The organism is Mycobacterium lentiflavum, assembly GCF_022374895.2.
Classification (GTDB): Bacteria; Actinomycetota; Actinomycetes; order Mycobacteriales; family Mycobacteriaceae; genus Mycobacterium; species Mycobacterium lentiflavum.
In genome coordinates, this window is the sequence record NZ_CP092423.2 from 1,363,517 (window position 1) to 1,420,123 (window position 56,607).

Here is a 56,607-nt window from a genome sequence, read left to right on the forward strand (position 1 = left end):
GTCAAGATCCCGACAAGTTGCCGGTGTCAGTGCACGAGGTGCTGCTGGGTGAGATCGAGCCGAGCGCCGCGCTGGTCACCACGATGGAGGGAATGACGCTGCTGCCGGCCAACATTGACTTGGCCGGCGCCGAGGCGATGCTGCTCATGCGGGCCGGCCGCGAGTACGCACTCAAGCGCGCGCTGGCGAAAGTCGCCGACCAGTTCGACGTCGTCGTCATCGACTGCCCGCCGTCGCTGGGGGTGCTGACCCTCAACGGGCTGACGGCCGCCGACGAGGTGATCGTGCCGCTGCAGTGCGAGACGCTGGCGCACCGCGGCGTCGGTCAATTCCTGCGCACCGTCGCCGATGTCCAGCAGATCACCAACCCGAATCTGCGGCTGCTGGGCGCATTGCCGACGTTGTACGACTCGCGCACCACCCACACCCGCGATGTGCTGCTCGATGTCGCGGACCGCTACGACTTGCCGGTGCTCGCACCGCCGATCCCACGCACCGTGCGTTTCGCCGAGGCCAGCGCGTCGGGCTCGTCGGTGCTGGCCGGGCGCAAGAACAAGGGCGCGGTCGCCTACTCCACGCTGGCGCAGGCGTTGCTCAAGCACTGGAAGTCCGGCAAACCGCTGCCGACGTTCTCCGTCGAGGCGTAGGCGCCAGGCGTCGAGTGTGCGTTGATGGCGGCGTCGGTCGCCGTGTCGTCGCCCTGAGCGCACACTGGGCGTCGCCGTTGCCATCGGGCGCTGCCGTCGAGGCCTAAGCGTCAGCCCAGCGCGACCACGGTGTCGCCGCGCTGCTCGAATACCAGGGAGCCCGATACCGCCGGGACCACCGCGCGGGTGCTCGGTGCCCGCTCCACCGGGATGTAGCGCTCGTTGGCGCCGGTCATCGGGTCATAGACGCCGATTCCGCCGGTGACCGGAATCAGCAGCTTGCCGGCCATCATGGTGCCGGGTCCCAACGGCACCGTCTTGTCGCCCGCGGCGATGGTGTAGCGCAGGTTCAGGGTGCTCGCCTCGAACACCAATACGGAGTCACCGGTCCACCAGGTCACCAGGTTGCCCGCCTGCGATACCGCCGAGTCTGTCGGGGCCTTGGCCAGCAGCGCGCTCGCCACCGTGGTGCCCATCTCATCGACCACGTCGACCCTGGGCTGCGGTGTCGGCAGATAGACGGCCGTGTTGCTTTGCCAGACGGTGAGCACGCGTGCGCCCGAGTTCGCCTTGATCCCGGGCTCGGACACGAGATGCTGCTGGGGTTCGTCGTCTTCCTTGCCCGGGCGCAGCAGGGCCAGGCGCAGGTCGCCCTGGTTCCCGCAGCTCTCCAGCACCGAAACCTCCAACGAGCTGGCCGCCCCCGAGTACAGCTTGCATCCGGAGTGCAGTCCCCGCGACGACGGTTTCACCCGGGCGTCGGTCTCGCCGTAGGCCAGCATCCGGACCATGTCGGAGCGCCACAGCTCCAAGCGCGTATCGCCGACCGACAACACCGTCGTGCCGTCCGAGGACACTCGCACCTGCGGGTCGGCGTAGCTGCTGCGAGCGGGCCCCCGGCGGCCGGTGGTTCCGTCGATGGTGCTGACCTGGCCGCAACCGCGGTCGTCACGGTAAACGGCGACCGCGTAGTGGTAGACCCAGGACAGGCCGCACAGGTCGCTGTCGCGGGAGTAGCTCCAGCGCGTCTGGCCGGTGCCGGCGTCGCGGCCGTCTACTTCACGGCCGTCGCCGGTAGCGACCGTCCCGCCCACGATCACCGGTGCCGTGGTGGCGGCGCTGGGCGCGGTCCATAGCTGCTTCAGGCTGGCCGGCACCTGCTTGGCCGGGGTCGGGTTGGGTGCCGGCGTCGCGGCGGGCCGGCTGATCGTGGCCCGGGCATCGCTGGTCCACCAGATCAGCGACGCGGTCGCAGCGACGACGACCGCGATCGCCGCGGCGGCCAGCAGATCGCCTTTGGTCCGGCGTTCGGGTTTGACCATGCCTGGGTGTCGGCCTAGCTGGCTCAGTTGGCGTGCGTGGTGGCTTCCGCCGGCTTGCGGCGACGACGGCGACGACGGCCGTCGCTGCCACTAGTGCCATTGCTACCGGTCCCGGAGGCCGACTCCGACGGCGTCTCCGCGGCGGCTTCGCCGTCGCTGCCGGCCGGGTGGCCGCTCACGGGCTGGCCACCGCGGGTGCGGCGGCGACGGTTCGCCGAACGGGCGCGGGCCGGCTTCTCCGATGTCGTGGAGCGTTCGGTGCGCTCGGTGTCGCGGCGCTTGACCGGCGACTTCTTCGGCGCTCCGATCGTGCCGGTGGCCCCGTCCGGAATGCCCAGCTCGGTGTACAGGTGCGGCGAGTTGGAGTAGGTCTCGGCCGGATCGGGGGAGCCGAGGTTCAGCGCCTTGTTGATGTCCGTCCAGCGCGGCAGTTCGTCCCAGTCCACCAGGGTGACGGCGATTCCGGTCTTACCGGCGCGTCCGGTACGGCCGATCCGGTGCACGTAGGCCTGTTCGTCCTCGGGGATCTGGTAGTTGATGACGTGGGTGATGTCATCGATGTCGATACCGCGTGCCGCCACGTCGGTGGCCACCAGCACGTCGACGTCGCCGGCCCGAAACGCCTTAAGTGCCTTCTCGCGGGCGATCTGCCCGAGATCGCCATGCACGGCGCCGACCTTGAAGCCGCGCTCGGCCAGCTCGTCGGCAACCTTCTGGGCGGTGCGCTTGGTGCGGGTGAAGATCATCGTCGCGCCGCGGCCGTCGGCCTGCAGTATCCGGCTGACCATCTCCACCTTGTCCAGCGCGTGGGCGCGGTAGACAAACTGCTCGGTGGTGTCGTGGGTGGCCGCCGAATGCGGCGCCTCGGCGCGGATGTGGGTGGGCTGGACCATGAAGGTGCGGGCCAGCGTGATGATCGGGTCCGGCATCGTCGCCGAGAACAGCATCGACTGCCGGTCGGCCGGGATCTGGCGCAGGATGCGCTCGATGTCGGGCAAGAAGCCCAAGTCCAGCATCTCGTCGGCCTCGTCGAGCACCAGCACCGACAATCCGCCGAGCTGCAGGTGACCCTGCTGGGAGAGGTCGAGCAGGCGGCCCGGGGTGCCCACCACGACGTCGGCGCCGGTGCGCAGCGCGTCGATCTGCGGTTCGTAGGCCCGTCCGCCGTAGATCGACACCACCGACAACCGGCGGCCTTCGTCGGCGGTCAGATGCTTGGCGGCGGCAGCCAGGTCCTCGGTGACCTGCAGGCACAGCTCCCGGGTGGGCACCACGATCAGGGCGCGCGGCGTGCCGTTGAGCGGCCGCGCGTCGCCGCCGCTGGTGATGCGCTGCAGCAGCGGTACGCCGAAGGCGAGGGTCTTGCCCATACCGGTGCGGGCCTGGCCGATGACGTCGTCACCGGACAGCGCCATCGGCAGGGTGAGTTCTTGGATGGCAAAGGCATGTTCGATGCCCTTTTCGGCGAGCGCCCGGACGATTTCGTCGCGTACGCCGAGTTCGGCAAAAGTCGGTTCAGTCTTGCTTGTCAATGCAGTCATGCGTGGGTGATGTACCTTTCGGTGACTTATTCGATTGGGTCGGTTTTTCTCTCGCGGTCACGCGCGCACGAGTTCCGACTCCGAGTCGCTGAGTCACCGGGCCTGCTGAGATACGGCCAGCTGTGCACGCACATTTCGCCGATAGCGGCGGCGCAAAAGAAATACAGCCACTATCAATCTGCATGATAGCTGGTCGACAGCTCATCCCCATCTTCTTCCAGGTCTGCCGACTACAGTGATGCCCATGACTTCGGCCTCCTCTGCCGACCAAGTAGACGAATCGCCTTCCGTAGGGCTGACCGCGGATCACCCAGGCGTCAACGAGCTGTTCGCAGTGCTCGCCTATGGCGAGGTGGCCGCGTTTTACCGGCTGACTGACGAGGCTCGCATGGCCCCTGACCTGCGAGGACGCATATCTATGGCGAGCATGGCGGCCGCCGAGATGCAGCACTACGAGCTGCTGCACGACGCCCTGGAAAGCCGCGGCGTCGATGTCGTTTCGGCCATGTCGAAGTACGTGTCGGCGCTGGAGAACTACCACCGGCTGACGATGCCCAGCACCTGGCTGGAAGCGCTGGTCAAGACCTACGTCGGCGACGCGCTGGCCGCCGACCTCTACCTCGAGATCGCCGACAAACTGCCCGACGAGGTCGCCGACGTGGTGCGCGCGGCCCTGTCCGAAACCGGGCACTCGCAGTTCGTCGTCGCCGAGGTGCGGGCCGCGGTGACGACGAGCGGCAAGCAGCGCAGCCGGCTGGCGCTGTGGGCCCGCCGGCTGTACGGCGAAGCGTTCACCCAGGCCCAGTACCTGTTGGCCGATCACGACGAGCTGGTCGACCTGGTGGTGTCGGGCCCCGGCGGCCTGGGTCAGCTCAACGCGTTCTTCGAGCGTTTGCAGCAAACACACGAGCGGCGGATGCGCGAGCTCGGTCTGAGCTGAGCCCTACTTGGTGCAGGTCGCCAGGTTCGAGTTGTTGGCCGACGCGACCTCGACCTGACCCGCGGCGTTGACGATCGCGCAGTTCAGCTTGCCCACGATGCTGGTCGCGACGACCGATTGGGTCGTCACCCCCGGATTGAGCACGACAACCTTGGTCCAGGGCAGCGAAACGTTGAACTCGGTCTGAGGGTAGCCACGGGCGTCGGTGTAGACGACGTTCACCAGGTCCAGCAGTGTCTTCGTCCCGGTCACGCTGTAGTAGACGGTGCTGGGATTCACGGTGGCCCTTGGTGCTACGACCGCGGGCGGCGGCACGGCCAGCGGCGGAGTCGTCAGCGCCGCGCTCGGCGGGGCCAGCGTCGTCACGGTCTCCGGCGGTAGCTGCGGCGCTAGCGACGTACTCGGCACCGGGCGCTGCGTCGCGCTCGGCGGGCTGGTGGTGCGCGGTGCGGACGTCGTGGGAGCCGGGGGCGCGATGGTCGCCTTAGTCGACGCACTGTCGCCGCTGTTGATGATCACCGCGGTCGCGATCGCGCCGATCGCGACCACCGCGCCGAGCACCGCGACCGCGGGGCGCCAGGAGCCGATCGGCCAGAGGAGCTCCTTGAGCTCGTCGTACTCGTATTCGTCGGTCGGGTGCTCGTCGTCGACGTACTCGTCATCGTCGTAGCCGTCATCGTCGTAGCCGTCATCGCCGTAGCCGTCAAAGTCGGCTCCGTCGTCGTCGTCATCGGGGTAGTCGTGGGCGAAGCCACGAGCTAGGCCGGTGCGATCATCAAGTGTGTGTCTGATGATGCCGATGTTACTGACGTGAAAAGACGAAAGCGGGCGCCGCGAGCCACCTTGATCAGGCTGGGAGCCAATCGTTATCTGCCGTTCGACGGCGTTTCGCTTTACCGGCGAACTCCCGGCCGTCACCCTCTGCTCGGAGCGCACCGGCCGCGTCCACTAACCTGCTGCTTGAACACGCCTGCGACGGAATAGCAACGGAAGGGGCCATCGTGGAGGTCAAGGTCGGTATCACGGACAGTCCGCGCGAGCTGGTCTTCTCCAGTGCGCAGACGCCTGCGGAGGTCGAGGAGGCCGTGGGTGCCGCGTTGCGCGAAGGCTCGGGTCTGCTGGGCCTCACCGACGAGAAAGGCCGCCGCTATCTGATCCACTCCGCCAAGATCGCCTACGTCGAGATCGGTGCCGCCGACGGCCGTCGGGTCGGCTTCGGAATCGGGTCGGACGCCGGCGCGCACTCCGGCGGGAAACGCGCTAAGAGCGAGTAAGCGGCACGTGTGACAACCCGCCCCAGGCGAACGCCACGGTGCCGTCGACGGCGTCGGACTTCGAGATCGGACGGTCGGAGTCCAGCCAGTACCTGGCGCAGTCGACGCTGATGCCGACCAGGCCGACGGCGATCATCCGGGCGCGGTGCGGGTCGAGGCCGGAATCCGCGCTGATCAGCGCGAATACCGCGTCGATACATGATTCGGTGGCCGCTCGCACCTGCGCGGCGACATCGGGCTCGGTGACGTAGTCGTTCTCGAAGATCAGCCGATATCCCTGGCTGTCGTGCTCGATGAAGTCGAAGAAGGCCTGAACGGCCGCGTGCAGCCGGCGCCGGTTATCGGTGGTGGTGCTCAATGCGTTCTGCACACCGGAGACCAGATTGTCGACGTGGCGATTGAGCACCGCCAGATACAGCTCCAGCTTGCTGGAAAAGTGTTGGTACAGAACGGGTTTACTGACTCCCGCCCGATCGGCGATCTCGTCCATGCCGGCCGCATGGTAGCCGTGGTCGACGAAGACATCGCTGGCCACGATCAGCAGTTGGCCGCGACGCTCGTCGCGCGGCAACCTGTTCCCCCGCCGGTTCGAGGCCGCTATGCCGTCACTCGGCCGACCTCGGTCACCCGTTCTGACGGCACGCCGTGCCGCCGACTTGGCGAGATCGCTCACTTGGTCCTCATTTGGATTGTGGCGACCGACCGTCGGATATCGACAGGCCGGCCGCGCGCCGCTCGTCGCACAGACATTACTACCCATGGTGGACCTGCGACCGGCATCGGCGCCGTCCGCGCAGGGCGAACCGGTGTCCTAGGGCGCGCCAGGGACACCCGGCGTCGCGGCTGTGCCATCCTGGGGCAATGACGTCCGAGCCGCCCGTGCACGGCAGCGGTCGAGTGCCGATGCTGCGTGACGAGTGGCGAGAGCCGCTTCGCGCGCTGCGGGATCCCGTCGCGGTTGGCACCGGACGCGCCCGCGCCGATCGCGAGCGTCCCCGGCAGTGGCGGAAACAATCGTGGCTGGGCCGGTTCGTCTCCACCTACGGCTGGCGCGCGTATGCGCTGCCCGTGCTGGTGGCGTTGACCGCGGTGGTTGTCTACCAGACGGTGACCGGCGTCGGTGCGCCGCAACCGACGGCGACCAAGCCGACAATCCAAGGGCCGCCGGCCATCGGGGCGGTGGGCACGGCCATCCTCGACGCCCCGCCGCGCGGCCTGGCCACCTTCGACGCCAATCTGCCGGCCGGGACGCTGCCGGACGGCGGTCCGTTCACCGAAGCCGGCGACAAGACCTGGCATGTCGTGCCCGGCACCACACCGCAGATCGGTCAGGGCACCGCCAAGGTCTTCCGGTACACCGTCGAGGTCGAAAACGGCCTGGACCCCGCGATGTTCGGCGGTGACGACGCGTTCGCCACGATGGTCGATCAGACGCTGGCCAACCCCAAGGGCTGGACGCACAATCCGCAGTTCGCGTTCGTCAGGATCGACGGAGCCGCTGGGGCCAAACCCGACTTCCGGATTTCGCTGGTGTCGCCGGTGACGGTGCGCGAGGGGTGCGGCTACGAGTTCCGGCTGGAGACCTCCTGCTACAACCCGGCGTACGGCCCGGAGCGCCAAGCCCGGGTGTTCGTCAACGAGGCGCGCTGGGTGCGCGGCGCCGTGCCGTTCGAGGGCGACGTGGGCTCGTACCGGCAGTACGTCATCGACCACGAGGTCGGCCACGCCATCGGCTACGTGCGCCACGAGGCGTGCGACAAGCAGGGCGGATTGGCGCCGGTGATGATGCAGCAGACGTTCTCCACCTCCAACGACGACGCCGCCAAGTTCGACCCGGAGTACGTCAAGGCCGACGGCAAGACCTGCCGCTTCAACCCCTGGCCGTATCCGATCGCCTAACACGCCGTCGGGGAAGCATCGCCGGCGATCGAAGCGTTGACTGGAGAAGTTGAGTCGCGAAGCTGACCGAGGAGATGTTCGGTGTCCACATCGTTGCCGCCGCTAGTCGATCCCGCCGGCGAGCTGAGTCGCGACGAAGTGGCGCGCTATAGCCGCCATCTGATCATTCCGGACCTGGGCGTCGAAGGGCAGAAACGGCTGAAGAACGCGCGGGTGCTGGTGATCGGCGCCGGTGGGCTCGGCGCGCCGGCGCTGCTGTACCTGGCGGCGGCCGGCGTCGGGACGATCGGCATCGTCGACTTCGACGTCGTCGACGAGTCGAATCTGCAGCGTCAGATCATCCACGGCACGGCCGACGTCGGACGTGCCAAGGCGCAATCGGCGCGCGACTCGATCCACGCGATCAATCCGCTGGTGCAGGTGCGGCTGCACGAGTTTCGGCTGGAGGCCAGCAACGCCGTCGACCTGTTCGGGCAGTACGACCTGATCGTCGACGGCACCGACAACTTCGCCACCCGCTATCTGGTCAACGACGCCGCAGTGCTGGCCGGCAAGCCCTACATCTGGGGATCGATCTACCGCTTCGAAGGTCAGGTCTCGGTGTTCTGGGAGGACGCCCCCGCCGATGAGGCCGGCAATGAGCGCGGCCTGAACTACCGCGACCTCTACCCGGAGCCGCCGCCGCCCGGCATGGTCCCGTCGTGCGCCGAAGGAGGCGTGCTCGGCATCATCTGCGCTTCCATCGCGTCGGTGATGGGCACCGAGGCGATCAAGCTGATCACCGGCATCGGCGAACCGCTGCTGGGCCGGCTGATGATCTACGACGCGCTGGAGATGAGCTACCGCACGATCAAGATCCGCAAGGACCCGGCCACGCCGCGGATCACCGAACTGATCGACTACGACGCGTTTTGCGGTGCGGTTTCCGACGATGCCGCCGAGGCGGCCGCCGGCTCGGCGATCACCCCGGCCGAGCTGCGCGCACTGCTGGACTCGGGCAAGAAGCTGGCCCTGATCGACGTCCGCGAGCCGGTCGAGTGGGACATCAACCACATCGACGGCGCCCAGCTGATTCCGAAGTCGTTGATCAGCTCCGGCGAGGGTCTGACCAGGCTGCCGCACGACCGCAAGGCGGTGCTGTATTGCAAGACGGGCGTGCGCTCGGCCGAGGCATTGGCCGCGGTGAAGAAGGCCGGTTTCGCCGATGCCGTCCACCTGCAGGGTGGAATCGTGGCGTGGGCTCAGCAGATGCAGCCCGACATGGTGATGTACTGACGCTCGCCAGCGCGCCGCGCGGACCTGCATCGTCGCCCGGCTGAGCCGATTGCCGGCCTCCTCAGCGCGTCGTAACGACGCGTATCGTCGCCCGGCTAGGCTAACCCCCGTGAGCGTCGAACCACCGCCGGAGCATGTGCTTTCGGCGTTTGGTTTGGCCGGTGTCAAGCCCATCGCGCTGGGCGCCAGCTGGGAAGGCGGCTGGCGATGCGGCGAGGTCGTCCTCTCGGTCGTGGCGGACCACGCGCGCGCGGCCTGGTCTGCGCGAGTGCGGGAAACGCTGTTCGTCGACGGGGTGCGGCTGGCCCGCCCGGTCCGCTCGACCGACGGGCGCTACGTGGTCTCCGGATGGCGGGCGGACACCTTCGTCGCCGGTACGCCGGAGCCCCGCCACGACGAAGTCGTCTCGGCGGCGGTGCGGCTGCACGAGGCCACCGGCAAACTCGAACGCCCCCGATTCCTGACCCAGGGACCGACCACACCGTGGTCGGACGTCGACGTGTTCATCGCCGCCGACCGGTCCGCCTGGGAAGAGCGGCCACTGCAGTCGATTCCACCCGGCGCGCGCACCGCTCCGCCCAGCGCCGACGCCGAGCGGTCGGTCGAGCTGATCGGCCAGCTGGCCACGCTGCGCAAGCCGACCAAGAGCCCCAACCAGCTGGTGCACGGGGACCTGTACGGGACGGTGCTCTTCGTCGGCACCGCCGCGCCGGGGATCACCGATATCACGCCGTACTGGCGGCCCGCGTCGTGGGCCGCCGGTGTGGTCGTGGTCGACGCGCTGTCCTGGGGTGAGGCCGACGACGGGCTGATCGAACGCTGGAACGCCCTGCCGGAGTGGCCGCAGATGTTGTTGCGCGCGTTGATGTTTCGTCTGGCAGTGCATGCGCTGCATCCCCGGTCTACCGCCGAGGCCTTCCCGGGTCTGGCCCGCACGGCGGCCCTGATCCGCCTGGTGCTCTAGTCCGGCGGAAACACGTAGCGCACTTCGCTGAGCGCGACCCTGCCGTCGACGGAGAGCACTCCTTCGGCGCGCAACAGTTCCAGTTGCCGCGTCGTCAGATGCCGGGCCGGTCGCCCGGATGCTGTGATCACCCGGTGCCAGGGCAGGTCGGAGGAGTCGGTGCGCATGATCCAGCCGACGATCCGCGGGCTGGAAAGCCCAGCGACAGCGGCGATGTCGCCGTAGGTCGAGACGCGGCCAGGCGGGATCGCGGCGACCAGCGTGCGCACCCGCTCGACTTGCTCCTCGGTCACCGGGGCCACGGTCAGCCGGCCCGCAGCTGCTTGCGGATCAGCGCGGCGACCTCGGTCGGTTTGGCGCCGGGCACCATGTGGTTGCACTCGAAGGTCAGCAATTCGAAGTCGGAGCCCAACCGTTGCTGCAGACCCGTGACGAGCTGCTCGGTGACGTAGGGCGGCGACGTCCACGCCGCGCGCACCAACGTGGTCGGCATTCCCAACGGCGGAAGCACGGTGGGACGGGCCAATTCACTCCAGTAGGACATCATCGCCGGCACGCTCACCCGCCAGCCGTAGCGTCCGCTGGGCAGCTGGACCAGGTGCTCGTCCAGTTCGGCGTCGAGCACGCCCGGATCGACGTCCGCCCAAGAGCCGGTTGCCTTTTCCATGCGCGCTTCGGCCGGGTCCGGGTAGTCGGGCGAGGAGAACATCGCCTCGGCGATCTGGCGCATCCAGTCGCCGTCCAAGCCCACCGCGGGGTCGAGCAGGAGTAGGCCCGCCACCAAGTCCGGCCGGGTCGCGGCCAGGTTCATTGCCAGCCCGCCGCCGAATGAGTGCCCGACGACCAGCACCGGGGCCTGCGCCGCCTGGTCGAGCAGCGCGGCGAGCGCAGCGACGTTGGCGTCAATGGTCCACGGCGCAGCCCACGACGACCTGCCGTGGCCGATCAGATCGGGAGCGGCAATGGTGATTTCGGGCAGCTGATCGCCCAGCTGCTGCCACCGCTGGCCGTGCCCGGTCAGTCCGTGTAGGGCGAGCATCTGCACCGGGCCGGCCGGACCGAAGCGGTGCACGTGAAGGTCGGTGGTCACGCGTTGATGATGCCAGGCGCGGGAGACACGGCCGGTCGTAGCCGGACCGACTTGTCAGACCCTCGTGATGTCATGCTGGCATGTCGTTGACCTGGGGTGCCGAGGCGAGCGCCGTGCTGGCTCCGGGCGCTCGCGGCGCGATTCGAATTCTGGGCGGCCCGGGCACCGGGAAGAGCAGCCTGCTGGTCGAGGCTGCCGTCGCTGCGGTCGGCGCCGGTGTCGATCCGGAATCGATTCTGCTGCTTACCGGTTCGGGACGGATTGGGATGCGTCAGCGCAGTGCGTTGACGATGTCGTTGCTGCGTGCCACCGGCCCGGGTCGGTCCGCGATCCGTGAGCCGGTCGTGCGCAGCGTGCACAGTTACGCCTACGCCGTCTTGCGGCGGGCGGCCGAGCGCGCCGGGGACGCCCCGCCGCGGCTGGTCACCAGCGCCGAACAGGACGCCATCATCCGCGAGCTGCTGGCCGGCGACCTCGAGGACGAGGGCACCTCCGGATGGCCGGCGCATCTGTGGCCCGCGCTGAGCACCGCGGGATTCGCCACCGAACTGCGAAACCTGTTGGCGCGCTGCGCGGAACGCGGCGTGGACCCACACGAACTACAGCGCATCGGCCGGCTGTGCCGACGGCCGGACTGGACCGCGGCGGGCCGGTTCGCGCAACAGTATGAGCAGGTGATGTTGCTGCGCGCGGCGGTCGGCACCGCGGCGCCGCAAGCGACGACACCGGCGCTGGGTGCCGCCGAACTCGTGGGCGCCGCCCTGGAGGCGTTCGCGGTCGACGCCGAGCTGCTGGCCGCCGAGCGCACCCGCATCCGGGTTCTGTTGGTCGACGACGCCCAGCAACTCGACCCGCAGGCCGCGCGGCTGGTCCGGGTGCTGGCGGCGGGAAGTGAACTGGCGCTGGTCGCCGGAGACCCGAATCAGGCGGTGTTCGGCTTCCGGGGCGGCGAGCCGGCCGGGCTACTCGACGGCGAAACCCCCGCGCTGACGCTGACGCAGTCGCATCGGTGCGCGCCGGCGGTCGCCCGCGCCGTCAGCGGCATCGCGCGCCGGTTGCCCGGCAGCAGTGACGGACGGCACATCGAGGGCACCGGCGCGGAGGCGGGATCGGTCCAGGTCCGGCTCGCGGCGTCGCCGCACGCGGAGGCCGCGCTGATCGCCGACGCGCTGCGGCGTGCGCACCTGGTCGACAATGTGCCGTGGTCGCAGATGGCGGTGATCGTGCGGTCGGTGCCACGAGCCGGAGCCCGGTTACCGCGCGCGCTGGCGGCCGCCGGGGTGCCGGTCGCCGCACCCGCCATGAGCGGCTCGCTGGGCGAAGAGCCTGCGGCGCGGGCGATGCTCACGGTGCTGGCCGCGACCGCCGAGGGGCTGGACGGCGATCAGGCGCTGGCGCTGCTGACCGGGCCCATCGGTCGTGTCGACCCGGTTTCGTTGCGGCAGCTGCGCCGAACCTTGTTGCGCGGCAAATCCGCCGCTGCGGCAGGCGGTTTCGGTGATCTGCTGGTGGCCGCGCTGGGCGCCGGCGCACCGCCGACATCTCGCCCGCTGCAACGGGTGCGGGCGGTCCTGGACGCCGCCGAGCGCTGCCACCGCGACGGCCAAGACCCGCGTTACACGCTGTGGGCGGCATGGCAGCGGTCCGGTCTGCAGCGGCGCTGGCTGGCGGCCAGCGAGCGCGGCGGCACCGCCGGCGCCCAGGCCACCCGGGACTTGGACGCGGTGACCGCATTGTTCGACGTCACCGACCAGTACGTGTCACGCACTCCCGGGGCGTCGTTGCGCGGTCTGCTCGAGCACGTCGCGGCGCTGCACCTGCCAAGCGTCACGACCGAGCCGGCCTCGACGGCCGAGCAGGTCCGGGTGCTCAGCGCCCACGCCGCGCTGGGACACGAATGGGACGTAATGGTCGTCGCCGGCCTGCAGGATGGGTTGTGGCCCAACACCGTTCCGCGCGGCGGCGTGCTGGCCACCCAGCGACTGCTCGACGTCGTAGACGGCGTCGGCGCCGAGGTTTCGGTGCGCGCGCCGCTGCTGGCCGAGGAGCGCCGGTTGCTGGTGGCCGCGCTGGGTCGAGCCCGGCGCCGGCTGCTGGTGACCGCCGTCGACAGCGACACCGGCGGGGTGGACGGGGGAGCCGCGCTACCCTCGCCGTTCTTCTTCGAGGTCGCACAGTGGGCCGATGAGGACACCGATTGTGCTGTAGCGCAGCCTGTTTCGGCACCGCGCGTATTGTCGACCACCGCGCTGGTCGGCCGGTTGCGCGGTGTCGTCTGCGCGCCGGACGGCGGCGTCGACGATGAAGCTCGCCATTGTGCGGCAACGCAATTGGCCCGGCTGGCCGCCGCCGGTGTGCCGGGCGCCGACCCGTCCGGCTGGCACGGTCTGACCGTGGTCAGCACCAGCGATCCGCTGTGCGATGGCGGCGATGCCGTCACGCTGACGCCGTCGACGCTGCAGACCCTCACTGACTGTCCGCTGCGCTGGCTGGTCGAGCGGCACGGCGGGACTAACCCGCGCGAGCTGCGGTCCACGATCGGCTCGGTGCTGCACGCGCTGATCGCCGAATCGGGCAAGACCGAAACGCAACTGCTGGCCGAGCTGGAACGCGCCTGGGAGCACTTGCCCTTCGAGGCGCGGTGGCATTCGGCCAACGAGCTGACCCGGCATCGCGCCATGATCGAGGCGTTCGTCGAGTGGCGAACGCGAACTCGCGGCGAGCTGACGGAGGTCGGCGTCGAGGTCGACGTCGACGGAGTGCTGGGCACGCCGCGGGCCGACGGTGGCGAAACCCGGCTGCGCGGCCGGGTCGATCGCCTGGAACGCGACGCGGCCGGCCGGCTGGTGATCGTCGACATCAAAACCGGTAAAACCCCGGTCAGCAAGGACGATGCTCAGCAGCACGCTCAGCTGGCCATGTATCAGCTAGCGGTGGCCGAAGGCATGATCCCCGACGGCGACGAGCCCGGCGGCGCGCGGCTCGTCTACGTCGGCAAGAGCGGGGCTGCCGGCGCCACCGTCCGGGAGCAGGATCCACTGACACCGGCCGGCCGCGACGAATGGCGCGACCTCGTCATCCGCGCGGCCGACGCGACCGCCGGGCCGCAGTTCGTCGCCCGGCGCAACGAGGGCTGCTCGCATTGCCCGATCCGGCCGTCGTGCCCCGCCCACGTCGACGGAGCATCATCATGAACCCGCGCTACAGCCCGGAGGAATTAGCTTGTGCACTAGGGCTTTTCCCGCCGACCGCCGAGCAGGCCGCGGTCATCGCCGCGCCGCCCGGGCCGCTGGTCGTGATCGCCGGAGCGGGCGCGGGTAAAACCGAGACGATGGCCGCGCGGGTGGTGTGGCTGATCGCCAACGGGTACGCCGACCCCGGTCAGGTGCTGGGATTGACGTTCACCCGCAAGGCCGCCGGGCAGCTGCTGCGCCGGGTCCGTTCCCGGTTGGCCCGGTTGGCCGGTCTGGGCTCTCCCGCGAGCGGGAGTTACGCCCATGGCGAGACCGGCCCGGGTGCACTGGAATCGGCGGGCACCCCGACGGTCAGCACCTATCACGCGTTCGCGGGCTCGCTGCTGCGCGACTACGGGCTGCTGCTGCCGATCGAGCCCGACACCCGGTTGCTCAGCGAGACCGAACTGTGGCAGCTGGCCTTTGACGTGGTCAACGGCTATGGCGGGCAGCTGCATACCGACAGGGCACCGGCCGCGGTCACCTCGATGGTGCTGCGCCTGTGGGGCCAGCTCACCGAGCACCTGGTCGACACCGACCAACTCCGCGACACCCACCTCGAACTGGAGCGGCTGGTGCACGCCCTGCCCGCCGGCCCCTACCAGCGCGACCGCGGACCGAGCCAATGGCTACTGCGGCTGCTGGCCGCTCAGACCGAACGCACCGAGCTGGTGCCGCTGCTCGACGCGTTGCAGGAGCGGATGCGTGCCGCGAAGGTCATGGACTTCGGTGTGCAAATGGCCTCGGCGGCAAGGCTTGCCGCGAACTTCCCGCAAGTCGGGGAGGACGTGCGCAACCGCTACCGGGTGGTGCTGCTCGACGAGTACCAGGACACCGGCCACGCCCAACGCGTCGCGTTGTCGGCCCTGTTCGGCGGCGGCTCCAACGTTCAAGACGACGGGCTGGCACTCACGGCGGTCGGCGATCCGATTCAGTCGATCTACGGCTGGCGCGGCGCTTCGGCAACCAACCTGCCCCGCTTCACCACCGACTTCCCGCAATCCGACGGCACTCCCGCGCCAGTGCTGGAGCTGCGGACCAGCTGGCGCAACCCGCCCAGCACCCTGCACATCGCCAATGCCATTTCGGCGGAAGCACGGCGCCGGTCCGTGGCCGTGCACGCCTTGCGATCCCGCCCCGACGCCCCGCCCGGCACCGTCCGGGCTGCGCTACTTCCCGATGCGCAGGCCGAACGAGAGTGGATCGCCGACCACCTGCACGAGCACTACCAGCGGGCGCGTGCCGACGGCGTCAATCCGCCGACCGCCGCGGTGCTGGTGCGCCGCAACGCAGATGCCGCACCGATCGCCGATACCCTTCGCGCGCGCGGGATCCCGGTTGAGGTCGTCGGGCTGGCCGGCCTGCTGTCCATCCCGGAGGTGGCCGAACTGGTGGCCATGCTGCGCCTGGTCGCCGACCCCACGGCCGGTGCGGCGGCAATGCGGGTACTGACCGGGCCGCGCTGGCGCCTGGGCGGCCGGGATGTCGCCGCACTCTGGCAGCGTGCCGCGTCGCTCGGCGCGGGGCGCCCCACCGACGCGTCCTCGGCCGAGTCGATCGCGATGGCCGCGGACCCCTCCAACATCGAGGCCGACACCGCGTGCCTGGCCGACGCAATCGGTGATCCCGGCCCGGCCACCGCGTATTCGGCCGCGGGATATCAACGCATCACCGCGCTGGCCGCCGAACTCAGCGCCCTGCGTGGCCACTTGGGGCTTTCGCTACCCGACCTGGTCGCCGAGGTGCGGCGCGCGCTGGGTATCGACTGCGAGGTCCGCGCCGCCGCGGGTCATGGCGGCTGGGCCGGCGCCGAACACCTCGACGCCTTCGCCGACGTGGTCGCCGCCTACGCGGAACGAACCAGCGCGACAGACGTTTCGGCCGCGGCGTCGGTGCTGGGATTGCTGGCCTACCTAGACGCCGCCGAGGTCGTCGAAAACGGTTTGGCACCTGCACCGTTGGCGGTCGCGAAAGATCGGGTCCAGGTGCTCACCGTGCACTCCGCGAAGGGCTTGGAGTGGCAAGTGGTCGCGGTGGCCCACCTGTCCGGCGGAACGTTCCCGTCGACCGCGTCGCGCAGCAGCTGGTTGACCGATGCGGCGGAGTTGCCACCGTTGTTGCGCGGCGATCGCGCTGCAGCGGGCTCACTGGGCATCCCGGTGTTGGACCTCGCGGATGTCACCAATCGAAAGCAGCTGTCGGACAAGATTGCCGAGCATCGGCGGCAGCTCGAGCAGCGGCGCGTCGACGAAGAGCGCCGACTGCTGTACGTCGGGATCACCCGGGCCGAGGACACCCTGCTGGTCTCCGGTCATCACTGGGGACCCACCGGGGTCAAACCGCGCGGGCCGTCGGACTTCCTGTGTGAACTCAAGGACATCATCGACCGGTCGGCCGCGGCTGGCGAGCCCTGCGGCGTGGTGGAGCAGTGGGCACCGACGCCCGCCGACGGTGATCGAAACCCGCTGCGCGACAATGTTATCGAAGCAATATGGCCTGCCGATCCGCTGGCCTCTCGGCGTGCCGACGTTGAACGTGGGGCGGCGCTGGTGGCCGCCGCGATGGCGGCACCGGCGAAAGACTGCGTGGACATCGACGGCTGGGCTGCCGACGTCGATGCGTTACTGGCCGAGCGTGCTCGCTGCGAACGACGAGTGGAACGCGGCCTGCCCGGCCAGCTGTCGGTCAGTGGCCTGGTGGACCTGGCGCGCGATCCCGAGGGCGCGGTGCAGCGGTTGGTGCATCGCCTGCCGACTCGTCCGGATCCACATGCATTGCTGGGCAATGCCTTTCACTCCTGGGTGCAACAGTTCTACGGAACCGAGTGGCTTTTCGACCTCGGCGACCTGCCAGGGGCGGCGGATTCCGATGTCGGTCACACCGCAGAATTGGCCGCGCTGCAGGACGCATTCACCCGATCGCACTGGGCGGCCCGCACGCCCATCGCCGTCGAGGTCCCGTTCGAGATGCCGATCGGCGACACCGTCGTGCGCGGGCGCATCGACGCCGTCTTCGCCGAACCCGACGGTGGCGCCACGGTCGTGGACTGGAAGACCGGCGAACCGCCGCGCGGCGCCGAGGCGAAGCGACAGGCCGCCATCCAGCTCGCCGTCTATCGCTTGGCGTGGGCGGCGTTGGGCGGATGCCCGGAGTCCTCGGTGCGGACCGCGTTTCATTACGTACGCACCGGCGCCACCGTGGTCCCCGACGAATTGCCCGACCTCACCGAGCTGGCGCGGCTGGCCCCCCACGGCGAGCGTGACGTCGCGGTCTGAGGCGTCAAGTGTCTGTCGACCGGCGACCGTGGTTACATTTGAGTCGTGCGTGTGGCGTGCGGTGTTGTCCAGCCAACGATGGACCGCTGTGCCCAAGGGTAGGTTGCGACGGCTGCGAGGTCTCGACGAGAGACTGACCACCCAGCCCGGTCACCTGCTGGTCGGCGTGCTGCGCATCCCCGAAGACCACGGCAGCCCGGCCCGCGTCATCACCCGCCGGCTGATCATTGCGCTAGTGGTCTTGTTCGGCGCCGCTCTCGTCGTCTACCTCGACCGCAACGGCTACCGCGACGTGCGCGGCGGACGGCTGACGTTCCTGGACTGCCTGTATTTCTCGGCGGTCTCGCTGTCAACGACCGGTTATGGCGACATCACCCCGATTACCGAAACCGCGCGCCTGGTCAACACCGTCGTCTTCACTCCGCTGCGCATCGCGTTCCTGGTCGTGTTGGTCGGAACGACGCTCGAGGTGCTCTCGGAGCGGTCCCGGCAGGGATGGAAAATTCAGCGTTGGAGGAACAGAGTGCGTAACCACACCATCGTGATCGGGTACGGCACCAAGGGCAAACGTGCCGTCGCCGCCCGGGTCAGCGACGAGGCCGTTCAGGGCGAAATCGTCGTCGTCGACACCGATCGCAGCGCCCTCGAGCACGCCACCACGGCCGGGCTGGTCACCGTGCACGGCGACGGCACCAAGTCCGACGTGCTGCGGCTGGCCGGGGCGCAGCATGCGTCGTCGATCATCGTGGCCACCAACCGTGACGACACTGCCGTGCTGGTGACCCTGACGGCCCGCGAAATCGCGCCGAAGGCCAAGATCGTGGCCGCCATCCGGGAATCCGAAAATTCACACCTGCTCCAGCAATCGGGGGCGGATTCGGTGGTCGTCTCCTCGGAGACCGCCGGCCGGCTACTCGGTCTGGCCACCACCATGCCCAGCGTCGTGGAGATGATCGAGGACCTGCTGACCCCAGACGCCGGGCTGGCCATCGCCGAACGCGAAGTGGAGGCGAGCGAGGTCGGCGGATCGCCGCGTCACCTACGCGACATCGTGCTCGGCGTCGTGCGCGACGGACAGTTGCTCCGCATCGGTGCACCCGAAGTCGACGCCATCGAGGCCACCGACCGGCTGCTCTACATCAAAAACACGGGGCATTAGTGGCGATCGCAAGCCCGGCGAAGCCCGGCGCGGTCCCCCGCAAGCAGGCGGTGCCCCCGGGTCGGCGCCAGGAGGCATAGCGTGGACTTTCAGCTGAGCAGTGTTCCGTTGCTCTCCCGCGTCGGCGCCGACCGGGCCGATCAACTGCGGACCGACGTTGAGGCGGCCACCGTCGGATGGGCGGATGCGGCGCTGCTGCGGGTGGATTCGCGCAACCAGGTGTTGGTCGCCAACGGCCGGGTGGTGCTCGGCGCGGCGGCCGAACTGGGCGAAAAGCCGCCGCACGACGCTGTTTTCCTCGGCCGCATCGAGAACGACCGGCATGTCTGGGCCATCCGGGGAGCGCTGCAGGCGCCCGAGGACCCGGACGCTCAAACCGAGGTGGTGAACCTGCGCAGCCTCGGCCCGATCTTCGACGACACCAGCAGCCAGCTGGTGTCGTCGGCCGTTGCGCTGCTGAATTGGCATGACAGGGCGCGGTTTAGCGCGGTGGACGGCTCCCCGACGAAACCGGCCCGGGCGGGCTGGTCCCGAGTCAACCCGGTCACCGGTCACGAGGAGTTCCCGCGCATCGACCCGGCGGTCATCTGTCTGGTGCACGACGGCGGCGACCGCGCGGTGCTGGCCCGCCAGGCGGTGTGGCCCGAGCGAATGTTCTCCCTGGTGGCGGGATTCGTCGAAGCCGGAGAGTCTTTCGAGGTCTGTGTGGTCCGGGAGATCCGCGAGGAAATCGGCCTGAATGTGACCGATGTTCGTTACCTGGGCAGCCAGCCGTGGCCCTTTCCTCGTTCACTGATGGTCGGCTTCCACGCGTTGGGCGACCCCGACGAGGAGTTCGCATTCAACGACGGCGAGATCGCCGAGGCGGCCTGGTTCACCCGCGACGAGGTACGCGCGGCGCTGGCCGTCGGCGACTGGAGTAGTTCGTCGGAGTCGAAGCTGCTTCTGCCCGGTTCGATTTCGATCGCGCGGGTGATCATCGAATCCTGGGCGGAACTCGACTGAGGCGCTAACCGACGCGATCGGTGATGATCTGCAAAACGGAATTCGCGATCTGATCCGAGGCTTCAAGCCCCACCACGCCGACCGACAGGATCATCGCTGACTTGGTGCGGTACAGGTGGCTCCACTGGTCGGCGCTGAGTCGCAGCGTCGAGGGATCGGGTTTGTCGAGGGTGAAAGCGTAGCCGGGGTCGTGCAGGGCGACACACGCCTGCAGCGAGGATTCCAGCTGACGCAATACGCCTTGCGCCGCATCGGGGTTCGCGTATCGCGCGACCGCCTGAGTGACTCCATTGACCATCGCGTTGCCGCCCGGCTGAATGTCGTCGGTGACCCCGTGATAGCCCGCGCTGCGAAACTCCGTCCAGTTGTTGCCGAAGGTGAGCTCGTTGTGTCCCACCACCCGGCACGGCGCGGGAGCGTTGGCGTCGGACGGAGCCGGCTTGTGCGTGTCCGCCTTGGCGCGCGGCCTCAGATCGTCCGTCTTGGCAATCTGGCGGACCTCGTCGATGCCCACGATCATGTCGTCGACGCGCGTGACGGTGTGGGGCGTGGCCGGGGTGCTCGAATGCGAGCACGCCGTCATCAGCATCGCCGCGCAGCACGCAATCGCAATCGGCCAGAATTTGCACGTCGAGCCGCTTGGCCGCGATCGCAAATTCGACGCCATGGTTCTTATCGTAGGGCGCTCCGCCGCGCAGCTACGGCCGACCGCGCGGGTTCAGGCCGAGTGCTTAACCTGCGACCTGGGCCAGCTTCGCTTTCACCTCGGCAGCGCTCGGGTTGGTCAGCGTCGATCCGTCGGCGAACTTCACCGTTGGCACGGTCCGGTTGCCGCCATTGACCGAGCCGACGAATTCGGCGGCCGCCGCGTCGTGTTCGATGTCGACCGTCTCGTAGGGGATTCCGTTGGACTTGAGCACGGTCATGAGCCGGTGGCAATAGCCACACCATGACGTCGTGTACACGGTAATCGCAGCGTTGCTCATAACCCGATAACGTAGCCCGCCGTCGTTGCGTTCCGCGGCGGGGACACCCGGGCGTACGGCGTGGCGAAACACCCGGTTTGTCGGCGACCGCTGCCAAGATGGACGGCATGCCGATGGTCGCCGATCCACTGACCGCCGGGCTGGACGACGAGCAGCGTGAGGCCGTGCTGGCGCCACGCGGACCGGTTTGTGTGCTTGCAGGTGCTGGAACAGGCAAGACCCGCACCATCACGCATCGCATCGCCCAGCTCGTCGCGAGTGGTCATGTCGCCGCCGGGCAGGTGCTTGCGGTCACGTTCACCCAGCGCGCCGCGGGGGAGATGCGATCGCGATTGCGGACGCTGGACGCCAATACGCAGACCGGGTCGGGCGTCGGCGCCGTGCAGGCCCTGACCTTCCACTCGGCCGCACACCGCCAGCTGCGGTACTTCTGGCCGCGGGTGATCGGCGACACCGGCTGGCAGCTGCTGGACACCAAGTTTGCCGTCGTGGCCCGCGCGGCCAGCCGCCTACGGCTCAATGTCAGCACCGACGACGTGCGCGACCTGGCCGGCGAGATCGAATGGGCCAAGGCCTCGCTGATCGGCCCCGAGGCTTATCCGAGCGAGGTCGCCGCCGCCGGCCGCGACATCCCGCTGGACGCCAAGAAGGTCGCCGACGTCTACACCGCCTACGAGGCCCTCAAGGTCCGCGACGAATCGGTGACGCTGCTCGACTTCGACGACCTGCTGCTGCACACCGCCGCCGCGATCGAGAACGACGCCGCTGTCGCCGAGGAGTTCCGCGACCGTTATCGCTGCTTCGTGGTCGACGAGTACCAGGACGTCACCCCACTGCAACAGCGGGTGCTGTCGGCGTGGCTGGGTGATCGAGACGACCTCACGGTCGTCGGCGACGCCAACCAGACCATCTACTCGTTCACCGGCGCCTCGCCCCGCTTCCTGCTGGATTTCTCGCGGCAGTTCCCGGACGCCACGGTGGTGCGCCTGGAGCGCGATTACCGCTCCACCCCGCAGGTGGTCTCGCTGGCCAACCAGGTGATCGCGGCGGCCCGCGGCCGGGTCGCCGGCAGCAAGCTGCAGCTGTCTGGCCAACGTGCGCCGGGGCCGGCCCCGACGTTTTGCGAGCATGCCGACGAAACCGTCGAGGCGGCCGCGGTCGCGAAGGCGATCGGCGGGCTGATCGAATCCGGCACCAAGCCGTCGGAAATCGCGGTGCTTTACCGCGTCAATGCGCAGTCCGCGATCTACGAGGAAGCGTTGACCGAGGCGGGCATCGCCTACCAGGTTCGCGGCGGCGAGGGCTTCTTCAACCGCCAGGAGATCAAGCAGGCGATGGTGGCCCTGCACCGCCGTGCGGAGCGCGGCTCCGAACAAGACCTGGCGGGGTCGTTGCCCGACGTGGTCCGCGCGGTGCTGGAGCCGCTGGGGCTGACGGCCTCCGAACCCGACGGCACCCGGGCCAGGGAGCGCTGGGAGGCGCTGTCCGCGCTGGCCGAGCTGGTGGAGGACGAGGTGGCGCAGCGCCCGCAGCTGGAACTGCCGGGCTTGGTGGCCGAGCTGCGGGTCCGCGCCGACTTGCGCCATCCGCCGGTGGTGCAGGGCGTCACGCTCGCGTCGTTGCACGCCGCCAAGGGGCTGGAATGGGATGCGGTGTTCCTGGTCGGATTGGCTGACGGCACTCTGCCCATCTCGCACGCCTTGGCCCATGGCGCCGAGAGCGAACCGGTCGAGGAAGAGCGCCGCCTGCTGTATGTCGGAATCACCAGGGCCCGAGTGCATTTGGCCCTATCCTGGGCGCTGTCGCGCAGCCCGGGCGGTCGGCAGACCCGCAAGCCGTCGCGGTTTCTCAACGGCATTGCACCGCAGGCGCGCGTCGACCCGGGCAAATCCAGGCGCAAGCAAGGCGGTTCGCGCTGCCGGATCTGCAACAACAACCTGACCACCCCGGCGGCCGTCATGCTGCGCCGCTGCGAGACGTGCTCGGCCGACGTCGACGAGGCGTTGTTGCTGCGGCTCAAACAGTGGCGGTTGGATGTCGCCAAGGAGCAGAAGGTGCCCGCGTATGTCGTCTTCACCGACAACACGCTGATCGCGATCGCCGAACTGCTGCCCGACGACGAAGCGGCGCTGATCGCGATCCCGGGTATCGGCGCACGCAAACTCGAGCAGTACGGAGCCGACGTGCTGGGGCTGGTGCGCGGGCGCTGAAACCGCAGGTCAAAAATCGGTTGTCCGTCCCGGCTGCTAACATCTACCCTCGAAAACGCGGGTTCACTGTCGAGTGCCCAAAAGGAGGTGGCCACGATGATCAGCGACACGTTCGAGGTAGGCGTGGCCGGCGCGGTGCTGTCCGCGTGGACCTTCCATGCCGCCCACGCCGCCGTAACGGCGGCCGGTGCTAAGCATCGCGCCGCCGCGACTGACGCGTTCGTGGATCGGGGAACTACGTAAGCACTACGTAACCCGCCCGGTTTTCAAATGGCCACGGACCCGAAGTCACCAAGGATCCGTGGCCATAGTTTTTGGGGCTGAAGTCTTCCAAAGCCCGCAACCTGGTCCGGATCACCGCAGAAGGACACCCAACCAGGAAGCAGGTGAGCAGGACATGTCGGCACAGACAGTCCCCAGACAACCGGCGCCGGTGTTGCCATGTCACGCCGACGATCCCGATCTATGGTTTGCCGACGCACCGGCCGACCTGGAGCGCGCCAAGGCGCTCTGCACGCACTGCCCGGTCCGGCGACAATGCCTGGCCGCGGCGCTGGACCGGGCCGAGCCGTGGGGAGTGTGGGGCGGCGAGATATTCGAGCGGGGCTCGGTCGTGAGCTACAAACGTCCGCGCGGACGTCCCCGCAAGGGCGCGGTCGCCGCCTAGACGGCCGCGACGTCGGGGTCGGCGAAACCGGGGATCAGCTCCTCGGTCAGCGACTTGATCGGCACGTGAGCATCCAGCTGGCACAGGATCGCGGCGACGGACATGATCACCCGCATCGGGATCACCAGTTTGGGCGGTAGATCCATCTGCCGGGCCGTCCGGATCTGGGACACCGATCGGTCGATCTCGACGGCCGACATCTTCTGCAACCACTTGCGGGTGTAGTGGAAGACCTCCACCTCAACCGGTTCGACGTACTGGCGCAGCATGTCGTCAATGTCGCGCACCGACACCTGCTGGCCTTTCTGGATGAAGCCGGCCTTTTCCATTGTCGGCAACAGCAGGTCGTAGTTCTTGTCGCGGGCCAACCGGATGGTCATCCCGAGTTCGATCGGAAAACCACCGGGCATGGGCGCAACTGCGCCGAAGTCGATGACGGCCATCCGGCCGTCGGCTAACAGCATGAAGTTTCCCGGGTGCGCGTCGCCGTGCAGCATCTGCAACCGGCGCGGCGCGTCAAAGGTCAGCTCGAGGAGCCGGGTGCCGATCAGATCGCGCTGCTCGACGGTGCCGTGGCGGATGATCTCGGCCATCGGCACGCCCTGGATCCACTCCTGGACGACGACCTTGGGCGCACTGGCCACCACCCGCGGCACCGCGAAGTGCGGATGATCGCGATACGCCTTCGCGAACGCGCGCTGGTTGTCGGCCTCCAGCCGGTAGTCGAGTTCCATCTCGGTGCGTTCGATCAGCTCGTCGACCACGCCCTGGACGTCGGCGCCGGGCGCGAGCTGTTTGGCTACCCCGACCATCCGCTGCATCGTCTTCAGGTCGGCCCGCAGCGCTTCGTCGGCGCCCGGGTACTGGATCTTGACGGCCACCTCGCGGCCATCGGACCACAGTGCCTTGTGCACCTGGCCGATGCTGGCCGAGGCCACCGGGGTGTCGTCGAACGAACTGAACCGGTCCCGCCACTTGGTGCCCAACTGCGCGTCGAGCACCCGGTGCACCTTCTCGGCGGGCAGCGGCGGAGCGTCCTTCTGCAACTTCGTCAACGCTTCGCGGTACGGCTCGCCGTACTCCTCCGGGATCGCGGCTTCCAGCACCGACAAGGCCTGGCCGACCTTCATCGCCCCGCCCTTGAGGTCGCCCAGCACCTGGAAAAGCTGGTTGGCAGCCTTCTCCAGCAATTCGGCCTGGACTTCGTCTTTCGACTTGCCGGTCAGCCGCTTGCCGAAGCCCAGCGCTGACCTCGCAGCAAAGCCGACCGGAATACTGGCCAGCTTCGCGTTGCGCGCCGCCCGACCCCGTTTTATCTCAGACACATACCCATCATCCATGACGACACCGCCACCCCGGGCTTGATCTTGGCAACAGTGCGGTGTCAGGCCGACCGACGGTCAGGTCGGGCCGGACTTTCCCGGCCGCGCGAACGACGGCCCGATCAGCACCAACACAGCGGATGCTTGGTCCACTGCCGCGCAACGATGGCTCCGGCGTGCAGATCGAATTCCAGGGTGGCGTTCAACGCCTGCGGTGGTCCTGGATCGGGCCCGGCATCGCGGCCGCGCACGGCGGCGATCACCCGGTTCACCTGGCTAAGGGCCAGCGCCGCGGTCGCCAGCAGGGTGGCGCGATCGGCCACGCCGACGGTCTCGCGCAGCTGGGCGGCGACCGCCGGCCACGCGGCATCGCGGTCGCTGCGATGTAAGTCGGCACAGCCCAGGCAGCTGGTGACGCCCGGAATGACCAACGGCCCGACCAGCCCGGTTCCGTCGCGCACCCGCACCGCTAAGTGCGCGACGCGCTGGCTGTGCAGGTCGCGCACCATCCGCGGATCGGCGACCAGATAATCGGCCAGCACCACCAGATCCACGGCGGCGCGCGACACCGCGGCGTGCGGTTGGCTGCTGTGCGCGATCCGCGCGCCCGAGCAGCGCAGCGACTCCATCAGCAAATCCGATAGCGGCCCGCGGCCGTGCACCCGGATCGAGGCGGCGCGGCCGCCGGCCTGGCGGCACCCGCGGGTCACCACCCCGGCGCTCACCAGCTGCGTGACGAGCTGGGTCAGGCCGTCGCGGTCGGTTAACCCGCGCTCGACCGCGTGTCGCTGCAACTCGGTGAGCGGCAGGGGTGATTGCATCGCGCGCAACAGTGCGGCTAACGCCGCGGCGGCCAGTCCGCGCGGGGGACGGATCAGCACCGCACGGCGGGGATCCCAGCCCACTTGCACGGCACCGTCGGGGCGCAGCAGCACGGGCAGCGCCGGGTCCAGCGCATACGTCGCGGTGCCCGGCATGAATTCAGACTGTGCCACGGCGGGCGCGCACGCCCGATCAGCTGTCCACAGGGCCGTCAGTACCTTTGCGGGGCCCGCTAGCGACGTCGCGCTCGAACTCGGACGTACTGGCCGTGACCGCGAGTGTTATTCACCCGGTGCGGGCGGCGGCGGACATGGTCGCGCATAACGCCACGCCATGATCGTTCCGAATTGTGCGTGCGTATTCACCGGTCCGAACGTGTATCCGCAGGGCCAGTTGCGCTGTTCGCCGGGATCGTCGTTCGGGTCCGGATCCGCGTGGGCGATTCCAGCACCGAACGCCAGGGACAATAGTGCCGATCCCGCAGCGATGATTAGTCGTTTGTGCATTGCCTTCACCTCGATCTATCGTCCGTGGCCGGCGTCGCGTTCCTGGCCTTGTGCAGCTGGCCGATGCGAACGGCCTCCGGACGATTACCCACGCTGCCGGTGGGCTTTGCAACGATGCCGTGAACAGCGCGCAAATTATGTGCGGGTCCAGCGCATACACGGCGTGCCGCGTGAATCCAGACTGCGCTGCGGGCCGGCACACATCCCGATCACTCATGCACAGGTCTAGTGACCCTCAGCCGGTCGGCGCGGTCACGATGATCGTCTGTTGCCCGGCCTTCCATGCGGTCATGAATGTCGTGATGCTGACCTTGGTGTTGCCGTGGTCGGCATACGGGTCGTTGAGGTGCACGGTCTCGTTGTTGGTGTCGACCCCGGTCACGACGAGCAGGTGATCGGCCGTCTTGCGCTGGTCGTTGCTGTCCAGGATGGTTCCGCCGTTGACCCAGGCGATGACCCTGCGATTGGCGCCGAGGTCCTGCTCGAGCGCGGACAGAGTCACCTCGTCGGGGTATTTGTCCCAGGTCATGCGCGATTTGATGCCGTAGTGGTCCAGCAGCACGACGGCATCGGCCGCATCGATGCCACCCTTCTCGGTTTCGTGGCCCGGGTCGCCGGTGGGCAGATAGATCGGTCCGTCGCGGATCACCGAGGGGGTCTTCTGTGCCAGGTTGATGATCTGTTGCTCCGTGGCGGGGGTGCCGGTGACTTCGCCGACCACGTCGGCCACCGAAGCCAGCCCACAGGTGTCCTCCGTGGACTGCTGCACCCAGTACTTCGCGGCCGCCTCGGGGTCGCCGTACATGCCGCTGACCGTCGGCCTCGCCGGCGTCGGCGTGCCGCTGGCCGCGACCGCGGGTGGGGTCGCCGCGGCACCGGTCGATGACGGCGCCGCACCGCACGCCGATACCACCAAGACGTTGCTCAGACCGATGCAAGCGCAAACCAACGCGGCGCGCACTGCGGCTGTCATTCGGGAGTTAAACATGTTGCCGCCAAGGCCAGTCGGACAATCGATCTGCGACAACGTTAGCATCCGCAGCAAACACCCGCGACCCAATTGACACAATTCCAACAAGCCGGATCACCGGGTGTGAGGATCCCTGGCTCGGCCGTCTACAGAAACCGTCTGCCGCTTTGCTCCTGCGGTCCGAGGAGGGAACTGCAATAGTGGTCGCGGGCTTTGCGGCGCCGCCGCGGCCCACAGCGCCAGACCGGGGAAATAGGTGAGGTCGGTCGATGAAAATTCGTCTGTGTGGGCCGTCGCTGGCGGCGTCGGTATTGCTGGTCGCGGCGGCCTGCGGCTCGCACTCCACGAACCCCGTCGCGCACCTGGCCACCGCGCCGGCGACGACGAACGTGACGTTGACCGAGACCGGTTCCAACAACCTCTACCCGCTGATGGATGCGTGGGCCGCGTCGTATCACTCGAAATACCCCAACGTCACCATCACCGTCGCCAGCGACGTATCGGGCAATGGGATCGCGCAAGCCGCTGACGGCGCGGTCAACATCGGTGCATCCGGTCTCTACCTGACCGAGGGCGACTTGGCCGCACACCCGGGCCTGCTGAACATCGCGCTGGCCGTTTCTTCGCTGCACGTCAACTACAACCTGCCCGGTCTCTTCGCGCACCTCCGGCTGAACGGCAAAGTACTCGCGGCCATGTACAAGGGCACCGTCAAGACCTGGAACGACCCGCAGATCGCCGACCTCAATCCGGGAGTGATCCTGCCGGCCATCCCGGTGATTCCAATGCACCGCACGGACTCCGGGAGTAATGACACGTACCTGTTCACCCAATATCTGTCCAAGCAAGACCCCGATGGGTGGGGCAAGTCGCCCGGCTTCGCCACCTCCGTCGACTTCCCCGCCGTTGGGTCGGGTCAGAACGGAATGGCGGCCGTGGTGACCAGCTGTGCCCAGAGCCCGGGATGCATCGCCTACCTTGGCACCCGCTACCAGGCCGAGGCCGCACAGAAAGGGCTGACCGAGGCCGAGTTGGCCAATGCCTCAGGCCATTACGTGCTGCCTGACGCCGAGAGCGTCGAGGCCGAGGCCGCCGGGTCTGCCTCCCAGACACCGGCCAATCAGGTGGTCTCGTTGGTCAACGGTCCCGCCCCGGACGGGTACCCGATCGTCAACTTCGAATACGCCATCGTATACAGCAAACAGAAGGACCCCGCCGTAGCGCAGACGATGCAGGCCTTTCTGCACTGGGTGGTGACCGACGGCAGCAGCTCCAAATTCCTTGACCCGGTTCACATTTACCTTCGGCCGTTGCCGGATGAGGTCAGGATGTTGTCCGACGCCCAGATCGCCAAGATCACCAGCTAGGCAAACGCCGGCTTAGTCGGTGACCGGACCGCCTGCAGAACCGGGGTCGTCTTGTTCCAGCCGGGCGATGGCTTCATCGATGCCGCTGGTATCGCCACCGATGACCCGGTCGATGAAGCCGGCGGGCTCGTCGAGATCCTCGGCGCCCGGCAATAGGTCGGGATGTTGCCAGACACCATCGCGGACATCCATGCCCGCGGCGTCGGTCAGGCGCTCCCACAGCGCGGCGGCCTCCCGCAGCTTGCGTGGCCGCAACTCCAAGCCGACCAGCGTGGCAAACGTCTGCTCGGCCGGGCCGCCGCTGGCCCGCCGTCGCCGCAGCGTCTCGCTGAGTGCGGCCGCGCCGGGAATACGGTCGCCCAGCGCGGCGGTGACCACGACCTGCACCCAACCCTCGATCAGCGCGAGGAGCGTTTCCAGCCGTTCCAGCGCCTGGGTCTGCGCCGGCGTGGCCTTCGGCTCGAAAACGCCTTGGCCGAGCAGGTTTTCGATCGCGGTCGGATCCGAAAGCGACGCGGGGTTGAAGTCCCGTGCCAACTCCTCGATCCCGCTCATGTCGATCTTCATGCCCATCGCGTAGGCCTCGATGGCGCCCAGCAGCTGGCTGGATAACCACGGAACATGGCTGAACAGCCGGTGGTGGGCCGCTTCCCGGGCGGCCAGGAACGTGATGATCTCGCCGCGCGGCTGCTCGAGTCCGGCGGCGAAGGCTTCCACGGCGCCGGGCATGATCGCCGCCACGCCCTTCGGCCCCAGCGGCAAGCCGATGTCGGTCGACGTCAGCACCTCGCGGGACAACCGGCCCAGCGCCTGGCCCAACTGCGAGCCGAACGCCATCCCGCCCATTTGCGACATCATCGCCATCAGTGGGCCGGCCATGCTCTTGGCCTCCTCGGGCAGCGACGACGCCCACACCGTCGAGATCTGTTGGGCCATCGGGTCGCACAGCCGCTTCCAGGTCTCCAGGGTGTTGTCCACCCAATCGCTTGGACTCCAGCCGACCGACTTGGTGGTGCCGGCGGGCAGCGCGGTGACGCCGTCGAGCCAGGTGTCGGCGAGGTGTACCGCATCGGCGATCGCCGAGTTCGTGGTGGCCGGGATCGGTGCGACGAAGCCAATCGAGCTGGCCGCGACCTGCCGGGCCAGGTCGTAGTTGACGGGTCCCGACGGGGCACCGCCGGCCGGCCCCACCCCGGCGCTGCTGAACATCTGACCGAGCTGCGTGAAGATCTGCCCCAGGTCACCCATGTTGAAGTCGCCGCCCATGCCGAACGCACCGAGCGGGTCTGACGGGCCCGAGCCGGAACCGGGATTCTTTTTCCCGTGCTCGTCGCGCTCGGGGTCTTCTCCGGAGGAGAAGCCGAAAGGCAGGTCAGCCATAACCTCAACGGTACCCACCGCTGGATCAAGAGTTGCCATCCGGCGTCACGCTTGTAGCTGAACGCGTCGCCCCGGTGTCCGGTTAGGGTAAGCGGCGTGAACAGGCGGATTCTGACCTTGATGGTCGCGCTGGTGCCGATCTTGGTCTTCGGCGTGTTGCTCGCGGTAGTGACGGTGCCGTTCGTCTCGCTGGGCCCCGGCCCGACTTTCGACACGCTCGGTGAGGTCGACGGCAAGCAAGTGGTCGCGATCGAAGGCACCCAGACTCATCCGACGACCGGTCACCTCAATATGACGACGGTGTCCCAGCGCGACGAGCTGACCCTCGGCGAAGCGCTCACGTTGTGGTTCTCCGGACAAGAGCAGTTGGTACCGCGCGACCTGATCTACCCGCCCGGCAAGTCCCGTGAAGACGTCGACAAGGCCAACACCGCCGACTTCAAAGATTCCGAGGACAGCGCCGCCTATGCCGCCCTGGGCTATCTGAAATTCGCCCCCGCCGTCACGGTCGCGACGGTCACCGACCCCGGTCCGTCGACGGGCAAGCTGAAGGCCGGTGACGCCATCGACGCGGTCAACGGCACCCCGGTGGTCAATGTCGAGCAGTTCACCGGACTGCTGAAGGCCAGCAAGCCCGGCCAGACGGTGACGATCGACTACCGCCGCAAGAATGAACCGGCCGGCGTCGCGCAAATCACCCTCGGCACCAACAAAGACCGCGATTACGGCTTCATGGGTGTCGCGGTGCTCGATGCACCGTGGGCGCCGTTCTCGGTGGACTTCAACCTGGCCAATGTGGGCGGACCGTCCGCCGGCCTGATGTTCAGCCTGGCCGTCGTCGACAAGCTCACCACCGGCGATCTGGCCGGTTCGACGTTCATCGCGGGGACCGGCACGATCACCTCCGACGGCAAGGTCGGCCAGATCGGCGGCATCACCCACAAGATGGTCGCCGCCCAGGAAGCGGGCGCCACGGTGTTCCTGGTGCCGGCAAAGAACTGCTACGAGGCGACCTCGGACAATCCGCACGGTTTGCGCCTGATCAAGGTCGAGACGCTCGGACAAGCCGTGGATGCGCTGCACGCGATCCAACAAGGAGGTCAGGCACCGAGCTGCTAGCCCGCCATAGCGGGTGCTGCGGTGCGTACAGTTGTGACCGTCCAGCTCACATTAATCAGGGAGCGTAGCCAGTGGGGATGCGGCCCACCGCAAGGATGCCGAAGCTGACTCGGCGCAGCCGGATTCTGATTTTGATCGCGCTCGGTGTGATCGCGCTGCTGCTTGCCGGCCCGCGCCTCATCGACGCCTACGTCGACTGGTTGTGGTTCGGCGAGCTCGGCTATCGCTCCGTTTTCACCACCGTGCTGATGACCCGCATCGTGGTGTTCCTGGTCGCCGGCCTGCTGGTCGGCGGGATCGTGTTCGCCGGGCTAGGGCTGGCCTACCGCACCCGTCCGGTATTCGTTCCGAGCAACGACAACGACCCGGTGGCGCGGTATCGCACCGTGGTCATGTCCCGGTTGCGGTTGGTGGCCGTGGGCATCCCGGCGGCGATCGGCCTGCTGGCCGGCATCATTGCGCAAAGCTACTGGGTGCGGATCCAGCTGTTCTTGCACGGCCAAAGCTTCGGGATCAGGGATCCGCAGTTCGGCAAGGACCTCGGCTTCTACGCATTCGAGCTGCCGTTCTATCGGCTGGTGCTCAGCTACCTGTTCGTGTCGGTGTTCCTGGCTTTCATCGCGAACCTGCTGGCGCACTACATCTTCGGCGGCATTCGGCTGTCCGGCCGCACCGGCGCCCTGAGTCGTTCGGCGCGGATCCAGTTGGTCAGCCTGATCGGCACGCTGGTCGTGCTCAAAGCCTTTGCCTATTGGCTGGACCGCTACGAGTTGCTCTCGCACACCCGTGGCGGCAAGCCGTTCACCGGTGCCGGCTATACCGACATCAACGCCGTGTTGCCGGCCAAGCTGATCCTGATGGCGATCGCGCTGATTTGCGCCGCCGCGGTCTTTTCGGCGATCGTGCTGAAGGACTTGCGCATTCCGGCGATCGGCCTGGTCCTGCTGCTGCTGTCGTCGTTGATCGTGGGCGCCGGCTGGCCGTTGATCGTCGAGCAGATCAGCGTGAGACCCAATGCCGCGCAGAAGGAAAGCGAATACATCGGCCGCAGCATCACTGCGACACGCCAGGCCTATGGCCTGACGTCCGACCAGGTGACCTATCGCAACTACAGCGGGGACAGCCAGGCCACCGCCCAGCAGGTGGCGGCCGACCGGGCGACGACCTCGAACATCCGGTTGCTCGACCCGACGATTATCAGCCCCGCGTTCACCCAGTTCCAGCAGGGCAAGAACTTCTACTTCTTCCCCGACCAGCTGTCGATCGACCGCTACCTGGACCGCAATGGCGCGTTGCGCGATTACGTGGTCGCGGCCCGAGAACTCAACCCGGACAGGCTAATCGACAACCAGCGCGACTGGATCAACCGGCACACCGTCTACACCCACGGCAACGGGTTCATCGCCTCGCCGGCCAACACGGTGCGCGGCATCGCCAACGATCCCAACCAAAACGGTGGCTACCCAGAGTTTCTCGCCAACGTCGTCGGCGCCAATGGAAGTGTGGTGTCGGACGGGCCGGCGCCGCTGGACCAGCCGCGCATCTACTTCGGACCTGTCATCTCCAACACCTCGGCCGACTACGCGATCGTCGGACGCAACGGCGCCGACCGCGAATACGACTACGAGACCAACACCGAGACCAAGAATTACACCTACACCGGACTCGGGGGCGTCCCGATCGGTGACTGGTTATCCCGAAGCGTGTTCGCCGCCAAGTTCGCCGAGCGAAACTTCTTGTTTTCCAGCGTGATCGGCTCTAACAGCAAGATCCTGTTCAATCGTGATCCGGCTGCTCGGGTGGAGGCGGTGGCGCCGTGGCTGACCACCGACAGCGCGGTCTACCCGGCGATCGTCAACAAGCGCCTGGTGTGGATCATCGACGGTTACACCACGCTGGACAACTACCCGTACTCCGAACTCACGTCACTGGAGTCCGCGACCGCCGACTCCACCGAGGTGGCGTTCAACAAGCTTGGGCCCGACAAGCAGGTCTCCTACATCCGTAATTCGGTGAAGGCAACGGTCGACGCGTACGACGGGACCGTGACGCTTTACCAGCAGGACGAGCAGGATCCGGTGCTGAAGGCCTGGATGCAGGTTTTCCCGGGCACGGTCAAACCCAAGAGTGACATCAGCCCCGAACTGGCCGAGCATCTGCGTTATCCCGAGGACCTGTTCAAGGTCCAGCGCATGCTGCTGGCGAAGTATCACGTCAACGACCCGGTGACGTTCTTCTCCACCTCCGACTTCTGGGACGTGCCGCTGGACCCGAATCCGACGGCCAGCAGCTATCAGCCGCCGTATTACATCGTCGCGAAAAACATTGCGAAGAACGACAATACGTCGTCATACCAGCTGACTAGCGCGATGAACAGATTCAAGCGCGACTATCTAGCCGCCTACATCAGCGCCAGCTCCGATCCCGCGACGTACGGCAGGATCACGGTGCTGACCATCCCCGGTCAGGTCAACGGCCCGAAGCTGGCCAATAACGCGATCACCACCGACCCGGCGGTGTCCCAAGACCTCGGTGTGATCGGGCGGGACAACCAGAACCGAATCAGGTGGGGCAACTTGCTGACCCTGCCGGTTGCTCAGGGCGGACTGCTGTACGTCGAACCCGTCTACGCCTCTCCGGGGGCCAGCGATGCCGCCTCGTCGTACCCGCGCCTGATCCGGGTGGCGATGATGTACAACGACAAGATCGGCTACGGCCCGACCGTCGGTGACGCGCTCACCGGGTTGTTCGGGCCAGGTGCGGGCGCGGCGGCGACGGGGATCGTTCCCACCGATTCGGGTGCGCCGGCGACCCCGCCCGCGACCCCACCGACGCCGGCCGTGGCGCCCGGCCCGAACAGCCCGCCCACGGCGGTGCCCCCGGCCCCGGATGGGGCTACGACGCTGTCGCCAGCGAAAGCCGCTGCCCTGCAAGAGATCCAGACCGCGATCAACGCCGCGCGCGACGCGCAGAAGAAGGGCGATTTCGCCGGATACGGAGCGGCGCTGCAACGCCTGGACGATGCGATCACCAAGTACAACAACACGAAGTAGATCGCCTAAGCCCGGCCGCGTCGCAGTCCCCGGGCGTCACAAGAAAGACGGCATCGGACGGTTCGCCGAAGCGATATCGCAGGTGCTATCGCATATGAAGAACACGTGGTCCCGGGCCGGCGGTGCTGATGTGACAGCTGTGGCGCACGCCTACTTTCACGCGCAGGCCGTGCGGAACCTATCCCGGTAGGCCTTGGGGCTGATGCCCAAGTGGTTGACGAATACTCGTCGCAGGGTCTCGACGCTGCCGAAACCCGCGAGGTGCGCGGTCTCGGTGACAGTTCGGCCGGCTTCGAGCCCGGCGCGGGCGAAGTCGATCCGCACCAGCTCGACGTAGCGCGCCGGCGTCATTCCCAGCTCGGACCGAAATAGCCGGGTCAGCTGCCGGGGACTCAATGACGCCTTGGCCGCGAGCTTGGCCACGCTGTGGTCACGAGCGGGATCGGCCGCGATCGCATCGGTGACCGAGCGCAGCGGCGAGCCGGCCGGCGGATCGGCTTCGACCAGCACCGAGAATTGCGATTGGCCGCCCGCACGTTTGAGATGGACGACCAACCACCGGGCCACGTCACGGACAAGCTCTGTCCCGTAATCCATTTCAACCAATGCGAGCGCCAGGTCGATGCCCGACGACACTCCCGCGGAGGTGTAGACGTCGCCGTCGCGCACGAAGATCGCGTCCGGCTCGACCGTGACATCCCGGAAGGCCCGGGCCAATCGCCGTGTCTCGTGCCAGTGCGTGGTGGCGCGCCGGCCGCTGAGCAGGCCGGCCTGCGCGAGGACGAACGAGCCGGTGCAGATCGACGCCAGGCGACGCGTCGTTGCCGCCACGCCCCCGCGACATCCAACAGCGTCACGCCGTCGTAGACGACGATCACCACCACTCGCGAAGGTGTTCCGTCCTCATCGCGTTGCACACGACTCCCGGCATCCCCGAGTTCCTCGCTCCCGAAGTCGCCCTGGTGACCGCCGGTGTCGAAACTGACGTGTTGGGCATCGAGCGCGACGAGCTTTCGCCCGAGGCACTGGACGCGGTCACCGCGGCGCATCCGCGGCCGGATTTCAAGCGGCGCATCCTGGCTGCGTTCAACGACGGAATGAAGCACCGCCCGCACAGGAGGTTTCGTCTCGAAACGGCTGGGGCAAGCCGTTCGGAATCGAAGTGCCGCAACCACTCTGGCCGCAACAGGACGCGCGATGAATCTGGCATGGCAGCGCAAGGCCAACGGCGGCGTGGTCTCCATCGTCGAGCACCCCTTCGAGGTCGGCCTGCTCACCGCCGCGCACCGCCACGCCCGTGAGGACGAGCACTCGATCGTGCTGGCCGGTGAGATCGGCTTCCGCTCCGACGACGCGAAGTTGTGTTGCACGAGCTGCCGGAATTTGGCGAACTCGCCGACAAGTACGGGCTGACCTACGGATCGCCGGCCTGGATGGACGACATCGCGCAGCGATATGGCCTGAACCCGCCTTCTCATTGAGGTCGCTGAACCCCCGCTGAGCCCGCGATTTGGTCGGCTCGACACCGGTTCGGTAACCTTGCATTTACCGACGCGGGGTGGAGCAGCTCGGTAGCTCGCTGGGCTCATAACCCAGAGGTCGCAGGTTCGAATCCTGTCCCCGCTACTAGTGGAATTGGCCCCCGGAGATTTCTCCGGGGGCATTCCGATGCCCGATGGGACCACTCTTGGGGACATTCGCAAAGCTAACGATATCGTGGGGAACGAACGGCGTGAGTCAAGGCGCTGATGTGAGCCATGGTCCGCTCAGCACTTGCTGCAACCGAGGCGCAATGACTGCGACAACGGTGTCCATCGGCCACGACGCGATCGGTTCGACCCGCAGCACATAGCGACTGAAAACTAGCCCCAGCGTTTGCGTCGTGAAAACGGCGGCGCGGGCCTCCGCGTCGGGGCCGCCGAGGCGGGAAGCCACGGCATCACAGATATCAGCGCTTGCCGCCTCGCTGACGAGCACATTGAAGTTCTCCTGGCTGGTCGCGGCGGTCATGAGCGCCCGAAGAGGCGGGCCGCTGGTCGGATGGTCCCAAGTGGTTAGGAGGCGCCGAAGGACGCGTTCAGCAAGCGCGTCCACGTCACCGTCTAGGGCGTCGCGCAACAGTTCCAGCGGGTTGGCGGGCAGGGACAGCGCCGCCGAGAACAGGCCCCGCTTTGAACCGAAATAGTAGGCAATGAGCGCGACGTCGACGCCGGCCTCGCCGGCGATTCGACGCAAGCTCACCGCTTGGTAGCCCTCGGTGAAGAAGTAGTGGCGCGCGGCCGCAAGAATTCGTTCTCGACTAGACGCCGTCGGCCCGCGATCAGCCTCCCCATTATCTTTCATCGCTGTTGAATTCTACTTGAGCAGGCATTAGTGTCTATTCAACACTGTTGAATACCGAGATGGCTGACCGGGTATCGACCTCGGGATCTAGGAGGAATGTCCGAATGAGGGAACTTCTCGACCTGGCAGCAGCCATGGGACCGATGGGAATGCGTGCGCTGCGTTCGGGCCAACTGATGCACCCGCGCGTCGATCTGGTGGATGCCGAGCCCGACGTCGACTGTGCCTGGGAGGTGCCCATCCCGGTCAAGGACGGATACACGGTGACTGCGAATATCTTTCGGTCCAAACGTGCGCTTGCGAGCGACGAGGCGGTTCCGGTCATCATGTGCGCGCATCCCTATGACAACCGCAATATCCCGGCGCTGGGGGCGCACATTCGGTGGGGGGCCGCCCAAGCAGTACCGGTTGATATCGCAGGTGGGGCGGCTAAGGTTCTCCAAACTGACGAGCTGGGAGTCACCCGATCCCGATTTCTGGGTGGGCAATGGGTACGCCGTGGTCAATCTCAACCTTCCCGGCTACGGCGGCAGCCAGGGTCGACCATCGGCGTTCGGTCGAGACCAGGCTGCAGCCTACTTCGATGCCGTCGAGTGGGTTGCCGAGCAGCCGTGGTGCAGCGGACGGATAGGCCTGTCCGGGGTCAGTTTCCTGGCGATCAGCCAGTACTACGTCGCCGCATGCGCCGCCCGCGGTGGCCGGGCGCCCGAAGGTCTGAAAGCCATCTCGCCCTGGGAAGGACTCACTGATCCGGCGCGAGATGTCATCCTTCCCGGCGGAGTCAAGGAAAGCGGATTCCCAAGCTTCTGGTGGTTCATGGAGATTCAGCCAGGCCTGACGGGCAATGCTCAAGACTTCCTCGACGTGGAAGGGAGCCCACCGCTGAAATGGGCAGCAGATCACCCGGTGATCGACGACTTCTGGCGCGAAAAGATGCCGTCGTTGGAGGGAATCGAGGTACCGATGCTGGTATGCGGCTCGTTCTCCGACCACGGCATGCACACCGACGGCTCGTTCCGGGCGTTCCAGCGGGCCTCGGGTCCCAAATGGCTTTATACCCATCGCACCGGCAAATGGACCGCCTACTATTCTGACGAGGTCAAGGCATTGCTCCTGCAATTTTTTGATAGCTTCGTTAAGGGTCACGGCGACAACGGGTTTCAATCTCGCGCGCCTGTGCGCCTGGAGGTCCGCTCCAGCCGCGATGTTATCCACGCCGTCCGAGACGAACAGGCCTGGCCGTTGCCCGCAACGCAATGGACCACCCTGTACCTTGACGGCGGCACGTACACCCTGACCGCAGCTGCGCCCGCCGCGCATTCGATCGAGCAGGAAGCCGCCAGCGGGCTCTGCCGTTTTGGCCATGTCTTCGCCGAGGACACCGAGATCACCGGCCCCATGACCCTAAATCTCGACCTGGAATTGCGTGCCGGGGACCGAGGGCCTGCGCCCACCGACGCGGTCATCTTCGCGGTCGTCGACAAGCTGGACCGCCACGGGCGGCGGGTCCCCTTTCACGGTTCAGTCGGCAACGACGACGACAGCGTCACTCGCGGTTGCATTTGTGCATCAGCTCGCGAGCTCGACGCGGAGTGTTCCACTCCCTGGCTTCCCGTCGTAACGCTCTCGCGGCGTTCACCGGTCGCGGTGGGTGAGCGCATACGCCTGTCGATCGCGCTAAGCCCGAGCAGCACCTTCTTCGCGGCAGGGGAACGTCTCCAACTGTCGGTCTCAGGAAAGGCGATCGCCCAGGCGCCGCCTTACCACAAGGACAATTCACCCAATCGCGGCCGCCATGTCTTACACCTCGGTGGCAGCGAAGCCGCTCACCTCTTGGTGCCTCGAGTTCCGTAGGCGCCAGCTGCCGTGGGTGCAGATCGGTTGCCGCGTCACTTGGTGGCGTGCGACCGTATGCGACCGGGGCCACTGTCATGGTTCGGATCATCGGCCCCGAATGACTCGACCCGGCTTCCTATCGGGGCAGCACGGCCTCGATGGCGGTGATGACCTCGGGGGCGTCGGGCTCCGTGCGCGGCCGGAACCGCTTGACTACCTCGCCGCCGGGGGAGATCAGGAACTTCTCGAAGTTCCACTGGATGTCGCCCGCCTCTCCGTCGGCATCGGCGGCCTTGGTCAGCTCGGCGTAAAGCGGGTGGCGCTGATCGCCGTTGACATCGGTCTTTGCCAGCAGTGGGAACGTCACCCCGTATGTCGTCGAGCAGAACTCCTGGATCTCGTCGGCCGTGCCGGGTTCCTGGCCCATGAACTGGTTGCACGGGACGCCGACGACCGTCAGGCCGCGGCCGCCGTAATCCTCGGCGAGTTTCTCCAGCGCCGTGTACTGCGGGGTCAGTCCGCATTTGGAGGCCACGTTCACGACCAGCGTTGCGCCGTCTGATAGTTCGGCCAGCGTGGTCGGGAGGCCGTCGAGGGTGATCAAGGCGATGTCTTTGAGGGTCACGCCGATGACGCTAACGCTTTTCGCAGGCCGCCGTCGGCTCTTGCCGGCTGGTCTTGACTGCCCTCCAGCCTCGCGCCGCGCGACTCCGGCCATCGAAAAAGTGGCGTCGGGACATCCCGGGGTAGCCCCGGAAGTGAACTCTGGGTGCAGGCAACTGCAAATCACTTCGTAGATGAGATTGATCGGCGTCGCCGATCAGAGTGATCCGCTATTGGCCATTTTTTCAAACACTGTCGGTTGGCAACCTAAGTACAACACACCAAGGTAGGAGGGATATTCCGACATGACACAGTCCCAGACGGTGAACGTAGAATACGAAGAGCTTATGGCCCGGGCCGACGAACTCGAGCAGCCCCTTCCGGCTATCCCGCCCACCAATCCGGCTGCGCCATGTGCCCTTTCGCTGGCGAACGATGCTGCCGCCCAACTAGCGCTGTCCGCCGAGTCGATGCGCCTGTATTTAAATGGTTGCGAGAGGGAATGGAAATCGCTGGCCAAATCCCTGAGAAAGGCGGCCAGGGCTTATCAAGAGGCCGACGAAGTCGCCGCGGATTCCATCAACGGCGAAGGTGGCGGATCGGGCGGAAATGGCCGGCTGTGCGCCTACGACGACCCGGAGGGCGATTCAGGTTGGTCTCCGCCGCCGCCACCGCCACCACCTGCGCCCTTCGACTACCCTTACTACGAGGTCAGACAGGCGACGATGGATATCGAAGACGGCGACCAGGGAGCGGCGTTCGGGGCATTCGCCCATGACTGGGACAACTTTCAGCGAACATTCCAGGAAGAGGCCTACCGGTTCCGCCCGTTCACTTGCTGGGAAGGTGACGCCCGGACGGCTGTTGAACAAAATTTCGAGCAACAGCGAGCCTGGATATATTCAATGGTGCAATTGTGCGCCACGCTAAGTAAGCAGGCAATCGGCGTTGTTGACGCTCAGAAAAAGCTGCGGTCCGACAGCGGTTCGGCGGATGAGGATTCCGACGGAAACTATCTTATTCCTGAACAGCATCCCGGACCCATTGACGTATCGAATTGCGATTATTGGTACAAGTTCTATGTCGAAGCTGATCCAGAGAGTCTGCACTATGCGATCGCGTGGTATGCAAGAATGCAGAAGCAGTCCGAGGGAGCGTTAAAGCTTTATGTTGCCAATGCATCGTTACCTTTACCGCCAGTGAATCCCGGTATGTTCCCGACCGCCTCGGTGTCTGATTTCGATCTCAAAAGCGAGATCTTCGGTGACGGACAGCTCGAGGACCTACCGCTTGACCTTCCCGGCGACGACAGCCTCGGGGGCCTGACCGGCATGCCTACCCTGCCAGGCCTCGGAATGCCGTCGATGCCCGACGAGTCGAAGTTGGCCGGTGCCGCAGCGGGGCCGCCGGTCCCCGCCGTCGGGTCAGGTTCACACCCACTGACCGGTTCGGGGGTCAAACCAGCGTCGTTGGGAGGTGGAGGAATCGGCGTTGTGCCACCGTTAAGGCCGTTGACATCGTCATTCAGCCAGGAACCGTCGCCAGCACCGGCGACGAACGGTTACCCAGGCCTGGGCCGTGGGGTCCCGGGCGCTGGCGCCGCGTTGGGCGGGGGCGGGATGGGCATGCCGCCAATGGCGCCCAACGGCGCCCACGGGAAAGGCGCCGAAAAGGGCAAGCGCTTGCAGGACGAGCGTGCGCTCTACACCGAGCGGCGGGCGTGGACCGAGGGAATCATCGGTCGATCGCGGGGCAGGACCTCTCCCGAAAAGGAGATCGTAAAACCCCTCGCCTATGCACGCCTTGATGGTCAGGCGGGGTAGCAGCCCTTCAGGCAGGGTCGTGCCGCAAGTGGTCAGGCTGGGTGACCCAGCCTGAGGGCACATCCGTGGTGAGCGCCAAGTGCACAAATCGGCTGATCGCGGCGGTCGGGGCCCGAGCAGGGTTCCATTGCAAGGTGTATGGCACGAATTGGCTCGGAATCACCGGCCGAATGGTGTCGGTCACCTCCGCCCCGACGATGGATGCAGTCTTGAGAATCCAGCCGACGTCGGGTTGCGTTGTCCATCGACCAGCAGATAAATCGAAATCGGCGAGTTCAACGGTGGGTGGTGATACGACGGCGGCCTCAAGGGCCTGTCGCTGCGCCAGCGCCCACGCCGGGAAAAGTGTCTCGCTGTGAATGCCGAGCGTCTCACCCGCCAAGTCGGCCAGTGCGACCGCATCGCGAGTAGCAAGGCGGTGATCGGCCCGCAATCCCACCAGCAAGCGCTCGCCGCAGAACACCTCTCCTACGACTCCGGGACGGTCCGGCACCAGACCGCAGGTGATCGCGACATCGACTCTGCCCTCAGCGACAGCGCGATCGAGGTCGGTCAACCACATCCGTCGAACGTCGAGTTCGACCTCGGGCACATCGGCTTGTAGGGCGGTAGCAAGGTGGGGTGCAAGCACCGGCGCAACCGTCGGCGTGATACCCAGGCGCACGGTGCCGGCGTCGCCTTGTGTCAACCGGCGCACCGCCGCGGCGGCAGCTGCGACCTCGTCCAGGATGACCTTGGCACGACCGAGCAACTCGTTTCCCGCGCTTGTCACAGCGACCCGCCGAGTGGTGCGCGTCAACAACGGCGCGCCCATCTCACGCTCCAAACGCTGCACAAGTTCGCTTACCGTCGGTTGGCCCACGTGCAGCTTTTGAGCAGCACGGCCGAAGTGCAACTCGGTGGCGACTGCCACGAAAGCCTCTAGCTGACGCAGCTCCACGCTCCGATCCTAAATGTGTGCGCCGGTCACCGCCCGGTTGACGGCACCGAGGATCACAGCGGTGCGCTGTTCAGATACCACCCGGCTCCCCTCTCAGCTTGAGCCCAGCGGAATATCGGCTTCGATGCAACGCAACAGTGATCGTCAATGGCTCACTGGGTCACTGCGTCGTGACTTCAGGGCGGCCTGCGCAGCCAGCATCCCTGTCATCATGGCTCCGGTGAATCCTCCGGTGCCGCCGTAGCTCGAGGCAAGCCACAACCCAGGTACGGCTGTGGCGACATTTCGGTACGAGCGCAGAGCGCGAAAGGTCCTGGGCGGCTCTGGTGCGAAACCGTATATCGACCCGCCGGGAGTATTGAGATAGCGGTGCATCGTTGCGGCAGTAGCCATTTCGCGTTGCACGACCGCACCGGCGAAACCGGGGAAGTACCTGTCGATCTCGGTCACGATCGCATCGAGCCACTGCTCGCGCTTGGCCCGGCACGCCTGGTCACTCAGGTCCTCCCAATTGGCGACACTGTCCACGCCGACGACGGAGACAAGGTGCTGGCCTGCCGGATTCAGCCCGCTGTCGACGGCGCCGTAATCGACGATGCCTATCGCGGGCATGCGGGTTCCGGGCGCGTCAGCCAGGAGTTCAGCCCCGCGTGCATAGTCCGTCAGCGATTCCATCCACTCCGGGATCAGCACTGTCGAGTATTGGGTGAAGCCCAGCTCGCGGGGTGACACGTTGAGCCCCAAGGCAATTGAAAATAATGAGATCGACGGGCGCCGTCCCTCGTATGGGGCAGCGAACGACTTTCGTGCTTCCGGTGGGAGGGCTTCGGCGAGTACGGTCGGGGCGGCGTTGCCGAAGACGACTGGTGTGCTGTCGACGACGCGGTCGGCGCCGTGTGCCGCGGTGTGGGCGACAGCGGTCACGTGGCCTGCATCGTCGAGGATGATTTCGGTGGCCGTACGGCCCGTGCGCGCTTCGCCGCCCTCGGTCTCGACCACTTCGGCGAGCTTTCGGCTCAGTGTCGCCGAGCCGCCCTTGATGTACGTGCCGCCGCTGGCAAGATAGCTTCCTTGCGCGACGGCGTAGAACAGCCACCACAGCCGGTCGGCGTCATCAGTGTAGTAGCCAAGGTTCGCCGCCAGCGCCAGCTTCGGCCCCTCGTCGTCGCCGAATATGTCGTCGAACACCTCTGAGAGGCTTAGCCGGGCGTCTCGCAGGAGCGGCCATAACTTGAGGGGGACCACCGGCGCGTGCATGAACCACCACAGGCTGTCGTGCTCCTCACCGACCATCGCTGTCGCGTCCTGGACGGCCCGCAGTCGCTGGAAGTACCGGCGGAAGGCCGACCGCTGGTGGGGGAACCTGGCGGCTAGCGCCGCTTCGGCGGCATCGAAGCCGTGCGGCAGGACGAAAGGTGGATCGAACAATCGCCCGCGGACTTCGTAAAACGCGCCGATGGGCACAAAGTCGAGGTCGTCGAGGACGCCGAGCGCCCGCAGAACACGGGCCTTTGGGTCGTGCGGATCCTGCGGGTCCACCGTCTCGTGCAGCGAAGCTTCGATGTTGAGCATCCCGTGCCGATAGGTCGTTGCCGCCCCGCCCAACTCGGCATTGCGTTCAAGGACCAGTACCTTGTGCCCGGCCCTCGCGTACAGCGCGGCCGCGGTAAGCCCGCCGAGACCCGACCCGATGGTGATGGCATCGTAAGAACGACTCATGCGCATTCCTCCAGCAGCTGTTTTCAGGGTCCGAATGCTCGCGGTCGAGATCGAAGCGATGGTCCACGCGTAGTACAGCTCACCTGCACGGTCTGTTGGCACGCCAGGGCCGAAAGTCATTTTTCTGCAACCAGTTCGGGCTCGGCGGATGGGCTCAAGCTCCCCAACTTCGTTGATTGACCAGTCGCGCATCCCAGTTGGTGTTGTTCTCACCCGCAACGTCGGTGGTTGTTCACTGACCCGGGAGCGCGGCCCTTCCGCGAGATCGTGCCATCCCAGTCGCAGAAACAAACTCGCGGCGATCCTCCGCGGCGTCGGTAACCCAACTGCCGGCAAAGTCCAGGCGGGCACATCCGTTCACTGTCGCCAGAACTGGGTAACCAACGTCCACATTGCGGGCGTCAGGTTCGCGAGCAAGTCACTAGTCGAAGGCGGGAACGAATGGCTGATCAAGAGGGAAGCCGTTGGGACGTCAGTATCAAGAGCAACGCGGTTTGCCTTGAGCGCATCTCTGACGACGAAGACCTGGTGTTCGAAGATTCGTTGGAAGCAGATGAGGCCAGGAAGCTGGCCGGCCTCTTGACGAAGTTCGCCGACAAGCTCGACGAGTCCGACGCAAAAGAGTCCGACAACGAGTCCGACAAAGACTCCGACAAAGACTCCGACAAAGACGAGGACTCCGACGAGTCCGAGGCCTAGATCCGCGGGACCTACCTGTCCTTTCGCCGGCGAAAACGCCGTCGTACGCTCGTTGCGATGCTGGCGAAGTCCGAGATCCGGTTCCTGCGCGTCGGCGACCGCCGGGTGGCGTTCGACGTACGCGGGGACGGTCCACCACTGGTGGCCCCGGCATGGTGGGTAAGCCATCTCGAACTCGACTGGGAGGGCGACGGCTTCCGGCGATTCTGGGAAGTCGTCGCCGACGGATACACCCTGGTCCGCTACGACCGCCTCGGCGTCGGCATGTCGGACCGCACGGTCGATGATTCGGACCTGACCCTGGACGGGGAAGTGGCCATGCTGCGCGCGCTGCTCGACGAGCTGGGGTACGAACGCGTATCGCTGCTGGGCGGATCCTGCGGAAGCTGCACCGCAATCGCTTATGCCGCAACGTATCCCGAACAGATCGAGCGGTTGGTACTGTACGGGTCCTACGCCAACGGTTCGGCCATCACCACAGCGGAAGTGGGCGACGCGATTGTCGCGGCGGTTCGCGCGCATTGGGGACTCGGCTCCCGTCTGCTCAGCAACATGTTCCTCGGCGCAGCCGAATCCGCGGAGCACGAACGCTTTGCCCGGTTGCAGCGCGAGGCCGCGACCGCCGAGGCCGCCGCGGCGTTGTTGCGCCTCGTCTATCGCCTCGACGTACGGGCCTACCTCCCTCAGGTCAGCGCTGAAACGCTGGTGGTCCATCGACGTGGCGATCGGGCCGTGCCGCACCGGCTCGGACGCGAGGTCGCGGCCGCGATCCCGGGGGCTGCTTTGACCTCCCTGCCCGGGAGCGCGCACTTCCCCTGGCACGGTGATGTGGATTCCGTCGCACGCGCATGTCGCGAAGCGCTGGGGCCGCTGGAACCTCTGTCGCAGCCGACTACGCGCGAGCCGGAGCCGGACCTGCTCTCCGCCCGTGAACGCGAGATCCTTGCCTGCCTCGCGCGCGGTCTGAACGATCGCGAAATCGCCGAGCAGCTCGTGCTGAGCCCGCATACGGTGCACCGACACGTCGCGAACATCCGCCGCAAGCTTGGGCGTACCTCACGCGCGGCCGCCGTTGCCGAGGCAGCGCGTCTCGGACTTCTCTGACGTAGCCGAAACGGGCCATTGCTCAAAGATGGCCGCCTTGGGCGATGCGCGCACGCCGGCGCCGCTTCTACGTTAGGCGCCATGACTCAGACCGCTACGGAACTGGAAGTGCGCCCGCCGTCCGCGGCCTGGCTGCGGATCATGGCGCTGGTGTACGACCCGTTCGTGTGGGCCGGCGAGCTGGCGGGGATGCGGCGCCGGCGGCGCACGCTGGTGAGTGCCGCGCGGGGACGCGTCGTCGAGATCGGTGCGGGGACGGGGCTGAACATCGCGCACTATCCCGACGACATCGATGATCTGGTGCTCATGGAGCCCGAGCCGGCCATGCGCCGAAAGCTCGCGCGCCGGTTGCAGCGGCATGCCCGTCCGGCGCGGATCGTCAACGCACCCGCAGAGTGCCTACCGCTGACCGACGAGTCGGTGGATACCGTTGTCTCAACCCTTGTCCTGTGCACCGTCGAGGATCCGGAACGTGCGTTGCGTGAGATCGCTCGCGTGTTGCGCCCGGGCGGGCAGTTGCTGTTCGTCGAACACGTTCGGGCGAATTCACGGTTGCTTGCGGCCTGGCAGGACTACCTGTTCCGCCCCTGGCGTGCCTTCGCCGGCGGATGCTGCTGCAACCGCCCCACCGGGGAGCTGATGCGCGCCTGCGGATTTGCGGTCACGGCAGAGGATTTTGTGTGGCGCGGAATGCCGCGGATCGTCCATCCGCTCTTGATGGGGCGGGCAACGCGCTAGTCTCATTGACTACCGCCGTTTTCATCACAGTTCGACGACGTCCACGTGTGACCTCGGTCGCTAGCATCGGGTGGACTTGCCGAAATTGATCGGCAGGACCTCCACGACGCATCATCTAGATGCTGCCGGATATTTCTGTCTTGCTTACAAATTGGCTACTGACAGGAAATCGCCGGACGTTCTGATGCGCGAGGAGCCGCTGCGAAAAGAGGACGATGGAGTCTGCTGGAGTGCTGTCGCGCGATCGAATCGTTGCCAGCCCAGGATGGAGCAGGTGGCTCGTTCCGCCCGCCGCGCTCTCGATACATCTAGCGATCGGCAGCGTTTACTCCTGGAGCGTATTCAAGCTTCCGCTACACGAAACACTCAGGGCATCAGGACTTTTGAGTGCGATGCCGTTCACGCTGGGCATTGTCATGCTGGGCTTGTCGGCAGCCGTCTTCGGCACGGCGGTCGAACGGCGAGGTCCACGTTGGGCGATGTTCGTGGCGACCGTCTGCTTTTGCGGCGGTTTGCTCGTTTCGGCGATGGCCGCCGAGATCGGCCAGATGTGGCTGATCCTCCTCGGCTACGGAGTCATCGGCGGGATCGGACTCGGAATCGGTTACATTGCACCGGTTTCCACGTTGATGAAATGGTTTCCCGACCGGCCCGGAATGGCGACAGGATTCGCCATCATGGGGTTTGGCGGCGGTGCGCTAATCGCCTCGCCGTGGTCGTCGCAGTTGATGAAGTGGTTCGGTACCGACCGGCATGGGCTGGCTGCGACGTTCTTGGTAATGGGCGTAGTGTATGCGGTCTTCATGGCGGTGGGAGTGCTGCTGGTCCGCGTCCCGCCGCACGAATGGGAACCGCCCGTCGTCAGGGTGGCAGCGTCGAAGTTCCCGCATGCCGCTGGGCCCGATCGCACCGCCAACGAGGCGATCAAGACCCCACAATTCTGGTTGCTGTGGATTGTGTTGTGCTGCAACGTCACTGCCGGTATCGGCATCCTGGAACGGGCAGCGCCGATCTACCGAGACTACTTTCCGCATGCGGCGTCCCCTGCGGCGCTGACCGCGGCCGCGGCGGGATTCGTCGCGATGCTGTCGCTGGCGAACTCGTTGGGACGCATCCTCTGGTCCACGGCTTCGGACACGGTCGGTCGCAAGAACATGTACCGGCTCTATCTCGGTGTCGGGGCGGCGCTGTACGCCGTGTTGATCGTCACGCAAAACGCGAGCAAGCCGCTGTTCCTGGTGGTCTGCATCCTGCTGCTGTCCTTCTACGGCGCGGGGTTTGCGACGGTGCCGGCCTATCTGCGTGACCTGTTCGGCTACCTCGAGATCGGAGCGATCCACGGCCGGCTGTTGACCGCGTGGTCGACGGCGGGCGTGCTCGGACCGGTGATCGTCAACGCGATCGCCGACAATCGCATCGCCGCCCACGTGGTGGGTCCCGAGCGATACAGATGGCCGTTCACGATCATGGTGATCCTGTTGCTGATCGGCGCGGTCTGCAACGAGCTGATTCGCACGCCGCGGCCGCCCAGCTTCGTCGTGTCGGCGGTCGATACGCGAAAGCCGGAGTCCGTCATTTCGGCAGAGGTCGCACAATGACCGTCGGCCGATCGGTCGCGACGTCGCCGCGCGGCAGCCTGCTGGGTGTTGCCAGCTGGTTGTGGGTGGGAGTGCCATTTGCCTACGGCCTCTACGAGCTGGTGGTGAAGATTCCCGCGTTGTTCACGAACTAAGGGAATAGCCGGCTGTGGCCGCCGCGTTCACCCGGCCATGACTGCTTTCAACGTGCCCCAGCGCCAGGAGTTCCTCGCAGCACTACACGTCGGCGTGCTGTCCGTCGCCGCCGACGACGGCCGCCCACCTGCCAGCGTCCCGATTTGGTACGACTACGTCCCGGGCGGAAACATCCGGGTCAACACCGGGGCGTCGTCTCGTAAGGCCAAGCTCATCGAGCGGGCTGGGGTAGTGACACTGGTCGTGCAGCGCGAAGAACCGCCGTATCAATATGTGGTCGTCGAGGGCACCGTGGTCGACACCGCCAAGCCCACCCCCATGGCCGTGCGCGAAGAGATCGCGATCCGCTACCTCGGCGAGGAGGGCGGGCGCGCATTCGTCAGCAGCATGGAGAATCAGGAAACCGTGCTGTTCACCGTGCGCCCGGACCGCTGGATCACCGCTGATTTCTCCGGTGAGCTCTGAGCGCATGCCGTCCGCGGCAAACGGCTAAAGATCGCCGTTGCGCGAGCAATAAGACGGTCCGGCGCCTGATTTTGGTTTAGGTAGTCCTCGTGAGGGTATTCCGTAGCGACTTCTCACGCGGAAAGGGCCTCGACATGTTGCACTCGGTAATTCTGGCTAGTTCGGATCCGCTTGCGGCAGGGTTCATTCTGCGCGGGATCAAGGGGATATTCGTCGCCATCGGCAGCGTGATCGCCGCAATAGTTTGCGGCCTCATCGCCGCCATGAAGGGCCGTAATCCGTTGGGATGGGGACTTCTCGGGCTGTTCTTCTCAATCCTTACCCTGATCGTCATTATCGTCATTCCGAGCAAGAAGTCATAGGGCGGCCAGCAAATCGCTGCCTGCCCTTTATGGTCCCCATACAATCGCCGGGTCGACGCGCTCGTGCGCGGTCAGCAATAAGTGGTCGAAATCCGACTGCGAGCTGACGCGGGGACCGAGGGTGCGGAAGTCTTCGCAGATCTGCTCGGCGAGCAGCCGCAGCTTGACGTTGGCCTCCTGGGATAGCCACTTAAGCAGGTCGAAGGCCGGACCGTCGCCGATGCCGTAGACCAGCATCAACATTCCTTTGGCCTGCTCGATGCCCGCGCGCTGTTCGGCGATCTCGGCCAGCTTCGCGCTGACGAGGTCTTCTCGCGTCTGGTCGGGCAGCGGAGAGACGTCGACGTAGAACCCGTGGGTTCCGATCACATCACCTTGGTCATCGCGCAGTTGGTCACCGACGACCACCACCTGGCGCACCTGTCCGCGGGTATCGATGATTCGGTGCCGAGTGCTGAATGCCTGACGGGTGTTGAGGATCTGATCGATGGTGGCCGCGACCTGCCCGCGGTCGTCCGGGTGTTTGTGCGACAACACCAGCTCGGTGGTCGGGGTCACGCTGCCGGGCTCATACCCGTGCAACCGTTGTACCTGTTCGGACCACTCCCAGCGCTGGTCGGAGAAGTAGAACCGGAACCAGCCTGCCCGCTGCGGCGCACCACCGGCCAGGGCTTGTTCGACGTCGGCCGACTGGCCGTTGAGGTCCCATTTCATGGCGGACTTCGTCTCCTCGGGTACAGGTCAACGGTACGGCCGACTGCTGCAGCGCGCACGGTCCAGCCCCGATTGGGCAAGCAGGGTGCGAGAACTCGCGAGGCCACGGCGTCGATATTCATGGCGCTGGCTGTTCAACGCCGAGGGCGAGTCAAATCATTACATAAGGGTCGGCGCGGGTGGGCGAGCGGCGGGTGCGGCGGCGGTCGCGGAACTCGGCCGCCGCCCCGCCTCACCAGTCGACTAGGCGTTGATGACCTCCCGTTGGTCGATGGCCTGGCGTCCCTCGCCACGGCCGATGCTGATCTTGCGCGGCTTGGCTTTCTCGGCCACCGGGATGCGCAGTCGCAGGACGCCTTCGGTGTAGGACGCCTCGATCTTGTCGGTGTCGAGGTTGTCGCCGAGCACCAGCTGTCTGCTGAACACGCCGCGCGGCCGCTCGGTGGCGAGCATCTCCCGGTTGGGATCGAGGGCCGGACGTTCGGCCCGGACGTTCACCACATTGCGCTCGATGTCGATGTCCAGCGAATCGGCGTCGATTCCCGGCAGGTCGAACTCGACGACGAATTCCTCGCCCTCGCGCCAAGCATCCATCGGCATCACCGCGGGGCGGGCGGCCGTGCCCAGTACTTGTTGGGCGAAACGGTCCAGCTCCCGGAAGGGGTCGCTACGCATCAGCATTGCAGCCATCTCACACTCCAATCTGTTGCCATGGTGTTGAACTTATCTATGCCAGCTGGCATAGGTTTTATATAGCACTATCGAAAGTTCAGTGCAAGTGTGGTAAACAGGTTTTCTGCTGCGAGCAAGCGAGGAGGTGCTCGATGACCGATGTCCCGGACCAGACCCGCACGCCGTCGCCCGACCATGGCGTGTACGGCATCTCGGTCGCCGCTGAACTTTCCGGCGTCGCCGTGCAGTCGCTACGGCTCTACGAGCGCCACGGCCTTCTCACGCCTTCGCGCAGCGATGGCGGGACCCGGCGGTACAGCGCCGACGACTTGGCACGACTGCGGCGCATCAGCGCGCTGGTCGACGCCGGGGTTAATCTGGCCGGCATCGCGCGCATCCTCAACCTTGAAGACGACAATGCGGAACTATCCGCAGCCAACACAGATCTGCGCTCGAGCAACCGCACCTTGCGCTCCGCGGCCAGAGCCGCGAAATCCAAGAGGAAGAAGTGAACTACGCGACCACACGGATGTGTCGTGCGCTCGGGTCCGCGGGGTCTACCGCCGGCGAGAACCCCCAGCCGTAAACAGTGGGCGGAAAACCAGGCCCCACAACAGAGTTCGCAGTCATCGCTCGACGTTGAAGAACGAGTCGCCGTCCTCGGGCGTGCCGTCGATCTGGCCGCGTTCGCGACCGTGAACGTCCGGGTCGATGCTGTCTAGCTCGTCGTCGCTGAACAACACGACCTCGTCGGAGTCGTGCGCTTCCCCGGATGGCCGGTCGTTCTCGGGATTGTCCGATGTCTCCGCCGCGAGTTTTTCGTCGAGTGACTCGTGATCGTCGGCAGCGATCCACCGGTTGGGCGGGTCTACCACTTCGTCACCGTCGTCGTTGCGCACCTGGTCGGAATCGAGGCTTTCGGACTGGTCCAGCATGTTTTCGTTGTTGCTATCCACCATGGCCGATTGCCCGACTGCGCAGGGGATTAAACGGGGTGGCTGCCGATCCCGGCGATCAGGACTTGCCTTCGTGACCGGGTATTTCCGATTTGCCACCGTCGCGAAGGTTTGGGGAAAATCTCAACGGGTGAAACAGAACTAGGCGCGGCCTATGGTGCCCCAAGCGCCACGGTCGCGGGTCGCGGTCAGTACGTTGATCGCCCTCCCCGGGGTACGGGGAAGGCCCGGCTCCCTTGAGGGGGTTATGACATGCCGGACGATAACAACACGATCGTCTCGCAATTGGCAGAGCTCGTTGCCGGCATCGCTCGCCAGAGCACGGACACCGATGCCGGGCTCCAGGAGCTCGTCGACAGCGGCGCGGAGCATGTCACCGGTTGCCAATACGCGGGAATTACCCTCGCCGACGCGGGCCAAGGGGTCACCAACGTGATTGCCACGCATCAGTACGCGGCGGATCTCGACGCCGCGCAGGAGCGCTACCGGGAAGGGCCGTTTCTCGCGGCCACGTGGGAGCACCACGTTATGCACGTCGCGGACCTCAGCGCTGACGAACGATGGCCGCGTTTTCAGCAATTTGCCCTGGAGCACACCCCGATCCGCTCCGTATTGTCCTACGAGCTGTTCGTCGACGGCGGCACGATCGCGGCGCTGAATCTATACGCCGAGCAGCCACACACATTCACCCAGGAGTCAATTGAACTCGGCGGCATCTTCGCCACCCACGTCGCACTGGCGTGGTCGATGATGCGGCGCACGGACCAATTTCGCAGCGCCCTCGCATCACGGGACATCATCGGTCAGGCCAAAGGCGTGGTCATGGAGCGGTTCAGCATCGATGCCGTCGAGGCGTTCGAACTCCTTACTCGGCTATCGCAGGAATCCAACAGGAAGCTGATCGATCTCGCCGAGGCACTGATCGAAAGCGAACATCCACTCAAGCGCCGGCACCGGCAGCATTAGTGCTCGATGGGGAAGGGCACCGGCCGGCGCTCGGCGATAAGCTGTTCGCCGAGGTCATAGTCGTCATCGGCGTTATAGGTCAGCACCCCGACCACCGAGTCGCCATGCGCGTACCAGACGGTGAATCCGTCGGGATGCTCGCGTAACTGGCTGTGCTCGTAGCCGTCACCCCAGGCATGATATTTCAGGGTCGCATCGCCCACGGAAGTCCAAAACCCTGGTACACCAACCCATTTGGTGGGCCATGCCGCTGCGCAGGCCCCCGCGATCGCGCCTTGGTCGCTCGCGTCCTGCCAGTGTTCGATGGCCAGGTGGCGTCCCGCGACCTCGTGGCGCGCCAATGCGACATCCCCCGCGGCGTAGACATCGCGAGCCGTTGTGCGCATATCGGAGTCGACGACGATGCGGGAGTCGCGAATCTGCAATCCCGCCTCGGCGGCGATGCGGCTCTGCGGCACGACGCCCGTCGCCGCCAGCACGAGATCGCAGTCGATGGTGACGCCATCGTCCAGCCGAACGCCGGTGTCGGTGATTTCTTCGACAGCGACTCCGCCGACATGGCGGGCCCCGGCATCCGTCACCAGATCACGCAGGCGTTCGGCGGCCTGCGTTCCCAGCCGTTTTTGTTGCGGAAGTTGTTCGGGGGCAACCAAAGTCACTGACACCCCACGCAGTGCCAAGGAAGCTGCCGCCTCACAACCGATGAAGCCGGAGCCGATCACCACGGCAGAGGCGGCGGCCTCCGCGGCGTGGCGCAGCGCGGTCGCGTCCGCCAGTGAGCGCAACAGCAGCGCCCGCTGACCGCCGGGGACCGGTGGGGCCTGTGGCGCCGCGCCGCACGCCAAGATCAAGCTGTCGAACGTGTGCGGTTGCTCGCCGACGTGCAGCGTGCGCTGGGCGAGGTCCAGGCGATCGACTCGCGCCGCGGTGGTGAGTTCGATGTTCCGCTCGTCGAACCACCGCGCGTCGTGCAGTGCGACTTCGTCGGTCTGACCGCGCAGGTACTCCTTGCTCAGCGGTGGGCGCGCGTAGGGCAGGTCGGCGTCGGCGGAAAAGATGCGCACCGGTACGTCGGCGTTGTGTTCGCGGAAGGACTGCGCCGCCGCCACTCCTGCGGGCCCGCTGCCTACGACGATCAATCCCGACTCGGCCACTACGGCGTGATACCCGCGCACGAGAAGCTAAACCGGTGCGTTTGTTTTGACGACCTCGACACGGGTAGCCCGCCGTATATGAAAGCCGTAACCTGGCAGGGCAAACGCGACGTGCGTGTCGAGTCGGTGCCCGACCCGAAGATCGAACAGCCCACCGATGCCATCATCGAGGTGACCTCGACCAACATCTGCGGGTCGGATCTGCACCTGTACGAAATCCTCGGGGCATTCATGAACCCGGGTGACATTCTCGGCCACGAGCCGATGGGGATCGTCCGCGAAACCGGTTCGGAAACCGGCGACCTGCAGGTGGGTGATCGGGTGGTGATCCCATTCCAGATCTCCTGTGGCAGCTGTCACATGTGCCACCACGAACTCTTCACCCAGTGCGAAACCACCCAGGTGCGCGAACAGGGCATGGGCGCAGCGCTTTTCGGCTACTCGGAACTCTACGGCTCAGTACCCGGCGGGCAGGCCGAGCTGCTGCGCGTTCCGCAGGCGCAGTTCACCCACATCAAAGTCCCTGTCGGACCGCCGGATTCGCGGTTCGTGTATCTCTCGGATGTGTTGCCGACCGCGTGGCAGGCGGTGGAATACGCCAACGTTCCGGACGGTGGCACAGTCGCCGTGCTGGGGCTGGGGCCGATCGGTGACATGGCCGCCCGCATCGCCGATCATCTCGGATACCGCGTCGTCGCGGTGGATTTGGTGGCCGAACGCCTGGCCCGCGCCGCAAAGCGGGGGATTCGCACCATCGACCTCGGCCACCTGGACGCTTCGTTGGGTGACGCGATCCGCGACCTGACCGACGGCCGTGGAGCCGATTCGGTGATCGAGGCGGTGGGCATGGAGGCGCACGGTTCGCCGGCGGCCAAGTTCGCCCAACAGGCGACCACGGTGCTGCCGGATGTGATCGCCAAGCGCTTCATGCAGACCGCCGGTGTGGACCGGCTCAGTGCGCTGTATTCGGCCATCGACATCGTCCGCCGCGGCGGGACGATCTCGCTGATCGGCGTCTATGGCGGAATGGCCGATCCTCTTCCGATGCTCACGCTCTTCGACAAGCAGGTGACGCTGCGCATGGGGCAGGCCAACGTGAAGAGATGGGTCGACGACATCATGCCGCTACTGACCGACGCCGACCCGCTCGGCGTCGACGAGTTCGCCACTCACGTGCTGCCGCTCGACGAGGCGCCGCACGCCTACGAGATCTTCCAGAAGAAGCAGGATGGAGCCGTCAAGGTGATCCTGAAGCCCGGGCAGACCGCTAAGGCTTCCTGAAAGGTCTCCTGAAAGCGCTGTCCGCCAAGGCATTTCACCTGCGGGTTTGGCTGGTGCCGCAGTCGGGTATCAAGTGGCGCATGACCAACGCAGACGCGCCTTTTCCGACGCCGACCGGTGAACTGTGGCCGGGCAAGGCTTACCCCTTGGGCGCCACCTACGACGGCGCGGGGACCAACTTCACGTTGTTCAGCGAGGTGGCCGAACGGGTGGAGTTGTGCCTGTTCGACGCCGACGGCACCGAGACGCGGATCACTCTGCCCGAGGTCGACTACTTCGTCTGGCACGGTTACATCCCGAGCATCGAGCCCGGACAGCGCTACGGCTACCGCGTGCACGGCCCGTACGAACCGGAGGAGGGGTTACGGTGCAACCCCAACAAGCTGCTGCTCGATCCCTATGCGAAGGCCATCGACGGCACCTTCGACTGGAACCAGTCGCTGTTCAGCTACAACTTCGGCGACCCGGACAGCCGCAACGACGACGACTCGGCGGCCAGCATGCCCAAGTCGGTGGTGATCAACCCCTACTTCGACTGGGGCACCGACCGCCCGCCAGGACACGAATACGCCGACTCGGTGATTTACGAGGCCCACGTCAAGGGTCTGACCCAGACGCATCCGGGCATCCCCGAGCAGATGCGCGGCACCTACACCGCGGTGGCCCACCCGGTAATCATCGATCACCTCAAGAGCATGGGCGTCACCGCGATCGAGCTGATGCCGGTGCACCACTTCGCCAACGACTCCACCCTGGTCGAGCGGAATCTGTCGAATTACTGGGGCTACAACACGATTGGGTTCTTTGCCCCCGACTTCAAGTACTCCAGCGGCACCTCACCGGGGGGACAGGTGCAGGAGTTCAAGGCAATGGTGCGCGCACTGCACGAGGCGGGCATCGAGGTGATCCTCGACGTCGTCTACAACCACACAGCCGAGGGCAATCACATGGGACCCACGCTGTCGATGCGCGGTATCGACAACCCGGCGTACTACCGGCTGGTCGATGACGACAAGCAGTACTACATGGACTACACGGGAACGGGAAACAGCCTCAACGTCGGGCATCCGCATGCGCTGCAGCTGATCATGGACTCGCTGCGGTATTGGGTGACCGAAATGCATGTCGACGGCTTCCGCTTCGACCTGGCCTCGACGCTGGCCCGGGAGTTCTACGACGTCGACCGGCTGGCGGCCTTCTTCGAACTCGTGCAACAGGATCCGATCGTCAGCCAGGTCAAGCTCATCGCCGAACCGTGGGACGTCGGGCCGGGCGGCTACCAGGTGGGTGGCTTCCCGCCGCAGTGGACGGAGTGGAACGGCAAGTACCGCGACACCGTCCGCGACTTCTGGCGCGGCGAGCCCGCCACGCTCGACGAGTTCGCCTATCGACTGTCGGGGTCGGCCGATCTCTACGAACACACCGGGCGCCGGCCGGTGGCGTCGATCAACTTCGTCATCGCCCACGACGGGTTCACGCTGCGCGATCTGGTGTCCTACAACGAGAAGCACAACGAGGCCAACGGCGAGGACAACAACGACGGCGAAAGCCACAACCGCTCCTGGAATTGCGGCGCCGAAGGGCCCACCGACGACGCCGAGATCAACGCACTGCGCGCCCGCCAACAGCGCAACTTCCTGACCACGCTGCTGCTGTCGCAGGGCGTTCCGATGATCTGCCACGGCGACGAGCTCGGACGCACGCAGAACGGCAACAACAACGGCTACTGCCAGGACAGCGAGCTCACCTGGATCGACTGGTCGCAGGCCGACACCGACCTGCTGGAATTCACCCGCAAGGTCTCGGGTCTGCGTGCGGACCACCCGGTGTTCCGGCGGCGACGCTTCTTTTCCGGCAAGCCCGTCGGCCGGCGCGGGCAGGATGGACTGCCCGACATCTCCTGGTTCGCACCGGACGGCTCGGAGATGACCGACGAGGACTGGGGAGCGGGCTTTTCCAAGTCTGTCGCCGTGTTCCTCAACGGGCACGGCATCCCCGACCGCGACGCACGCGGACAGCGGGTGCTCGACGACTCGTTCCTACTGTGTTTCAACGCCCACTACGAGCCCATCGAATTCACGCTGCCGCCAAAGGAATTCGGCGCTTCCTGGCAGCTGGTGGTGTTCACCGGACCGGAGGAGGAAACGCCCGCCGACGAGGTGCCCGGCGGCGGGACGCTCGTCGTCGATGCGCACAGCGCCGTCGTGCTGCAGGCCGTCTCCAGTGGCTGACGAGCCTCGCGTCGCGGTCTGACCGTAGATCGGCTCCCTTTCGCCCGGCGATTGGTTACTTTGTGCCCAGTGACATCGGCTGCATGTCCGCGCACAATGTCGACACCAGCAAATTTGGGTGGCGTCGACTCAGGACTTGCGATCCGGCGCTGTTCGGGAAGCAACGGGGCAGCCGATGGAGCCGATGGAGGCGGAGAGCCCCGACGCGTGGCTGAATGACGTGGCCTGGTGTCGACGGATCG

General features: G+C 66.5%; 52 protein-coding genes, 1 tRNA gene and 2 pseudogenes (2 of these 55 only partly in view). 33 read left to right on the forward strand and 22 right to left on the reverse strand.

What is annotated here, in order from left to right; all coding sequences use genetic code 11:
- A protein-coding gene (locus tag MJO58_RS06600; protein ID WP_090600789.1) for a ParA family protein crosses the window boundary here: on the forward strand, positions 1 to 647 show its 3' portion. 154 nt of this gene lie to the left of the window's left edge; the window shows 647 of its 801 coding nt (coding positions 155-801); the start codon falls outside the window, past its left edge; its stop codon occupies positions 645 to 647.
- A gap of 110 nt (positions 648 to 757) precedes the next feature.
- Here the strand turns inward: MJO58_RS06600 and MJO58_RS06605 are convergent, their stop codons facing one another.
- Complete coding sequence (locus MJO58_RS06605) at positions 758 to 1,969, reverse strand: Rv3212 family protein (protein ID WP_239722355.1); 1,212 nt, start codon at positions 1,967 to 1,969, stop codon at positions 758 to 760.
- Between the two features lie 23 nt (positions 1,970 to 1,992).
- Positions 1,993 to 3,510, reverse strand: a complete 1,518-nt coding sequence (locus MJO58_RS06610) for a DEAD/DEAH box helicase (protein ID WP_090600791.1) — start codon at positions 3,508 to 3,510, stop codon at positions 1,993 to 1,995.
- Between the two features lie 244 nt (positions 3,511 to 3,754).
- On the opposite strand from MJO58_RS06610, the gene MJO58_RS06615 reads away from it, so the two are divergent.
- The gene (locus MJO58_RS06615; RefSeq protein WP_090600792.1) at positions 3,755 to 4,450 is read left to right on the forward strand and encodes a ferritin-like fold-containing protein; all 696 of its coding nucleotides are present in this window, start codon (positions 3,755 to 3,757) and stop codon (positions 4,448 to 4,450) included.
- Between the two features lie 3 nt (positions 4,451 to 4,453).
- Here MJO58_RS06615 and MJO58_RS06620 read toward each other — a convergent pair whose 3' ends face one another.
- Complete coding sequence (locus tag MJO58_RS06620) at positions 4,454 to 5,251, reverse strand: MmpS family transport accessory protein (protein WP_434086358.1); 798 nt, start codon at positions 5,249 to 5,251, stop codon at positions 4,454 to 4,456.
- Between the two features lie 200 nt (positions 5,252 to 5,451).
- On the opposite strand from MJO58_RS06620, the gene MJO58_RS06625 reads away from it, so the two are divergent.
- Positions 5,452 to 5,724, forward strand: coding sequence for a DUF3107 domain-containing protein (locus MJO58_RS06625; protein ID WP_239722357.1), 273 nt, complete (start codon positions 5,452 to 5,454; stop codon positions 5,722 to 5,724).
- On the opposite strand, the gene fasR is transcribed toward MJO58_RS06625, so the two are convergent.
- Positions 5,711 to 6,397, reverse strand: coding sequence for an HTH-type transcriptional activator FasR (gene fasR, locus MJO58_RS06630; protein WP_090600795.1), 687 nt, complete (start codon positions 6,395 to 6,397; stop codon positions 5,711 to 5,713). The two genes, MJO58_RS06625 and fasR, sit on opposite strands and share 14 nt — an antisense overlap.
- Positions 6,398 to 6,585: 188 nt before the next feature.
- On the opposite strand from fasR, the gene MJO58_RS06635 reads away from it, so the two are divergent.
- The 3 genes from MJO58_RS06635 (at position 6,586) to MJO58_RS06645 (ending at position 9,862) form a co-directional block, all read left to right on the forward strand.
- Positions 6,586 to 7,623, forward strand: a complete 1,038-nt coding sequence (locus MJO58_RS06635; RefSeq protein ID WP_239722358.1) for a DUF3152 domain-containing protein — start codon at positions 6,586 to 6,588, stop codon at positions 7,621 to 7,623.
- Between the two features lie 81 nt (positions 7,624 to 7,704).
- On the forward strand, positions 7,705 to 8,898 hold the full coding sequence (moeZ, locus tag MJO58_RS06640; protein WP_239722359.1) for an adenylyltransferase/sulfurtransferase MoeZ: 1,194 nt from the start codon (positions 7,705 to 7,707) through the stop codon (positions 8,896 to 8,898).
- A gap of 109 nt (positions 8,899 to 9,007) precedes the next feature.
- Complete coding sequence (locus MJO58_RS06645; protein ID WP_090600798.1) at positions 9,008 to 9,862, forward strand: TIGR02569 family protein; 855 nt, start codon at positions 9,008 to 9,010, stop codon at positions 9,860 to 9,862.
- Here the strand turns inward: MJO58_RS06645 and MJO58_RS06650 are convergent.
- Together MJO58_RS06650 and MJO58_RS06655 are read right to left on the reverse strand one after the other, a co-directional pair.
- A complete protein-coding gene (locus tag MJO58_RS06650; RefSeq protein ID WP_090600799.1) occupies positions 9,859 to 10,164 on the reverse strand; it encodes an MGMT family protein in 306 nt (101 codons plus the stop codon). The two genes, MJO58_RS06645 and MJO58_RS06650, sit on opposite strands and share 4 nt — an antisense overlap.
- 2 nt (positions 10,165 to 10,166) lie before the next feature.
- Positions 10,167 to 10,952 carry an alpha/beta fold hydrolase gene (locus MJO58_RS06655; protein ID WP_239722360.1) on the reverse strand — a complete coding sequence of 262 codons (786 nt, stop codon included), beginning with the start codon at positions 10,950 to 10,952 and terminating at the stop codon, positions 10,167 to 10,169.
- Between the two features lie 80 nt (positions 10,953 to 11,032).
- Between MJO58_RS06655 and MJO58_RS06660 the strand changes: the two genes are divergently transcribed.
- The 4 genes from MJO58_RS06660 (at position 11,033) to nudC (ending at position 19,624) form a co-directional block, all read left to right on the forward strand.
- The gene (locus tag MJO58_RS06660) at positions 11,033 to 14,146 is read left to right on the forward strand and encodes an ATP-dependent helicase (RefSeq protein WP_239722361.1); all 3,114 of its coding nucleotides are present in this window, start codon (positions 11,033 to 11,035) and stop codon (positions 14,144 to 14,146) included.
- Positions 14,143 to 17,460 (forward strand): ATP-dependent helicase, encoded by a 3,318-nt coding sequence (locus MJO58_RS06665; protein WP_239722362.1) that lies wholly within the window; start codon positions 14,143 to 14,145, stop codon positions 17,458 to 17,460. The genes MJO58_RS06660 and MJO58_RS06665 overlap by 4 nt, the downstream gene beginning before the upstream one ends.
- 88 nt (positions 17,461 to 17,548) lie before the next feature.
- Complete coding sequence (locus tag MJO58_RS06670; RefSeq protein ID WP_090608537.1) at positions 17,549 to 18,619, forward strand: potassium channel family protein; 1,071 nt, start codon at positions 17,549 to 17,551, stop codon at positions 18,617 to 18,619.
- 81 nt (positions 18,620 to 18,700) lie between these two features.
- Positions 18,701 to 19,624 carry an NAD(+) diphosphatase gene (gene nudC, locus MJO58_RS06675; protein ID WP_239722363.1) on the forward strand — a complete coding sequence of 308 codons (924 nt, stop codon included), beginning with the start codon at positions 18,701 to 18,703 and terminating at the stop codon, positions 19,622 to 19,624.
- Positions 19,625 to 19,628: 4 nt separating this feature from the next.
- On the opposite strand, the gene MJO58_RS06680 is transcribed toward nudC, so the two are convergent.
- Complete coding sequence (locus MJO58_RS06680) at positions 19,629 to 20,291, reverse strand: sensor domain-containing protein (protein ID WP_239722364.1); 663 nt, start codon at positions 20,289 to 20,291, stop codon at positions 19,629 to 19,631.
- A gap of 64 nt (positions 20,292 to 20,355) precedes the next feature.
- Positions 20,356 to 20,610: a mycoredoxin Mrx1 gene (mrx1, locus tag MJO58_RS06685; RefSeq protein ID WP_090600805.1), complete on the reverse strand. Its 255-nt coding sequence runs from the start codon at positions 20,608 to 20,610 to the stop codon at positions 20,356 to 20,358.
- 107 nt (positions 20,611 to 20,717) lie between these two features.
- Between mrx1 and MJO58_RS06690 the strand changes: the two genes are divergently transcribed.
- From MJO58_RS06690 to MJO58_RS06700, 3 genes are all read left to right on the forward strand, one after another.
- Entirely contained in the window at positions 20,718 to 22,820 is a 2,103-nt protein-coding gene (locus MJO58_RS06690; protein WP_239723179.1) for an ATP-dependent DNA helicase UvrD2, read from the forward strand.
- Between the two features lie 96 nt (positions 22,821 to 22,916).
- Positions 22,917 to 23,063: a hypothetical protein gene (locus MJO58_RS06695; RefSeq protein WP_175364299.1), complete on the forward strand. Its 147-nt coding sequence runs from the start codon at positions 22,917 to 22,919 to the stop codon at positions 23,061 to 23,063.
- A 154-nt stretch (positions 23,064 to 23,217) separates the two neighbouring features.
- The gene (locus tag MJO58_RS06700) at positions 23,218 to 23,487 is read left to right on the forward strand and encodes a WhiB family transcriptional regulator (RefSeq protein ID WP_090600807.1); all 270 of its coding nucleotides are present in this window, start codon (positions 23,218 to 23,220) and stop codon (positions 23,485 to 23,487) included.
- On the opposite strand, the gene MJO58_RS06705 is transcribed toward MJO58_RS06700, so the two are convergent.
- The 4 genes from MJO58_RS06705 to MJO58_RS06720 form a co-directional block, all read right to left on the reverse strand.
- A complete protein-coding gene (locus MJO58_RS06705; RefSeq protein WP_090600808.1) occupies positions 23,484 to 24,827 on the reverse strand; it encodes a macrolide-binding ATPase MABP-1 in 1,344 nt (447 codons plus the stop codon). The genes MJO58_RS06700 and MJO58_RS06705 overlap by 4 nt on opposite strands.
- A 104-nt stretch (positions 24,828 to 24,931) precedes the next feature.
- On the reverse strand, positions 24,932 to 25,786 hold the full coding sequence (locus MJO58_RS06710) for a cyclodehydratase (protein WP_239722365.1): 855 nt from the start codon (positions 25,784 to 25,786) through the stop codon (positions 24,932 to 24,934).
- A 126-nt stretch (positions 25,787 to 25,912) separates the two neighbouring features.
- On the reverse strand, positions 25,913 to 26,137 hold the full coding sequence (locus MJO58_RS06715) for a hypothetical protein (RefSeq protein WP_090600810.1): 225 nt from the start codon (positions 26,135 to 26,137) through the stop codon (positions 25,913 to 25,915).
- A gap of 235 nt (positions 26,138 to 26,372) precedes the next feature.
- Complete coding sequence (locus tag MJO58_RS06720; protein ID WP_239722366.1) at positions 26,373 to 27,110, reverse strand: C39 family peptidase; 738 nt, start codon at positions 27,108 to 27,110, stop codon at positions 26,373 to 26,375.
- A 266-nt stretch (positions 27,111 to 27,376) separates the two neighbouring features.
- Between MJO58_RS06720 and pstS the strand changes: the two genes are divergently transcribed.
- The gene (gene pstS, locus MJO58_RS06725) at positions 27,377 to 28,474 is read left to right on the forward strand and encodes a phosphate ABC transporter substrate-binding protein PstS (RefSeq protein ID WP_090600812.1); all 1,098 of its coding nucleotides are present in this window, start codon (positions 27,377 to 27,379) and stop codon (positions 28,472 to 28,474) included.
- A 12-nt stretch (positions 28,475 to 28,486) separates the two neighbouring features.
- Here pstS and MJO58_RS06730 read toward each other — a convergent pair whose 3' ends face one another.
- On the reverse strand, positions 28,487 to 29,872 hold the full coding sequence (locus MJO58_RS06730; RefSeq protein ID WP_090600813.1) for a zinc-dependent metalloprotease: 1,386 nt from the start codon (positions 29,870 to 29,872) through the stop codon (positions 28,487 to 28,489).
- 78 nt (positions 29,873 to 29,950) lie between these two features.
- Between MJO58_RS06730 and MJO58_RS06735 the strand changes: the two genes are divergently transcribed.
- Together MJO58_RS06735 and MJO58_RS06740 are read left to right on the forward strand one after the other, a co-directional pair.
- Positions 29,951 to 30,973, forward strand: coding sequence for a YlbL family protein (locus MJO58_RS06735; RefSeq protein WP_239722367.1), 1,023 nt, complete (start codon positions 29,951 to 29,953; stop codon positions 30,971 to 30,973).
- 71 nt (positions 30,974 to 31,044) lie between these two features.
- Complete coding sequence (locus MJO58_RS06740) at positions 31,045 to 34,026, forward strand: UPF0182 family protein (RefSeq protein ID WP_239722368.1); 2,982 nt, start codon at positions 31,045 to 31,047, stop codon at positions 34,024 to 34,026.
- 156 nt (positions 34,027 to 34,182) lie between these two features.
- On the opposite strand, the pseudogene MJO58_RS06745 reads toward MJO58_RS06740, so the two are convergent.
- Positions 34,183 to 34,857, reverse strand: a pseudogene (locus MJO58_RS06745) (GlxA family transcriptional regulator); the annotation flags it as partial.
- Positions 34,858 to 34,931: 74 nt separating this feature from the next.
- Between MJO58_RS06745 and MJO58_RS06750 the strand changes: the two are divergent.
- The 3 genes and pseudogenes from MJO58_RS06750 to MJO58_RS06760 all read left to right on the forward strand — a co-directional run.
- Positions 34,932 to 35,150, forward strand: a pseudogene (locus MJO58_RS06750) (HD domain-containing protein); the annotation flags it as partial.
- A 73-nt stretch (positions 35,151 to 35,223) separates the two neighbouring features.
- Positions 35,224 to 35,439, forward strand: a complete 216-nt coding sequence (locus MJO58_RS06755) for a hypothetical protein (RefSeq protein WP_239723489.1) — start codon at positions 35,224 to 35,226, stop codon at positions 35,437 to 35,439.
- Between the two features lie 139 nt (positions 35,440 to 35,578).
- Positions 35,579 to 35,652 (forward strand) — tRNA-Met (locus MJO58_RS06760).
- A 111-nt stretch (positions 35,653 to 35,763) separates the two neighbouring features.
- Here MJO58_RS06760 and MJO58_RS06765 read toward each other — a convergent pair.
- Entirely contained in the window at positions 35,764 to 36,369 is a 606-nt protein-coding gene (locus MJO58_RS06765; protein ID WP_239722369.1) for a TetR/AcrR family transcriptional regulator, read from the reverse strand.
- Positions 36,370 to 36,711: 342 nt separating this feature from the next.
- Between MJO58_RS06765 and MJO58_RS06770 the strand changes: the two genes are divergently transcribed.
- The gene (locus MJO58_RS06770) at positions 36,712 to 38,223 is read left to right on the forward strand and encodes a CocE/NonD family hydrolase (protein WP_259608747.1); all 1,512 of its coding nucleotides are present in this window, start codon (positions 36,712 to 36,714) and stop codon (positions 38,221 to 38,223) included.
- Between the two features lie 118 nt (positions 38,224 to 38,341).
- Here MJO58_RS06770 and MJO58_RS06775 read toward each other — a convergent pair whose 3' ends face one another.
- On the reverse strand, positions 38,342 to 38,830 hold the full coding sequence (locus tag MJO58_RS06775; RefSeq protein ID WP_090600817.1) for a glutathione peroxidase: 489 nt from the start codon (positions 38,828 to 38,830) through the stop codon (positions 38,342 to 38,344).
- 283 nt (positions 38,831 to 39,113) lie between these two features.
- Here MJO58_RS06775 and espB point away from each other — a divergent pair, with 283 nt between their 5' ends.
- Positions 39,114 to 40,631, forward strand: coding sequence for an EspB family ESX-1 secretion system-associated protein (espB, locus tag MJO58_RS06780; RefSeq protein WP_239722371.1), 1,518 nt, complete (start codon positions 39,114 to 39,116; stop codon positions 40,629 to 40,631).
- Between the two features lie 7 nt (positions 40,632 to 40,638).
- On the opposite strand, the gene MJO58_RS06785 is transcribed toward espB, so the two are convergent.
- Positions 40,639 to 41,571, reverse strand: a complete 933-nt coding sequence (locus tag MJO58_RS06785) for a LysR family transcriptional regulator (RefSeq protein WP_239722372.1) — start codon at positions 41,569 to 41,571, stop codon at positions 40,639 to 40,641.
- A gap of 144 nt (positions 41,572 to 41,715) precedes the next feature.
- Positions 41,716 to 43,290 (reverse strand): phytoene desaturase family protein, encoded by a 1,575-nt coding sequence (locus MJO58_RS06790; protein WP_090600820.1) that lies wholly within the window; start codon positions 43,288 to 43,290, stop codon positions 41,716 to 41,718.
- 441 nt (positions 43,291 to 43,731) lie between these two features.
- Between MJO58_RS06790 and MJO58_RS06795 the strand changes: the two genes are divergently transcribed.
- The 7 genes from MJO58_RS06795 to MJO58_RS06825 all read left to right on the forward strand — a co-directional run bounded on the left by MJO58_RS06795 (position 43,732) and on the right by MJO58_RS06825 (position 48,391).
- Positions 43,732 to 43,989, forward strand: coding sequence for a hypothetical protein (locus MJO58_RS06795; RefSeq protein ID WP_239722373.1), 258 nt, complete (start codon positions 43,732 to 43,734; stop codon positions 43,987 to 43,989).
- Positions 43,990 to 44,046: 57 nt separating this feature from the next.
- On the forward strand, positions 44,047 to 45,093 hold the full coding sequence (locus tag MJO58_RS06800; RefSeq protein WP_239722374.1) for an alpha/beta fold hydrolase: 1,047 nt from the start codon (positions 44,047 to 44,049) through the stop codon (positions 45,091 to 45,093).
- Positions 45,094 to 45,174: 81 nt separating this feature from the next.
- On the forward strand, positions 45,175 to 45,831 hold the full coding sequence (locus tag MJO58_RS06805; protein WP_090600823.1) for a class I SAM-dependent methyltransferase: 657 nt from the start codon (positions 45,175 to 45,177) through the stop codon (positions 45,829 to 45,831).
- Positions 45,832 to 46,046: 215 nt separating this feature from the next.
- Positions 46,047 to 47,429 carry an L-lactate MFS transporter gene (locus MJO58_RS06810; RefSeq protein WP_239722375.1) on the forward strand — a complete coding sequence of 461 codons (1,383 nt, stop codon included), beginning with the start codon at positions 46,047 to 46,049 and terminating at the stop codon, positions 47,427 to 47,429.
- On the forward strand, positions 47,426 to 47,563 hold the full coding sequence (locus MJO58_RS06815) for an MFS transporter small subunit (protein WP_175364366.1): 138 nt from the start codon (positions 47,426 to 47,428) through the stop codon (positions 47,561 to 47,563). Before MJO58_RS06810 ends, MJO58_RS06815 begins: the two co-directional genes overlap by 4 nt.
- A 37-nt stretch (positions 47,564 to 47,600) precedes the next feature.
- The gene (locus MJO58_RS06820) at positions 47,601 to 48,029 is read left to right on the forward strand and encodes a pyridoxamine 5'-phosphate oxidase family protein (RefSeq protein ID WP_239722376.1); all 429 of its coding nucleotides are present in this window, start codon (positions 47,601 to 47,603) and stop codon (positions 48,027 to 48,029) included.
- A gap of 134 nt (positions 48,030 to 48,163) precedes the next feature.
- Positions 48,164 to 48,391: a deoxyribodipyrimidine photolyase gene (locus MJO58_RS06825; RefSeq protein ID WP_090608540.1), complete on the forward strand. Its 228-nt coding sequence runs from the start codon at positions 48,164 to 48,166 to the stop codon at positions 48,389 to 48,391.
- 27 nt (positions 48,392 to 48,418) lie between these two features.
- Here MJO58_RS06825 and MJO58_RS06830 read toward each other — a convergent pair whose 3' ends face one another.
- Complete coding sequence (locus tag MJO58_RS06830; protein WP_090600826.1) at positions 48,419 to 49,105, reverse strand: PAS and ANTAR domain-containing protein; 687 nt, start codon at positions 49,103 to 49,105, stop codon at positions 48,419 to 48,421.
- Positions 49,106 to 49,348: 243 nt separating this feature from the next.
- Positions 49,349 to 49,786 carry an Hsp20/alpha crystallin family protein gene (locus tag MJO58_RS06835; protein ID WP_090600827.1) on the reverse strand — a complete coding sequence of 146 codons (438 nt, stop codon included), beginning with the start codon at positions 49,784 to 49,786 and terminating at the stop codon, positions 49,349 to 49,351.
- Positions 49,787 to 49,929: 143 nt separating this feature from the next.
- Here MJO58_RS06835 and MJO58_RS06840 point away from each other — a divergent pair, with 143 nt between their 5' ends.
- On the forward strand, positions 49,930 to 50,289 hold the full coding sequence (locus MJO58_RS06840) for a MerR family transcriptional regulator (RefSeq protein WP_090600828.1): 360 nt from the start codon (positions 49,930 to 49,932) through the stop codon (positions 50,287 to 50,289).
- 114 nt (positions 50,290 to 50,403) lie between these two features.
- Here the strand turns inward: MJO58_RS06840 and MJO58_RS06845 are convergent, their stop codons facing one another.
- On the reverse strand, positions 50,404 to 50,736 hold the full coding sequence (locus MJO58_RS06845) for a hypothetical protein (protein ID WP_175364367.1): 333 nt from the start codon (positions 50,734 to 50,736) through the stop codon (positions 50,404 to 50,406).
- Positions 50,737 to 50,985: 249 nt separating this feature from the next.
- On the opposite strand from MJO58_RS06845, the gene MJO58_RS06850 reads away from it, so the two are divergent.
- Complete coding sequence (locus MJO58_RS06850; protein WP_239722378.1) at positions 50,986 to 51,699, forward strand: GAF and ANTAR domain-containing protein; 714 nt, start codon at positions 50,986 to 50,988, stop codon at positions 51,697 to 51,699.
- Here the strand turns inward: MJO58_RS06850 and MJO58_RS06855 are convergent.
- Positions 51,696 to 52,853 carry an NAD(P)/FAD-dependent oxidoreductase gene (locus MJO58_RS06855; RefSeq protein WP_239722379.1) on the reverse strand — a complete coding sequence of 386 codons (1,158 nt, stop codon included), beginning with the start codon at positions 52,851 to 52,853 and terminating at the stop codon, positions 51,696 to 51,698. The two genes, MJO58_RS06850 and MJO58_RS06855, sit on opposite strands and share 4 nt — an antisense overlap.
- Positions 52,854 to 52,931: 78 nt before the next feature.
- Between MJO58_RS06855 and MJO58_RS06860 the strand changes: the two genes are divergently transcribed.
- The 3 genes from MJO58_RS06860 to MJO58_RS06870 all read left to right on the forward strand — a co-directional run.
- Positions 52,932 to 54,134, forward strand: a complete 1,203-nt coding sequence (locus tag MJO58_RS06860) for a zinc-dependent alcohol dehydrogenase (RefSeq protein WP_239722380.1) — start codon at positions 52,932 to 52,934, stop codon at positions 54,132 to 54,134.
- Between the two features lie 80 nt (positions 54,135 to 54,214).
- Positions 54,215 to 56,365 carry a glycogen debranching protein GlgX gene (glgX, locus tag MJO58_RS06865; RefSeq protein WP_239722381.1) on the forward strand — a complete coding sequence of 717 codons (2,151 nt, stop codon included), beginning with the start codon at positions 54,215 to 54,217 and terminating at the stop codon, positions 56,363 to 56,365.
- Between the two features lie 175 nt (positions 56,366 to 56,540).
- On the forward strand, positions 56,541 to 56,607 hold the start of the coding sequence (locus tag MJO58_RS06870; protein WP_239722382.1) for a diguanylate cyclase domain-containing protein. Its footprint extends 1,694 nt past the window's final position; only the first 67 of its 1,761 coding nucleotides appear in the window; its start codon is at positions 56,541 to 56,543; its stop codon lies off the right edge, out of view.

Excerpts from the sequence above, each read along its gene's own strand:
- MJO58_RS06605 (WP_239722355.1), bottom strand. The coding sequence starts at position 1,969 with ATGGTCAAACCCGAACGCCGGACCAAAGGCGATCTGCTGGCCGCCGCG.
- MJO58_RS06610 (WP_090600791.1), bottom strand. The coding sequence starts at position 3,510 with ATGACTGCATTGACAAGCAAGACTGAACCGACTTTTGCCGAACTCGGC.
- MJO58_RS06615 (WP_090600792.1), top strand. The coding sequence starts at position 3,755 with ATGACTTCGGCCTCCTCTGCCGACCAAGTAGACGAATCGCCTTCCGTA.
- MJO58_RS06635 (WP_239722358.1), top strand. The coding sequence starts at position 6,586 with ATGACGTCCGAGCCGCCCGTGCACGGCAGCGGTCGAGTGCCGATGCTG.
- MJO58_RS06660 (WP_239722361.1), top strand. The coding sequence starts at position 11,033 with ATGTCGTTGACCTGGGGTGCCGAGGCGAGCGCCGTGCTGGCTCCGGGC.
- MJO58_RS06665 (WP_239722362.1), top strand. The coding sequence starts at position 14,143 with ATGAACCCGCGCTACAGCCCGGAGGAATTAGCTTGTGCACTAGGGCTT.
- MJO58_RS06680 (WP_239722364.1), bottom strand. The coding sequence starts at position 20,291 with ATGGCGTCGAATTTGCGATCGCGGCCAAGCGGCTCGACGTGCAAATTC.
- mrx1 (WP_090600805.1), bottom strand. The coding sequence starts at position 20,610 with ATGAGCAACGCTGCGATTACCGTGTACACGACGTCATGGTGTGGCTAT.
- MJO58_RS06690 (WP_239723179.1), top strand. The coding sequence starts at position 20,718 with ATGCCGATGGTCGCCGATCCACTGACCGCCGGGCTGGACGACGAGCAG.
- MJO58_RS06695 (WP_175364299.1), top strand. The coding sequence starts at position 22,917 with ATGATCAGCGACACGTTCGAGGTAGGCGTGGCCGGCGCGGTGCTGTCC.
- MJO58_RS06700 (WP_090600807.1), top strand. The coding sequence starts at position 23,218 with ATGTCGGCACAGACAGTCCCCAGACAACCGGCGCCGGTGTTGCCATGT.
- MJO58_RS06705 (WP_090600808.1), bottom strand. The coding sequence starts at position 24,827 with ATGGATGATGGGTATGTGTCTGAGATAAAACGGGGTCGGGCGGCGCGC.
- MJO58_RS06710 (WP_239722365.1), bottom strand. The coding sequence starts at position 25,786 with ATGCCGGGCACCGCGACGTATGCGCTGGACCCGGCGCTGCCCGTGCTG.
- MJO58_RS06715 (WP_090600810.1), bottom strand. The coding sequence starts at position 26,137 with ATGCACAAACGACTAATCATCGCTGCGGGATCGGCACTATTGTCCCTG.
- MJO58_RS06720 (WP_239722366.1), bottom strand. The coding sequence starts at position 27,110 with ATGACAGCCGCAGTGCGCGCCGCGTTGGTTTGCGCTTGCATCGGTCTG.
- pstS (WP_090600812.1), top strand. The coding sequence starts at position 27,377 with ATGAAAATTCGTCTGTGTGGGCCGTCGCTGGCGGCGTCGGTATTGCTG.
- MJO58_RS06755 (WP_239723489.1), top strand. The coding sequence starts at position 35,224 with ATGAATCTGGCATGGCAGCGCAAGGCCAACGGCGGCGTGGTCTCCATC.
- MJO58_RS06765 (WP_239722369.1), bottom strand. The coding sequence starts at position 36,369 with ATGAAAGATAATGGGGAGGCTGATCGCGGGCCGACGGCGTCTAGTCGA.
- MJO58_RS06770 (WP_259608747.1), top strand. The coding sequence starts at position 36,712 with ATGACAACCGCAATATCCCGGCGCTGGGGGCGCACATTCGGTGGGGGG.
- espB (WP_239722371.1), top strand. The coding sequence starts at position 39,114 with ATGACACAGTCCCAGACGGTGAACGTAGAATACGAAGAGCTTATGGCC.
- MJO58_RS06790 (WP_090600820.1), bottom strand. The coding sequence starts at position 43,290 with ATGAGTCGTTCTTACGATGCCATCACCATCGGGTCGGGTCTCGGCGGG.
- MJO58_RS06795 (WP_239722373.1), top strand. The coding sequence starts at position 43,732 with ATGGCTGATCAAGAGGGAAGCCGTTGGGACGTCAGTATCAAGAGCAAC.
- MJO58_RS06800 (WP_239722374.1), top strand. The coding sequence starts at position 44,047 with ATGCTGGCGAAGTCCGAGATCCGGTTCCTGCGCGTCGGCGACCGCCGG.
- MJO58_RS06805 (WP_090600823.1), top strand. The coding sequence starts at position 45,175 with ATGACTCAGACCGCTACGGAACTGGAAGTGCGCCCGCCGTCCGCGGCC.
- MJO58_RS06810 (WP_239722375.1), top strand. The coding sequence starts at position 46,047 with ATGGAGTCTGCTGGAGTGCTGTCGCGCGATCGAATCGTTGCCAGCCCA.
- MJO58_RS06815 (WP_175364366.1), top strand. The coding sequence starts at position 47,426 with ATGACCGTCGGCCGATCGGTCGCGACGTCGCCGCGCGGCAGCCTGCTG.
- MJO58_RS06820 (WP_239722376.1), top strand. The coding sequence starts at position 47,601 with ATGACTGCTTTCAACGTGCCCCAGCGCCAGGAGTTCCTCGCAGCACTA.
- MJO58_RS06825 (WP_090608540.1), top strand. The coding sequence starts at position 48,164 with ATGTTGCACTCGGTAATTCTGGCTAGTTCGGATCCGCTTGCGGCAGGG.
- MJO58_RS06830 (WP_090600826.1), bottom strand. The coding sequence starts at position 49,105 with ATGAAATGGGACCTCAACGGCCAGTCGGCCGACGTCGAACAAGCCCTG.
- MJO58_RS06835 (WP_090600827.1), bottom strand. The coding sequence starts at position 49,786 with ATGCTGATGCGTAGCGACCCCTTCCGGGAGCTGGACCGTTTCGCCCAA.
- MJO58_RS06840 (WP_090600828.1), top strand. The coding sequence starts at position 49,930 with ATGACCGATGTCCCGGACCAGACCCGCACGCCGTCGCCCGACCATGGC.
- MJO58_RS06845 (WP_175364367.1), bottom strand. The coding sequence starts at position 50,736 with ATGGTGGATAGCAACAACGAAAACATGCTGGACCAGTCCGAAAGCCTC.
- MJO58_RS06850 (WP_239722378.1), top strand. The coding sequence starts at position 50,986 with ATGCCGGACGATAACAACACGATCGTCTCGCAATTGGCAGAGCTCGTT.
- MJO58_RS06860 (WP_239722380.1), top strand. The coding sequence starts at position 52,932 with ATGAAAGCCGTAACCTGGCAGGGCAAACGCGACGTGCGTGTCGAGTCG.
- glgX (WP_239722381.1), top strand. The coding sequence starts at position 54,215 with ATGACCAACGCAGACGCGCCTTTTCCGACGCCGACCGGTGAACTGTGG.